Raw genomic sequence first — 57,671 nt, forward strand, 5'->3', positions numbered from 1 at the left:
TCATTAGAATGGGTCATTACTTACCTTACATTTTATATTTTCTGTATTAACTATTGTGACTAACTCTCTTTAGCGTTGCGGCTTGTCTAAGATTTCTGTCGTCAATAATGGCGTTGGTTTGGGTGCATGAGCAATCAACTGATTTAGCCATACAATTACTTCTGGTATGTCACTTGGTGCTTTCATTGTCTCAAGATTACTTTGACCATCGATTCGTTTTTTATCTGCTTGTACAATGCCAATCGCACCAGCTTGTGCTGACTTTTTATTGTCGCTAGTTGAAGCTTTAGGTACCAACGTTTTTAACTGTTTGCGTGCCTGCGTCAAATAGCTGACCAGTTGATCTTGCTTACGCATATTGCTGGCTTGGCTTGCTAAATTTAACGTCATGATGACTTCATGAATAGTGAGCTGACGACGCGTTAAATTTGTATCACTAGTCGCTGAAGTATCAGTGGCATTGGTTGCTTTAGGCTGCTGTTTATTTTCAATAGCTGCATCTACCAGCTCTCGACGCTGTAGATCCGTACCTTCATAACTGCCAAGACGCTCATGACTGTGCAAAAATTCCTGAATGTTCTGAATCGCAAGATTTTGTATTTGCCACGGGCTTGGCTGCGAGCTTTGTGCTTGCAGACGCTCAATATCTTTTAGCAAACTTTGCTTGATAACGATGGTTAACGCAGGCGCAATCTCATTACTGCTTTGCGATAATTGCCAATGTAAACCCCGCAATAGCTCAATCGCGGCACTGTCATTGCTATCCGCCAACAGTCTATCAGCAGCTTTGATTTGGATACGCAATAGGTCCAACTGATTCTGAGCTTGGCTACTGGCTTTAACTCTAGGTTCTGGCAGCGTCTGCTGACTCATAGCAAATAGACGATCGTCCATTTCGTTTAGTCGACTGATTACTTGCTCATTGCTCTGCAAACGATCGTTGACACTATGCTGAAAGCGCTGCTGACTAATATATAACCACAATAATGCAGCGATCAGTAATAAGATAACCAGCCATTGCATCCGTAGCAGCAAAATATTTGCTTGCCGGCGCTGCTGAACAGTAGAAAGATCCTTAGATAAGGACTCAGAATTCATTGACATAAGGCAGTACCGTTATTGGTATAGATAAACATGTTTAAAGCAAATGAGAAGTTTAAGGTATTATATTTTAGAGTTAATGGCTGAGAGAATCGTATCTGGCGATAAGTCCTCTACTCGCCAGTAGCTCAACTGCTGTGCGGCAACCATATTGGCCAGACGCTCACCCAACACAACGTAGGAGAAATCTTTTAACGTAAACGAAAGCCGCTGTGCTATATCAGCCACTGCATCAGAATTTTGCTCTATTTTTAACGTCTTTGATTGGTCGTCATTGACGATATTTGACCAATGCTCAAAAGCTGCCGCACTGCTGATGACGACAATTGGCTTTGGCTGCTGTGATGACGTAGTACTATGAGTAAGAAAATCTTGTTGCCATTGCTGATACTGAGCCATTGCATCGATAGGCATCGTACGCTCGTACCACGCAATACTATCGATATGTACACCGCGCGCCTGCAATGTATCAACCAATAATCGTCGTCCGCCAAGCCCGCGCCATATCAGCAATTTATCGCCTGCTTGTAAGCTATCAATTTCAGTCATTGCTAGCATGCCTTCGTTATTGGCCGTCTCAGGCTGAAGTATTTGATAGTCTGTTGTATCTATACGCACCTGACTGAACTCTGCTGCCGTTGCTTCACCAACTGCAACCAGAGGGCTAGGTAATGACAAACCTTTTGACAATCTCTGCGCATAGTTGTCATTACCGTCTTTCGCTTTGTATTCACGCTTTTCATGTTCAAGTGATTGCCAAGCGACTAGCCCTGAAGCTGCCGCAGTTGGACTGACGATAACAAGTGCTTTGTACTCCCCCGCCATCCACTGATGCATTAATGCAATATCTAGATCAGTTGTTTGACGTGGTCGTAGCGTCAACATTGGCATATCAACCACTATCAATCCTGCTACTTGCAAATGCTGCGTCAACGGTGCTGCTCGCTCTACTGGGCGAGTATTGATGACAATTTGCGGCATTACGTTTGACTTATCATTAGAACAATTCTTATGAGAAGTTGTGTATGTAGATTGATTTGGCATTGATGACATCGATATACCATGACAAAAAACGAATGAAAAAGGCTTAAGTATACAAAAATGGCTGATGCTTAGATCAGTCTATCTTGCGATTAATCAAGCCTATAGCGACTGTACTTTTACTACTCAGGCTGATAGATCGCTGACAAAATAGCGCCTGCGCCATCGGCAAGTAGCATTTCTGCAACATCGATACCCAATTGATTGGCTTGGGCTTCTTGCTCAGCTTGTGTCCCAACCAACGTAGCTCGTTTGTCTGCCTTCAACAATTCGCTACCATCGGCTTGACCCACTCGACCGCGTAGCCACAGCACATTCCCACTATCGTTATTGCCATTATCACCATTGTTATCATTATTAACACTGGTTTCTTCAGCTGTCTGCAAAACTGCATAAGCGGCGATCGGTACTTGGCAGCCGCCCTCTAAATGACGGTTCAGAGCACGCTCAGCGATAAGTCGAATACGGGCTTTATCATCATTGAGTGGTGCAAGTAATTTGAGGACTTCTTCATCACCTTCACGGCATTCGATTGCTAAGGCACCTTGTCCAACTGCAGGCAAGCAAGCTGCGATATCAAGCTCACCGCGTATTCTCTCGTCTAGCTCAATACGCTGCAAGCCGCTAGTTGCCAGAATAATGGCATCGTATTCACCAGCATCTAGCTTGCCCAAACGAGTGCCGACATTGCCGCGCAATGTTTTGATCTGCAGGTCAGGACGATAGGCTTTGATCTGGCATTGACGACGTAAACTTGATGTCCCAACGACTGCACCTTGTGGTAGCTCATCAATACTATTATAAGTGTTTGAGACAAAGGCATCTGTTGGTGAGGCGCGTTTACAGTAGACGCCTAATGTGAGGCCTTCGGGAAGCTGCATCGGTACATCTTTTAGCGAGTGCACTGCAATATCGGCTTGCTTGTCATACAGCGCTTGCTCAAGCTCTTTTACAAACAATCCTTTACCACCGATTTTGGCCAAAGGCGTGTCCAAAATCTTGTCACCCTTAGTGACAATTTTTAGTAAATTAATCGTCAGATTGGGATACAACGCCAATAAACGATCGCGAATATGCTCGGCCTGCCATAAGGCTAAAGGACTTTGACGTGTAGCGATATTTAGAGTAGTCAAAACAGGTTGCTGCGGATTGCTCATAAAGGGCCTCAATAAGTTCGATACTAATACTATAATGGCTATATTTCCCAATGTCAGTACTGTTCATCTTTATACTGAATAATATCGATATTACTCGATAGGGCAAATTTGCCAAAGCTTAGGCGACTCAAATGATTAATAGTAGATGCTGACGCAAAAAAATACCCCTATTTAAGCATAAATAAGGGTTTGATGATATGGAATGATTGGTCGCTATCAGGATAGCCTATTACATGCTTTGGATTTTATCACGTAAGGCAGGTAAGTGACGACGGCTTACCGCTAGCGTCTCATCAATGCCTTTAAAACGTATCTGATACTGGCCTGCATCTAGAGTTTCTAAAAAGTCCAAATAACTAAGGTTGATGATGGCATTGCGATGTACTCGGAACAGACGATCATCAAACTCTTGCTCTAATTCTTTTAGCGTTTCATCAATCAATACCATGCCATCTTTGTGACGCACTTTGACGTATTTTTGATCTGCTGCAAAATAGTAGATATCTTTTAGCTTAATCAGTTCAACACCGCGATGCGTACGAGCAGCGATATGTTCACGTATCGGACGTGCTATCGGGTCTTCAAGCTTGCGAATTTCGTTTAGTTGAGCGGCATTTAGGTTCTTTGCTTTGTTTAATGCCTCTAGTAGCTCATCTTTGTTTGCAGGTTTCAGCAAATAGCCAATTGCATTGGCTTTTAATGCTGCGATCGCATAATGATCGTATGCCGTCACAAATATAATCGCTGGTGGATGCTCAAGTTTGGCAAGTTCTTGAGCACAGCGTACGCCGTCCATTTCAGGCATTCGGATATCTAATAATATAATATCTGGCTGCTGGGTTTTTACAGCGACGATGGCTTCTGCACCTGTTGTGGCCTGAGCAACGACTTCATGGCCTGACTCCTGTACAATTCTCACCAAGCGCTCACGCGCTAGGGGCTCATCATCACAAACTACGATACGCATGCAAACTCCCATCCAAGGACATACTTAATATTTTATTTAATAATATTACGGATATATTAGCACTCATTATCAATCACTTAGAATATAAAATCTAAATTATTTAATAAAATTCTGACAAAAACCACCAGTTTTTATAGCGGACAATATACTCCTGCTATCGGTAGATTTTATATGGTGTAATTGTGTTTCACGGTAGTTATGATATTACTTATTCGTAATCATTATTTATCAAACATAAATTATGACGTCTATACATGGCGATGCAATAAGTATGCCAAATAGGCTTTTAAGAGTTGAAAAAATGGAGAAAGCTAATAAAGAACAGTAGGTTATAAACCGACGTCTTGTAGAGGATAGTCGATGATGGTGATAATTTGAGTGCTGGCTACCGAGCTTTGAATGTCAGCACTTTGACCAAAATGGGCACGCAAACGATCAGCTTGAATATAGAAATTCATATGCTGGCGCAAATCATGATTGATAATTAATGTCTTTTTGGGAAGCGCAACATCAATCATGATTTTAACTCGGTGTTGTTCCCACATGACTTCGATATTAATGCAGATAGTTTCTGTCGTCATCTCTACCACATTGAGCAGTATTTTCTCTAGCACGCTTTGTAGCGTTAGTGCAGTGATAACCATGTCATACATGATATCTTCTTCAGGTAACGTCCAATTGACTTCGAGCTTGTCTGCTAAACGACTAGATTCGATTGCCAAATAATGCTCACAGAGATCGACCTCTTCTTCAAAGCTAATCTCGCGTGTACCACTAAAACTAGCACGGAACAATGCAGAGACGTGCTGTAATAAGTCAGCGGCTTTAGGCGGGTTTGACTCAATCAGTGATACGAGTGTATTGATAGTATTGAAGAAAAAGTGTGGAGCCGTACGCGCTTTTATTAGATCGTTTTGCGCAGTCAATTTATATTCAAAGGACAACTTAAGCGCATTAAGCTCACGGTAGCTACGCAAAAAATACAATAAGAACACAGCAGTAAAACCACCGGTAAGCACTGTGTTGAAAAGCAAATTAATGACAAAAGCTTGACGGTTATACTCCATCCACCCTAGATTGATCATAACCAAAACCACCAACACCATAGAGACCGTGGCAGAAAACATCATTAGCATGACAATACGCAAACTCACACTAGGAATGCTCGCGTTTTTGAAGACAGGACGCAAATAATCGACCAAATATAGTGCGGGAATAACTGTCAGTGCATTTTGTATCACGCGAGAAAAAAACTTGATAATAAAATCAGACCAGCCTGATAGACCATGGTGCTCAATCACCGTCACAAACAGTGACCAAAAAAAGATATACAGCAGCCACTGCCAAGGTCTCATGACATCCATGAGCTTGGGAATAAAAAACTCTAAGCGCGCAGCTAGTAAGGCAACCTCATCATTTGCTATACTTGAGCTCTTATTCTCTTGACTTGTCTTAGACCGATATGAACGCCAATTCTTCAAATCCTAGTAATCCCGATTCAAATAAAAATTCATCTGCCACTGATTTTAGCACAGATGCCCCTATAACAAACGCAGCGCCACAAAACAGCCAAGGCCAACAGATGTGGGGCGGGCGCTTTAGTGAAGCGACGGATAGCTTCGTTGCCGCCTTCACCGCTTCGGTTGGTTTTGACCAACGCTTCGCGCGGCACGATATTCAAGGCTCGATTGCGCATGCCACCATGCTTAAAGAGTGCGATATCTTGAGCGCCGAGGACGTTGCGACTATTATTGACGGTCTACAACAAGTACTACGTGAGATTGAAGCCGGTGAGTTTAACTGGTCGATTGCGCTTGAAGACGTGCATATGAACGTTGAATCACGCCTGACAGATATCGTCGGTGCGGTGGGCAAAAAGCTACATACAGGTCGTAGCCGTAACGATCAAGTCGCCACCGATATCCGCCTGTGGCTACGTGAAGAAACTGATAATATCATCGCCCTATTGGTACGTTTACAAAGCGGCTTGCTAGATTTGGCTGAGCAGCATACTGATACTATCATGCCAGGCTTTACCCATTTGCAAACCGCGCAGCCCGTCAGCTTTGGTCATCACGTAATGGCATGGTTTGAGATGTTATACCGCGATACCGAACGCCTCGTTGACGCGCGTCGCCGTATCAATCAAATGCCGCTCGGTAGCGCCGCCCTTGCGGGTACGACCTTCCCCATCGACCGTAAGATTACGGCCAAACTGCTAGGTTTTGAAGGTATTTGTCAAAACTCACTCGATGCGGTTTCAGACCGAGACTTTGCCATTGAGTTTACCTCAGCAGCTTCTATTCTAATGATGCACATGTCACGCATGAGCGAAGAGATTATTCTTTGGATGTCCGCGCAATTTAACTTTGTGCAAATTCCAGATCGCTTTTGTACCGGCTCCTCTATCATGCCGCAAAAGAAAAACCCTGATGTACCTGAGTTGGTTCGCGGTAAAGCCGCCCGTGTCTTCGGGCAGTTAATGACGCTATTAAGTCTAATGAAAAGTCAGCCGCTCGCCTACAACAAAGACAACCAAGAAGACAAAGAGCCACTCTTTGATTGCGTCGATACCTTAACGGGTTCGCTATTAGCGTTCGCTGATATGCTACCAAATATCACGCCAAATAAAGAAAACATGCGCGCTGCTACGATGAAAGGCTATGCGACAGCGACTGATTTGGCTGATTATTTGGTGCGTAACGGTGTCGCTTTCCGTGATGCTCACGAAGTGGTTGGTCATGCCGTCGCTTTAGGGATCAAAGAAGGTGTTGATCTAAGTGATTTGTCATTGGCACAGCTACAGCAATTTAGCGATGCTATCGGTGAAGACGTCTTCGACTATCTAACGCTAGAAGGCTCATTAGCAGCTCGTGACCATTTAGGTGGCACTGCGCCAAACCAAGTCAAGCAAGCGGTGATCAATGGCCGTGCTCGCTTAAAAACTTTTGCCTAACCAGTACTTTTGAATAAAAGCTAACCTGCTAATATAAATTTAACACCCGCTACTTATGCGGGTGTTTTTATTTGTCCTATGACCTTTACCGGTTTAGCCAATGTCATTTTCAAAATATCACTAGCTTTGAAAATTTCAATAAAAAGGCTGAACGTGGATAATATTTGTCATACACCAACTACCAGAGACTGTATAACAAATGAATAGAGGCTTGACGGTATACATTAGTACCCTTTGCTAAATCTACCAAGACCGTTATCATAGACTCATATGATATTTGATTTAACCACTTAATATAATGAATAAGGAATGCCTTATGACTGAGACTTTTAACCCTCAAGCAAATACCGTGTTTTGCCGTAAATATAAGCAAGATTTACCGAAAATGCCGCATCCACCCTTCCCTAATAAAAAAGGTCAAGAGCTGCAAGAGACCGTATCTGAAAAGGCGTGGAAAGAGTGGCTTGAGCATCAAACAATGCTTATTAATGAAAACCATCTAAGCATGATGGATCCTGCTGCCAAAAAGTTTTTGACAGAGCAGCGTGATAAGTTCTTAGACAACGAAGACTATGAGCGTGCACAAGGCTGGACACCAGAAAGCTAGTATTTACTGGCTTTCTACTAGCTACATTTAGTAGTTATAAAAAAACGCGCTTACTTTAGCGCGTTTTTTTATTATAAGGTGAAGATCACAGTCATTCCTAGCAGCCTTCATCACTATCTGACGTTTCAAGATCATTGGCTGACAATGTACTAACTTGACGAGCAGCTAAGCGATTATTGGCTTCTTGTACCGCTTTTTTGACCATGGCATAGTCTGAATGACGCACGTCTTGTCCACTGATATAGTTAATCACTAGCTCTGCGACATTTTGTGCATGGTCACCGATACGCTCTAGCGATCGTAATATCCACATGATATTGATGACTTTTGATACGTGGCGCGAGTCTTCCATAATATAGGTCATTAAGGCACGAATGGCTGACTGATATTCGGTATTGACCACGCTATCATTACGCATCACTTCAAACGCTTGCTCCGCATTCGACTGACTAAAAGCTTCTAGCGAGTTGTTTAGCATCAGACGAACTTGATTGCTCAGATGCTGAACTTCAGCGTAACCGTATGCTGATTTACCTTCTGCCGCTATTTTACTGGCCATTCGCGCAATTTTTACCGCTTCATCGCCGATACGTTCCAAATCGACCACACCTTTACTAATCGACATGACTAAGCGCAAATCACTGGCAGCTGGCTGGCGCTTGGCAACCAATAATAAAATGTGCTCGTCGAGTTCGACTTCCATTCGATTGATATCGAAGTCCATATCGATGACTTCTTGCGCCAGTGTTTCATCTTTATCGATCAGAGCATGAATGGCTTTGGCCACTTGGTTGGCCGCGCTATCACCCATGTATAAAAATAAACGGATGGCTTCATCAAGATCTTGGTCAAAACTTTTGGAGATATGCTTATCACTTTGCATGAGAGGTATTCCCTAGAATCTATATTTTAATAGCGCAGTGTGCCTATGAAGTTAGAAAGTCGGCTTATGGCTAATCAGCTTTGTCTGCTTGTACCGATTTCATTCCCAATCAATGTTAGCCATAACGACCTGTAATATAGTCTTCCGTCGCGGTTTGGGTAGGCTTGGTGAATATTTGATCGGTCTCACCCATCTCAATCATATCGCCCAAATACATATAGACCGTGTAGTCAGATACGCGTGCTGCCTGCTGCATATTGTGAGTGACGATAGCGATGGTATAGTCGTTTTTCAGATCTTCGATCAAATCTTCGATAGCACCCGTCGAGATAGGATCCAGTGCTGATGTCGGCTCATCAAGCAACAGTACTTCAGGCTTAGTCGCCACACTACGTGCGATACACAGACGCTGCTGCTGGCCACCTGATAATGACAATCCCGATGCTTTTAGCTTGTCTTTCACTTCTGGCCATAGCGCTGATTTTTTCAGTGCCCACTCGACGCGATGATCCAGCTCGTCTTTGCTTAATTTTTCATACAGTCGTACGCCAAAGGCGACATTGTCATAGATTGACATCGGAAATGGCGTCGGCTTTTGAAAAACCATGCCAACTTGTGCACGCAGTAAGTTCACATCGATGTCTTTACCCAAGATGTTTTTGCCATCTAGATTGATATTGCCCTCTGCACGCATACCTGGATATAGATCGTACATGCGGTTAAAGGTACGTAGTAGCGTAGACTTGCCACAACCTGAAGGACCAATAAAAGCGGTCACTTTTTTATCCGCGATATCGATATTGATGTTTCTCAATGCCTGAAAGTCATCGTAATAGAAGTTTAGATCTCGAACTTCCATTTTTGCAGCAGGCATATTCTTAGGAATATCTTGAATCGTTTGCTTATTAAAATCAGCAGTGTTTGGTTGCTGAGCTTGGGCGCTAGTAGACATGGGTCTATTTAATAGGCTGCCTGTTGCCGTATTAAAGTTGTCAGCAGTCGTGTTCGTACGGACGTTGCTTAGGACATCATTCATAATATTTCAACCTAGCTCAATTAATTTCATATAAGTTTAAGTAAATGCTTAACGTACTACGGTCTGCTCTCAGCCCTTATTTGGGCTGACCTCTACCACCGATAAATCTTGCCAATATATTCAACACTAGGACAGACGCGGTGATAAGTAATGCTGCCGCCCAAGCCAATGTATGCCAGTTGTCATAAGGACTCATCGCAAACTGGTAAATGGTATTGGGTAAGTTAGCAATAGGCTGACCCATATCTGTACTGAAGTATTGATTGTTAAGTGCGGTAAATAGTAACGGCGCTGTCTCACCAGTGATTCGAGCAAAGGCCAGTAGCACACCTGTGGTCAGTCCAGCTCGTGCAGCTTTTACCGTAACTTGAGTGACCAACTTCCATTTAGGAGTACCTAGCGCATAGGCTGCTTCGCGTAGACTATTCGGTACCAGATTCAGCATGTTTTCTGTCGTACGCACGACCACTGGAATAACAATCAGCGCCAATGCCAACGCGCCCGCCCAACCAGAGAAACTTTGACCTTTTACCATCAGTGCATAAATAAATAGACCGATGACAATCGATGGCGCTGACAACAGAATATCATTTAAGAAGCGTGTAACCTTGCCCAGCATACTACCTTTAGAAAACTCAGATAAATAAATACCTGTCATAAGACCAATAGGGGCACCGATAAACAATCCTGAAAACGCCAACATGACCGAACCAACGATAGCATTACGTAAGCCGCCTGCACTCATCGGTGGCGGCGTATCAGCGGTAAAGATTGGTAGCTGCACCATGCCTTGGAAGCCTTCAACAAACAAAGTCACCAAAATCCATGACAACCAAAATAAGCCAAAAATCATCGCTGACATAGCAAAGCCTAGACCTAACTTGTTGGTCAAACGACGCTTGTTATACAGGCTTTGATTGTAGCGGGTAGCGCCGTTTGGCTTAGTAGGTAGTGGTGCATTGATCGCATTGTTAGCAGGCATAATATTTATTTCCCATATCTTTTATCAATATCTATCAAGGTTCAATAAATCGGTAACAGACTTATCGGTTACCTGCTTTGTGATCCATGCGCATGAGCATCAGTTTTGCTAAAGACAGCACAATGAAGGTGATGACAAATAAGATTAAGCCTAGATGTAGTAGAGACGCAAGATGTAGCTCACTAGACGCTTCAGCAAACTCATTGGCCAAGGCCGAGGTAATCGTCACACCAGAAGTAAATAGGCTTGGACTGATATTAAACGCATTACCAATCAAGAAGGTAACTGCCATCGTCTCACCCAATGCACGACCAAGACCCAAAATTACGCCGCCAACGACACCAGCTTTGGTATAAGGCAGGATAATCTTGAACATGACTTCCCAAGTCGTCGCGCCCATGCCATATGCTGACTCCTTTAGCAGGTCTGGTACGACAGAAAAGACATCACGCATAGTAGCGGCGATGAACGGTATGATCATAATGGCAAGTACTAGGGAGGCGGTAAACATACCTAACCCCATAGGTGCACCTGCAAACAGTTTACCAATAATAGGCAAAGGGCCGACGTGTTCAATGAACCATGGCTGAATGTGATCACCAAAAAATGGCGCAAATACGAACAGTCCCCACATGCCATAAATGATAGATGGGATACCAGCCAACAACTCAATGGCAATACCAAGTGGTTTTTTGAGGAACTTAGGGCACATCTCGGTTAAAAATATCGCAATACCGAAACTGACTGGAACCGCGATGACAATGGCGATAAATGACGTGACTAAGGTGCCGTAAATAGGCGCTAATGCTCCGTACTCATTGGCGACTGTATCCCAGTTATTGCTGGTATAAAACCCCAAACCAAACTCTTGAATACTCGGCCATGCTCCAACAATTAGAGACACCAAAATGCCCCCTAAAGATAGGAGGACGAGTATGGCAAACGCTTTGGTAGAGTTAACAAATAAAGCGTCGTAACGTTTTTGTTTAGCCAGTTGGGACCTTAAGTCTGTCATAAGTGTCTCAGCATTGAATGGGATGAATCGAAATATTAAAAAGATGTATATCAGGTTTTAACACAACAAACTTAAACGGTATGAGTAAGCATATCTATCGAGATGTATCCATCAAATTTGCTGTGTTAAAACCTCTCAAACAACTACCGGAGAATAGTTATTCGAGAGGATAACTTGTCAGTTGCTAAATAGTATTTAGCAAAAACAAATTACTGAGCTGGTTTGTAGACAGGCTGTCCATCGCTACCTTTTACTTCGTTCCACTTCTCTTTGAACAAGGCTACTGCCGTGTCAGAGAATGGTACGTAGTCTAGTTCCATGGCGCTGTCATCACCTTGGGTATAAGCCCAGTCAAAGAAGTTCAACACGCCAGCGACTTGCTGAGGATTTTCTGGTTGCTTATGTACCAAGATAAAGGTCGCAGCAGCGATAGGCCATGCTTGGTCAGTTTCAGAGTTGGTGATGACTTTATAAAAGCCTTCTTGTTGTGACCAGTCGATATCACCTGCCGCAGCAAACGTCTCAGCAGATGGCTGTACGATGTTACCAGCTGCGTTTTTCAGCGCAGTATGTGACATTTTATTTTGCTTAGCGTAAGCATACTCAACATAACCGATAGAGTTTTTCATGCGGTTTACGTAGCTTGAGACGCCTTCGTTACCTTTACCGCCTGCACCAGTAGCAGAAGTCGGCCATTTGACGGTTTTATCAACACCAACGGTGTCTTTCCAGTCTGGTGAAACCTTGGCAAGATAGTCAGTAAAGTTAAACGTCGTACCTGAACCATCTGAGCGGAATACTGTTGTGATTGGGGCATCTGGCAAGGTCAAATCTGGGTTCATCGCCTTAATCGCAGGGTCATTCCAGTTACTGATTTTACCCAAATAGATATCAGCCAGCGTTGTGCCGTCTAGCTTCAGTGCACCAGGCTCAACACCGTCGATGTTGACAATTGGTACAACACCACCGATGACTGTTGGGAACTGAATCAAACCTGCTTCGTCTAACTCTTCAGGCGTCATTGGTGCATCAGAAGCACCAAAGTCTACTGTTTTTGACTGAATTTGTTTGATACCACCAGATGAGCCAATCGACTGATAGTTGACTTGGCCACCGGTCGCAGCATTGTAGTCATATGACCATTTCGCATAGATAGGCTGCGGGAATGACGCACCTGCACCTGTAATATTCATAGCGATATTTTCAGCTGATTTAAAATCTGACGTAGCAGAAGATGCTGTCTGAGAGGTTGTTTCAGCTGTTGTCACAGCGCTACTGCTAGTATCAGCAGTTGGCTCCGCCGTATCTGTTGACTTATTACACGCCGTAAGCATTAATGTACAACTGACGGCCACTGCTAATAACGAATAACGCATGTAGGACTCCTGAAGTTTAACAACGGTATAAAAAAGCATTGCTTGTGATATGCGTGTTATCTTGCCAAATCTTTATGACAGTTTAATGACAACTTCTAGAATCCTTCATTCGCTTTACATAATATTTGAATAATTCGTCTACAACCTAGCAGTATTAAGCACTCTCATCTATCAACACTCAGAAAAATTATTCACAAAAATATTGAATAGTATGTGTGACACAGAATATTTGTATCCAAATACTATTAGCCGTTGGTAGAGAATTTTGTTAGTATGAAGGCTGATTTACAACACTGACAGACTCGGGGTGCGGTGTATTTTTGGCTCACTTTATTAAACTTGCTTTATCAAAGTAGTCGCCTTGATACATTCGCTGAGAGATCACCCGCCGAACCTGATGCGGTTAGTACCGACGCAGGGAAGTCTTAAGCACTTTGTTATTTATGACAAAGGGCGCGTAGAAATACATTTTTATCGTCACTATTGTCTTAATATGCGTAATGCATAAACAGATAAGAAGAGATGATATAAAGCTGCGTCCAATATTTGATGATCACCATGCGCGACGATACTTTTTGGTCGAAGTTGTGGGTTCATGATATAAACTTGTCTAGATGATGGATGCCTACCCCCGCAGATACTGGCGGTGTTGATTTTATTCAAAAAACCAACACGCTAGGACAGCATATGACTACTGCAGACACTACCTCAATTGCACCGAAAGCCCAAACGCATAACCCAGCCGACAACACAACGCTTGCTTCAAATGCTGCTGACACGACCAACGTCAAAGCAGATAAAAAAGCAGATGCGCTAAAAACCCCTGCTCACCGTGCCGCAAGTGATGCCCGTTTCGAAGAGGATGCGCGCGACCTACACCGTATTTTACCTGCCTCAAGAAAAGTCTATATCGAAGGCTCAAGACCTGATATCCAAGTACCGATGCGTGAAATCAGCTTGGCTGATACGCCTGTTGGCGGTACTGGAGATAAAGACGGTGAGCATAATCCGCCGTTTTATGTGTATGACACCTCAGGTGTATATACCGACCCTAATGTCGATATCGACCTTACACGTGGATTGCCAAAATTGCGTGAGAACTGGATCGCAGAACGCAATGATACCGAGCAATTAAGCGGCCTATCTAGCTCATACGGACAAGCACGTGCTCGCGACATCAGTACTGCCAATCTTAGATTTGCTCATATTGATAAACCGCGTCGCGCCAAAGCAGGACAGAACGTCACGCAAATGTACTATGCACGCCGTGGCATCATCACCCCTGAGATGGAATATATCGCTATTCGTGAGACGCAAAAGCAGCATGAACTGACTGATATGCGTCAACACGATGGCGAGAGCTTCGGTGCCAATACTCCTCAAATCATCACTCCTGAGTTTGTTCGTGATGAAGTGGCAGCTGGACGTGCAATTATTCCAAACAACATCAATCACCCTGAGTCTGAGCCGATGATCATCGGGCGCAATTTCTTGGTGAAAATCAATGCCAATATCGGTAACTCAGCGCTGGGCTCGTCTATCGATGAAGAAGTATCTAAAATGACGTGGGCAACACGTTGGGGTGCGGATACCATCATGGATTTATCAACGGGCAATCACATTCATGAAACCCGTGAATGGCTAATCCGTAACTCTCCTGTGCCGATTGGTACGGTACCGATTTATCAAGCATTAGAAAAAGTCGATGGCGTCGCTGAAGATCTTACATGGGAGATATTCCGTGATACGTTGATCGAGCAAGCAGAGCAAGGCGTAGATTACTTTACTATTCACGCTGGCGTGCTATTACGCTATGTGCCGCTCACCGCAAAACGTCTGACAGGTATCGTCTCACGCGGCGGCTCTATCATGGCGCAGTGGTGTTTAGCCCATCACAAGGAAAGCTTTTTATATACGCATTTCGAAGACATCTGCGAGATTATGAAACAGTACGATGTAGCATTTAGTCTAGGTGATGGCCTACGCCCTGGTTGCTTGCAAGATGCCAATGATGAAGCGCAGTTCGGTGAGCTACGTACGCTTGGTGAATTGACCAAAGTGGCATGGGAGCACGATGTACAGGTAATGATCGAAGGCCCTGGACACGTCGCGATGAACCGCATCAAAGAAAACATGGACTTGCAGCTTGAGCTATGTGCTGACGCGCCTTTCTATACTTTAGGGCCATTAACGACAGACATCGCTCCAGGCTATGACCATATCACTAGCGCCATCGGAGCTGCGATGATTGGTTGGTTTGGTACAGCGATGCTATGCTATGTCACGCCAAAAGAACACTTAGGCTTGCCAAATAAAAAAGACGTCAAAGACGGCATTATTACTTATAAAATCGCTGCACACGCTGCTGACCTTGCTAAAGGTCATCCAGGAGCACAAGCACGTGACAACGCGCTATCTAAAGCCCGTTTCGAATTCCGCTGGGATGATCAGTTCAACCTAGCGCTCGATCCTGATACTGCACGTGAATATCATGATGAGACGTTGCCAAAAGACGCACACAAATCGGCACACTTTTGCTCCATGTGTGGCCCTAAGTTTTGTTCAATGAAAATCACTCAAAACGTGCGTGAATATGCAGCAGGACTAGATAAAGCTGCTGCCAACCAAAAAGTAACGCCGCAAACAGGCGACTTAACTGACGCTGGTCATCTAATCAAAGAGGTAGATACAGAGCTCGTTGGACAAGTTGGTGAAGCCACTGCTGAGGAAATTCGCCAAGGCATGGCGGAGATGACTAAGAAATATAACAACGAAGGACGCCAGTTATATAAAGAGGTGTAGTGTTAATAACCTATGCTTTTGAAATAAGAAAAGCCCTACTATTTAAGTATTTGCACACTTATCTAGTAGGGCTTTTTTGCTTATTTACTCATGATTTATGTGCGAGTTTTTATTTACTACGTTTACACTTTCGACGCTTCATAAATCTCTTCAATTGACGTATTAATGGTTTCAGCAAACTCGCTATCACTTTGTTGCTTACTCAAGCCTTCAGTAAAGGCACGCGAGAAGCTCGCAATCATACCTGGGTTTTGTTTAAGCTTGGCACAAGCATCGCTACGACTATAACCACCAGATAACGCCACAACTTTTAACACTTTAGGATGGTCAATCAGCTCCTGATAAAACCCTGCCTCTTCTGGTAACGTCAGCTTGAGCATCACTTGATGTTCGTCACTTAAGCGTTCCAGATTGCGCAGTATATCTGTCTTCAACAGTAACTCGCACTCATGCTTTTGAGTGCTTTCAATATTGACCTCTGGCTCGACGATAGGCATCAAACCTTTTGAAATAATTTGCTTAGCCACATCAAACTGCTGCTGTACCACAAGCTCGATACCATCGACATTTGGCTCATAGATGACTGAGCGCATTTTAGTACCGAATACGGGATAGTTTTTTGCTTTGTCTAATAATAGATCTAGATTCGGGATTGGCTTCATAATTTGTACGCCGCTCATTTGCTCAGCCAGACCTTTGTCTACCTTTAAAAATGGTACGATATTTTTATCTTCCCATAGGTAATTGGCCGTCGACTTACCATTGACTTCGCGCTCCATAGTGTCTTCAAACAAAATTGCACCAAGTACACGATCACTATCAAAACAGTCACACGTCATAATACGAGCACGCATTTCATGAACCAAATCAAACATGGCCTCATCATTATCATAAGCATCGCTGCTGACACCATAAGTCTCTAACGCTTTTGGTGTGCTGCCACCACTTTGATCAAGAGCAGCAATAAAACCTGAACTATTTTTTATACGCTGTAATTGCTTATCGTATTCCATTGAGCCTGCATCCTATTTTTATTGGTTAAATTAAATATCATAAACTAAGCTTTTTTATTCCATACAAGCCGTGTTATTTGTAGATAACCTTATCATAGGATGATTTGTATGCCTATATAGGATACGTGACAATATAGCCAAAAAATCATGAAACCAATACTTTTAGACAATGCGCATTACGCCAAAAATAGTACCCCTACACAGCAGACTGCCAATACTAAGCCTACTATATTGATACGGTTTAACTGCTCTTTCAATACACCTACGCCAATCAATGTCGCTACGGCAATAACACCGACATTCATACCAGTAAAGACGATGCTAGGAGAATCATGCAGCACTTGGTGTGCCCGCACATAGGCATAAATATTGCCCATGTTCAATGTGCCGAGCAGTAGACCTGTCATAAGCGCTTGTTTTTGCCAACGTACCCGTGTGACCAGTAAATAGATTAAAAGCAATACACCTGCTACGCCAAAACTTACCAGTAGAGTCAACGGAAAGGCCGCCCCTTGTTTTGCCACTTGTTTGAACAAAATATCAATAATGCCGTAGCCTGCCCATACCCCGAATAACCATAGTGGCGTATGCTTTGCTTGGCGAGTAATATCGTTATGCTGTGGTCGATAGACGAGCGCACCTAATGCCAGAAAACCTAACGCCAATCCAAGTATACGTGTACCAGTCAGCACCTCACCGAATAGCAAAAAAGCCGCTACGATGGGGATAATGAGTGACAAGCGCTGAGAGGCGTCGGTTGCTACCATCCCCACCGCTTCAATAGCTCGTCCGAGAATGATAAATACAGCAGGTAATAGTACTCCAAGCGCAATGATGATTGCCCAAGCGCTATCAAGCGCATGAATGGCACCTACATCAGGTTTTAGTAACACCCAAGTCAGTAAAAACGCCACAGGATAGCCTGCCACGATGGTCTGACGAATATCTATATTTTTCTGGCGCAATATTTTCAAAAGTACGGAGACGGCGACGCTACATAGCACCGCTATTATTAAATACATCATTCACTGCTACCTTCTGAACTTCAATGTTGAGTTATCACTGTTCGTATATTGATAAAAACTATTAAATAAAATACCTGCTAATCAGCTGATATTTGCAATAAAATCATACTTATAAAAGCAATATTTAAACTATGAATAATTTTGGATATAGAATGTAACAAAATATTTTTTCTACAGCAATCTATTTATTATAGTTATAACTGAAGCTCTCAAAACATAGCTATTCTTAAGCAAATTACAATTAGCATGCAGGTATGATTAGTAATTTTGCTAAAATAGCACCTAATTCCAATCACAAAAGTAAAGATTCTAGATAACGAGTGCTCTCGTTCATCTTGACGTACTGCTATTGATGTTTTATTACTGCCTATGAATGCTTTATTTCGCTTTTTTGAAAACCGTCTACCCGCCTTTCCAGACACACCCATGCCATTGCCATCACCTAAAGATGGTATGCTGAAGTTTTTGTGGGCATGTACCAATGGCTTACGCGGCTGGCTACTAATTTTTATGATTTTGTCCGCTGGTATCGGTATTTACGAGGCCATGCTGTTTGCTTGGATAGGTAATATCGTCGATTGGTTGGGCGTTTATACGCCGCAAAACTTATGGGTAGAAAAAGGCGATATGCTACTCATCATGCTCGCTGTCATGATAGTTAGCCCATTGTGGATCGCCTTGTCATCATTTATCCATTTTCAGACCTTGCAAGGCGTGTTTCCTATGCAGATGCGCTGGCGGTTTCATCAGCGAATGCTTGGGCAATCCATGCAGTTTTATCAGGATGAGTTTTCGGGTCGTGTCTCAGCTAAGGTAATGCAGACAGCCCTAGCAGTACGCGATACCGTAATGACCGTCACCGATATGTTTATGTATGTCTCTGTCTACTTTATCACCTCAGGGGTGATTTTGTTTAATTTAGACAGCTTACTACTCATTCCATTTGTCATTTGGCTGGTCTTGGTTGCCATTACCATTTGGTACTTTATCCCTAAGCTTAAACAAACAGCGATTGTGCAAGCGGATGCCCGTGCCTTGATGACAGGACGAATCACTGATGCTTATGCCAATATCATGACCGTTAAGCTATTTAGCCATTCTCGTCGTGAGCTGGGCTACGCCAAAAACGCCATGGGGCAATTTCTAGGTACGGTACATGCGCAGATGCGCTGGGTCAGCTATTTAGAAGTATCGACCCATCTTATCAGCGTGATTTTGGTCAGTAGTACGGCAGGTATTGGATTGTACTTGTGGCAACAAGGCGCAGTTGGTGTTGGTGCCATTGCTGCTGCGACTGCCATGGCATTGCGTCTAAATGGTTTGACGCGTTGGATTATGTGGCAGACAGCCAGTTTGTTTGAGAGTATCGGTACAGTTCAAGATGGTATGCGTACGTTATCAGCGCCGCAGACAATCATTGATAAACCTGACGCGCCAGCCCTATCCGTCACGGACGGGCGTATCGTATTTGACCATGTTGACTTCAGTTATGAGAATGACGAAGAAGACAATGGACAAACTGGCGAGACTGTTGATAGTACCAGCATCGCTAAACGCGCTCCTAACTCATATATCAAACTGTTGGACAACTTCCACTTAGATATTAAGCCAGGTGAAAAAATTGGTTTGGTTGGGCGTTCAGGTGCTGGTAAATCGACCTTGGTCAATTTGCTATTGCGCTTCTTTGATGTCGATAGCGGTAAGATTCTGATTGATGGTCAAGCTATCGACGAGGTCACACAAGAATCGTTGCGTCAACAGATTGGTATGGTGACTCAAGATACCTCGTTGCTACATCGTACTGTACGTGAAAACATCGCCTATGGTCGTCCTGATGCTACTGATGAAGAAATTATGATCGCTGCCAAACAAGCTCAGGCATGGGACTTTATCAAAGACTTATATGATGATAAAGGCAATACAGGTCTCGATACCCAAGTGGGTGAACGCGGAGTCAAACTCTCTGGTGGTCAACGTCAGCGTATCGCCATCTCACGTGTTATGCTAAAAAATGCACCGATTTTACTTTTAGATGAAGCGACTAGTGCGCTAGATTCTGAGATTGAATATGCTATTACCGAAAGCTTAAATGACATCATGACCGGTAAGACCGTTATTGCTATTGCCCATCGCCTGTCTACTATTGCCGCATTGGATAGACTGGTCGTTATGCATCAAGGCCGCATCATTGAGCAAGGTAGTCATGATGAACTGTTAGCATTAAACGGTGTCTACGCTCGACTGTGGCAACGTCAAAGCGGTGGCTTCTTAGGTGAAGACAACTAGGATTCATTAAGTCAGTTCAATCATAAAAAGACAAACTGCAAAAAAATCACTCAAAATAATTCACAAGGAAGTGTTTATTTTATGGAAGCATTCACAAACCGCATTAATCTTGGCGGAAAACAGGCACGCTACTATGACCTTAGCCAGTTTAATCAGCCGCTAGACTCAAGCTCTACTCCTCGCGCGCCAGCACATTTTTATAGTGGTAATAGTTTTACCGTTGGCACTTATACACCACTATTAAGTAAGCTAGCCACTGAGTTTGATATCAGCTCACTTGCCCTACGTGGTTACTGGTATGATAAGCCTCAAAGCCGTCGTCTTACGCGCGAGCAAGATGCTGATCTGCTGATTGAGTTTTTAGAAAAGACCCAAAATAAGCCTGTCATAGGTATTGGTCATTCGCAAGGGGCTACGGCTACAGCGATGGCAGCTGCCAAACGTCCAGAGCTATTTTCACAGTTATACTTGATCGAGCCAGTCACATTTACCAAACACCAAGCCACCTTATATAACCTTTTGCCACGCTCTGTCCTACTGAGCCGCGAGCCTTTCAAAAGCACCTTAACTAAGCAATCTACTTGGCCAAGTACCCATAGTTATTACGAGAGCCTACGTGCGCAGCGTGCTTATAAACGTATCAGCGATGAGCACTTGCAAGTATTTGCTGAACAAAGCCTGAGCAAAAACACAGATGGTAGCTATACGCTTATGTTTGCACCAGAACAAGAGCTGGCCAATTATTTTGGCGCACCTCATATCGATGCTGCCCTTAAAAAACTACGCTGTCCCTACACGTTGATTACAGGCAAGCCTACCCTGTTCATCAATGACAAAGTACGCAAGCAATGGAAAAAATTTGTTCCAGATAGCAGTCTTATTTCGCTGACAGATTATGGCCATCTATTGCCAATGGAAGCGCCTGAACTATGCGCTCAAATTATTAACGAGCACTACAAAAGCAGCAAATAAGGATTTACAACGACTAAATTATGACTGATCTCTTTGCCCCTGCACCCACGGATAATTTACTACCCTATGATGGTAAGGTGAATGATTTAGGCGTAATTATCGACGATGCCACTGCCCTTTATAACACTCTACTAAATGAGCTACCTTGGCAGCCAGACATCGTGACGTTATTTGGTAAAACCCATATAACCACTCGGCAAATTGTCTGGATGGGAGACAAAAATGCCAATTACCAATACTCGGGACATGTGCGACAAACCGTTCCATGGTCAGATAAAGTGTTTCACGTGAAACAGAGAATTGAGCAAGCTTTAGCAAAAATCGGTGTCACCACTAATTTCAACACCTGCCTGCTTAATTACTATCCTTCTGGCGCTGATGGTATGGGCTACCATGCTGATGACGAAAAAGAGCTCGGTCAGCAACCAGTCATCGCCTCCTTATCGCTTGGTGCCACACGCAAATTTGTTTTTAAGCATAAAAAAACTCAAGACAAAGTTGAACTTTATCTTGAGTCTGGTCAGCTCGTTGTGATGCATGGTGACACACAAACCTTTTGGAAACATACGATCACCAAGACAAAGACGGTCGATGCTGGGCGAATCAGTTTAACGTTTCGGCATATGCTTACATCTTGATACTATCGCTGACTTAACGAGCCATCTAAATCTTACGCGAGACGATCTAAAAAGCGCTCACGATAACACTGGTAAGCAGCTTCACACACATTGGCAGTGTAGCTAGCATTAACACCACCTGCGACTACTGCACCCACTGCTGGAATAATTTGCGCGGCTTTTGTCTTAACGATGTTAGTGGCTACTTTAGTCGCTGTCTGGCGCAGTACACGAGACATGACTTCTTCATTAATCTGATTAAATGCTTGAGTTTCTGGATCTTTGATCATTGCATGAGTGTCATCTAACGCCGCTTTACGTTCCTCAACAGAGGCAGAAGTTGCTACAGCCAATAAAGACATAGCAAATAGCTGCTCGCCTTCATCATTGATATCAAAGCCATAGTACGTTGCATATTCTCCAATCGCACGTAGATTAGCTGTAATAAGCCCAACGACATCAGCAGGGATACCTGCCCAGCCTACAACCCCCGTAGTCACCCCTTGCGCACTGGTTAGCGCTACATATTTGCTCTTAAAAAGCTTAACTTGTTTATCTATAACAGCAATGGGTAGACTTTTGATGTCAGACAGCGTTTTGATAGAGAAGTCGTTAATATCTGCTGCCTCTTGATAGCTATCAATAACGTCTTGAGTGTCCAGTGTCCAATTGGCTGCATCACTCAAAGCACTAATCGTTTCCTCAGTTGCTTTTTTTAGAGAATCGCCAAATTGTGGAGCTTCCATCAACGCATCACCGGCTGCTACCACAGGGGTATTAAGCACTGCGAGCGTCTTATCCAAAATACCTTTATCAGGGTTCTTCCATGCTTCTATCTCTGCACGTACTTTTGCTTCATAAGCAATGTGGTCATCTGTTTTTTCATTGCTGGTCTTATTGTTGATAGTCATATTATTCCCTTTATTAGTATCGTTCGCTTTCTATCCTATGATAAATAAGCAAAGACTACAGGGACGTTCTGTTGTCCAACATAAAACTTTTGTATGATTTGTTAAGTCATCAGTTAAGTTTACTGGGTTTCAACAGACATCCCTTTACTAATAAATCCTACCAAACACTACCTAATACTTGGGAAATCTTTACATTCACTCAGCAGCGGCCAAGACAATCTTGCCAAAAGCATCGCCTTTTTGTAGCTCATGGTGCGCTGCAACAACTTCTGAGAGTGGATAGGTTTTTTGAATTTTTAAAGTCAGCTTGCCATCGGCCACTTCCTGTAAAACACGCGCCATATCTTGACCACTACGCTGCGCTTTATAGCCTGCTACTGCTAAGTCTTTTCGCTGACCGGCTTCTTTGAGCTTATCAACCCAGATAGTTGGTAACACATTTACGCGGGCGCCTAATTTGAGCACGCTAAGCGCGCGGACACCTGCATCATTACCGACTAAATCAAGTAGCATATCGGCTTGTAGGTCAGGAAACGCTTCATCTTTGGTATAATCTATCCAACCTGCTAGCTTAGATACGTCTATCAACTCATCAAGCTTGGCGTACTTTTCTGGTGAGCAAATTACCGTCACCTTGATGTTATCTTGCGCCACTTTATTCATGAGCAATTGGATTAGTAAATGACCGACACCGCCTGCTGGTGCATTAATCACCACATGCTCTTCTGTTTTTATATCAGCAAAATCTACAAACTGTAGTGCCGTTTGTCCAATACAAGGCAAAGCACCTGCCTGCTCTAAGCTGACATTATCTGGTACTTTTGCAAGCAACTTGGCATCTACTGCCACATATTGCGCGTAGCCACCACCGGTAAAAGTCAAGGCCGCTACTCTATCGCCAACAGCAAACTCATCGCTATTGCTGCTGACTACTTCGCCTGATACATCGAATCCTAAAATAGCTGGCTGATCATTCTCAAACTTGTCTTTACGGATGTTTTCCGCACCCCAGCCTTTACCTTGGCGGGTTTTATAATCGACAGGGTTAATCCCAGCATAGGCAATTTTTACCAGTACTTGGTCGTCCTGTAGCTCAGGGACATCAGCACCATCTTGATATTTCATTACTTCCGGCTCACCGAACTCGCGTATGAGTACGGCGTGCTGAGTCTTAGGTATGTTGTGGTTAGCTTGTTGATTGTTATTAGTAGTAGACGCTGTTGCCATCGTAGAATATCCTTATATTTTGTTTATTAGGCTGTACTTGGTCTTCATTTTATTGAAACATTGTGCTGCAAATAGCACTTTCAATCGAGAGCATAATTAATCGATAATATGATCAATAAAGACAATTGTTCATATATCGATAGATTGCCAATATAATACATTTAGACGAATTATTATAGTTAGGTATTAGGGCAGCATCAGCTCTGCACTAATGGGCAGATGATCTGATAGCGATGACCAAGGTTTTCCAGTGTGTACCCAAGCATCCTTCACAAGCAAATTGCGCACGTAGATACGATCTAAGCTAAGTACTGGCAGTTTTGCGGGAAAGGTTGGCAACAGCTTGCCATGACAATGCTTGAACGCTTCTATCATACCGAGATCTGACGCCAGTTTGTCACAAGACATCTTTTTCCAATCATTAAAATCGCCTGCCAGGATAAGTGGTTGATCCGGCGCAATCTCATTTCGCACGTAATCACTAATCGCTTGATACTGCTTGATACGATCACGCTCAAATAAATTTAAATGTGCACACAATACGACAACTGGCATCTCCCAACCGATAGGCTGTACCTCACAGTGCAAGACACCGCGCTGCTCAAGCTTATTAACCGTAATATTTACATTGTGTTTGGGGTCTAGCGGAAAGCGGCTCAATACTGCATTGCCGTGGTGGCCGTTTTCGTATTCGGAGTTTTTACCGTAACTGTTTTGCAAATCTAAAAATTCGCCGAACCATTCATGCTGCGATTGATCTGGGTACTCGTTGTATTGCATATTGCGTTTAAGGTTTTGGCCTTGCACTTCTTGCAGGCACAAGACGTCTGAACCCACAGACTCTAGCGCCTGAGCAATACCTTGCATCTTCACTTGGCGATTCAGCGGTGACATGCCTTTGTGGATGTTGTAGCTGGTTAAAACAAAAGAGGTGGTAGTCATAGTTTGGTTAGTTGTACGCTCATTATTTATGGAGTAAAGATCAATAGCTCAGCTACGATAGCATCCATAGTGATTGTAATGACAGACATAAAAAGAGCACTGGCTCGTATTGAACCAATGCTCTCATAGTACACCTATGTATTATTAATGGCTAATTCATAAATGGCTGATTCATAAATGAACATCGCGCATAGGTGTCATCGTCAGATTAGTAGCGAGTTACTAGCGCTATTGGTTGATCTTCACCCATAATATCTTGTGGCATAAATACAGCTTCGCCGCCATTGTGAATGACGTGCTCGATGATTTCACCGATTGCATCATCTGTGATGCCTTCCGTAGCATCATTGGCAGGGCTTAACGTTTGTGCCTTTTCATCAATCTTAGCAGATTGTATATAGCCACGTCGTACATAAAGTGTCTCGCCAGCTCCTTGGAAAGCACTTCGATATACTTCCTGCAAGTCAGTCTGCAACATATTCGCACCGCGAGCTTTGTCGATTTCGCCCAATGCAGCTTTATGTAATGAGGTGCGATACTCTTCTACGGCTTCTTGCACGCTATCTACGATATGCTGAGCACTACCGTCTTCTAGATTGGTCGCATTCGATACTGTAGCGATGATGTTATCTGGACGATCACAGATTTCTTTATAGTAGCCAATATTTTTTGCATCACCAACTATAACAAGAGGCATTTTATGCTCGCCCCACAATTCTTGGACACTTTTATCAACTTGGTTAAAGAATTCTTTTAAGTGACTGCTTTCATTGTTTGATGAGCGATCTGAGCCACCGTCGCCTGTTGTGTATAGTCCGTTGTTTTCAACAGGGAACTGAATGTTCTCCATATTGTTTTGTGCATCATCATCTTTATCGAACTCTCTTACAACGCGGTCGTTAGACGCTTCAATCAAACGCGCATTATCACGAGTTAAGACCACCGTATAATAATGAACCGCACTTGCCATATCACGAACCAAGTCACGCGTAGCAAATCTATCTGAGATCACAACGCGTTCTGTTGTATCAATTGGCATACGAATGACTTGCACATCATCTGTACTAGCAAATATAGCTAAAGTATCAAGGTTATAATTGTGATTGAGCTCACTGATTTTATTTTGAATATTATCTAAAATGGTAGTCGCTGTGCGTTTATCGTACTCTTTTGTCAGACGATCTTCGGCAACTTTCAATTGATTTTTTAGAGCGATAGGATCTTGCTCATTGGCTGGATGTTCACGATGCGTTTTAACAAAGATACTTACTGCAGGATTCGCTTTAGTCTCACGTAAACTTTTAAGAGTCGCTTTCATATATTGCTCCTTGTTTTATTATCGTTCATTTTTAACTTTATGTATTTCTTTACTCATATATTTTTATGAGCTTAGAAATTTCTATCCGTGTTTTTCTTACATCTTATCGATGCATAATATTTAAATTCCATTATCTTGATGCTAACAGCTATACCCCACTCCCTGTAGGGTTAATTTGCAAGCAAATGATAGCGCTTTGTAAGTAGAGCACTCTATATTGTTAAAGAACTGCCTTAACGAACATAGCTACATATTCAGATAATTATCTTGAGAATTTGAATCTAAATACCAGAATCTCGACATCTACTTTCAGATTGCTAGCACTGTCCTAATTAGTTGAATCGTATATATAAAAGTGCTTAGGTTGTATTTTTACCAAACGAACCCATCTTTTATATAATCTATATATAAAATAAGAACACACTGTATATTTCAATAGTAGCCAGACTTTTCTCATTTTGATTAATAATAATTCATTGATATCGGATACCTATATGACACCTGCTCCTTTAGATTTACGCCTTGTCGATTTTGCCGACACTGCGCCACATACCTTACAAAATCAAGTGATTGACGCTATTGATGCTGCCAATGCTTTTTTAGATACCTTAACCGTGATAGAAAGCGACAGTGCTGAAAAAGCAAGTGCTGAAAAAATAAGCGCTGAACAAGCTTTGGCAGATGTGATGAGCTTTGACCATATCAATTTGGCTTTAGATCGTAGCTGGGGTATTTTGTCGCATCTCAATAGCGTGATGAGCAATGATGAGATTCGTCATGTTCACCATGAGCTGCTACCAAAACTATCTGCTTACGGTACGCGAGTTGGACAGCATCAGCCTTTGTTTAATCGCTATCAAACTATCGTCAATGACACAGATTTCTTTGCTACGTTAGAGCCTGCTCGTGCACGTGCAATCGAACTGGCATTACGTAGTTTTGAGTTATCAGGCGTTGCGTTACCTCAAGCTGAGCAAGAAAAGTTTGCCGCTATCCAAAGTGAGTTATCAACCCTGTCTGCAACCTTTTCGGACAATATCTTGGATGCGACACAAGCATTTGCCCTGCCTTTAGAAGATTCTCAGTTAAAGGGGTTAACAGAGAGCGGTCTGGCACTATTGGCAGATGCAGGCGAGCAATACAAAGCGCGTGAGCTTGCTAGCGATGCTCTTAGCCAAGCTGATGTAGATGCACTTCCTACTCCTTATTATGTGGCCAGTTTAAATATCCCTGTATATCTAGCGATCATGACTCATGCGGACGATCGCAGCCTGCGTGAGATGTTGTATCGTGCTTATGTTACGCGTGCTTCTGAGTTTGATACGCATACCAATGCAAAAGGAAACTCATTAAATAATGCTGACAATATGAGTCAAATACTCTCATTACGTGAGCAAAAAGCCAAGCTACTTGGTTTTGCAAATTATGCTGAAGTATCGCTATCGACCAAGATGGCAGATAGCGTCTTAGAAGTTGAAACATTCTTACGTGACTTAGCAACGCAAGCAACCCCTGCTGCCAAAGCAGATTTGGCACAGCTACAGAAATACGCAAGCGATTATGGCATTGACGAATTGCAACCGTGGGATAGCGCCTACATCGCTGAAAAAGTGAAACAAAGTGAGTTCAGTTTATCGCAAGAGGAAATTCGTCCATATTTCCCATTACCCAAAGTGATTAATGGCTTGTTCACTATCGTTGAGCGTCTATACGGTATCAAAGTACAAGAGCAAAGCCATAAAAATGCAGAAAGTGACTCAGTCTCTCGCTGGCATGACGATGTAAGCTTTTATCAATTATTCGATGCTGATGATCGCTTGCTCGGTGGCTTCTACTTTGACTTGTTTGCGCGTAGCGGTAAGCGTGGCGGTGCATGGATGAGTGGTTTTCAATCTCGCTATAACTACGAAGAACAGAACCATCAGCAGCTGCCCGTTTGCTTTATGGTTGGTAATTTCACGCCAGCACTTGATGGCAAACCTAGTTTATTGACCCATGATGAAGTATTAACCTTATTCCACGAGTTTGGTCATGGGTTACATCATTTATTAACCCAAGTGACGGTGGGTGATGTCGCTGGCGTCAATGGCGTCGAGTGGGATGCGGTCGAACTTCCTAGTCAGTTTATGGAAAACTGGGCTTGGGACGCTGAAGGTATCGCGCTTATCAGTAGTCACGTTGAGACTGGTGAGCCATTACCTAAAGACAAACTTGATGCACTATTAGCAGTGAAAAATTTCCAAAGCGGCATGCAGACGCTGCGTCAGATTGAGTTTGCTCTATTTGACTTACTCATTCATGCTCATACGCCAGCGCTTAATTACGATGGTATTTTAGAGACGCTCAATACTGTCCGTAATGATATCTCCGTTATGCAAACGCCTGACTATAACCGTTTTGCTAATGGTTTTAGTCATATCTTCGCGGGTGGTTATGCTGCAGGTTATTACTCATATAAATGGGCGGAACTGCTATCAGCTGATGCGTTTAGTAAGTTTGAAGAAGACGGTATTTTCAACCCAGCGACAGGCAAAGCGTTCCGTGAGTCCATCTTATCTGTTGGCGGTAGTTTCCCAGCGAAGACCAACTTTGAAAATTTCCGCGGTCGTACCGCCAGTATCGACGCCTTGCTACGTCATAATGGTTTCACTGATGCTAAAAATATCGATGCCGCAAATACTCAAACGACGCGCGAGGTCATTTAAATGCGTTATCAGTCATCTAGTCCTAAGCGCCGATTCTTAGCAGGGGTACGTTGTCCGAAATGTCAGGAGATGGATGCTGTGGTGCAAGTCAATATCGTCACCCCTGCCCCAGATGAGTATATTGAATGTACTCAGTGCGGACACACAGAGCATCGCCCTGACCCTGATGCCATTAGTGCTAAGAACCATTTAGAAGATCAGATGGCTCGTGATGCGATGGCAACTGGCACCAGCGGCACTGTAAAATTTAAGCCTTAGCTATCTAGCACTTACACTTGAAACTAGATTAAATACTTTATTATTTAACGGTCTATTAAGCCTATCTATCGATAGATAGGCTTTTTATTTTGAGTTTGCTATAGTATGGCTACTTATATTCTTGACATGAATCGATCATAATATGAAACCAGACAATATCCGGCCTTCATCCACCCACACTTCTAAGAAGAAACAGACTAAATCACGTCAGAAAATTTTGGTAGTACTTATCTCCATATTGCTACTTATTATCATTGTCTACCTTATCGTAGGAAGGACTGGCACTCAATCCACACTCCCTGTAGATAACGCCACTTCAGCACCAGTAACTGACCAAGCACAGACAGAATTAGCCAAAGACAGCACTTCGGAATTAATAGATGACTCTGTGATTAACGATGGTGTGCTCATGGATGAAAACTCTGAAGCAGCCAATAATGACAATAACGCGATACCAAATCCTACTGCTATATTAGATGCGCCTCTACCAGAAAATGACAGCTTGGCTAAAGAAGAGATTGATCGTTTAGAAGATGAGCGTCAGCGACTGGCCGAACAAGAAAAGTTAGCCGCTGAACAAGTGGCTATGAATAAGCAGTTGACTGATATGAAGGCAGAACAAATTGCGCTACTCGAACAACAAATTGCTCAGTTAGAAGCAAACGACTCTAATAAAGCGACGGTTCAATAACCGTATACTTGATTTGGTTATAGAGAGGCTTACGATGGCGATTTTGCAATTCACACATGCCTCTATTTTAAATAGCAATGCACAGCTGCTTGTTTTACCTGTCAACAATACTGGTATCGTTTTAGATCCTGTACTCACACGAGCGAAAACTCTATTTCCTGATAACTATAGTCGCTATCATCGTGCATGCCGCGATGGTAGTCTGAATGTTGGTAGCTGCTTACTTAATAAGCGTACACGTGAGCAGGTCGGACTTGGTATCAGTAGTAACGGTAACCAGCCAAACTATATTGCCAACCTTGTGATATCAAACCATCCTTATCATCCAGCGCGCACACGTTGGCTGACTGCTGCCTTGATTGATTTGCAACAGCAAATAATGCCGCTTATACGTTACCAAGGCATACGCAGAGTTGCATTGCTTGCGCGGCCACTTATCTCAGGCAGACCACGTGATATCGTATCCAGTGAAAGCACTACAGTAGATACCCTGCCTTTAGACTGGCATGCTGATACTTTGCCATTACTAACTGAGTACTTACAAGACCTACCAAAACTTCGTATCGATATACACCTGCCTAAAAGCATTGAGTTATAAATGGCCTTTTAGCTAGCCAGTCATCATCTTTTTGGACACATAAAAAAACCGCCTTGAATACTCATAACGAGCATTTCAAGGCGGTTTTTTCTTATTTAAACCACATCAGATATTGAGTATTAGTTCTGCTCAACACCTTTCATAGTTAGTTTGATACGACCACGGTTGTCAACGTCTTGTACAAGTACTTTAACGACCTGACCTTCTTTTAGGTAGTCTGACACATTCTCTACGCGCTCTTCTGCGATTTGTGAAATATGTACTAGACCATCCGTGTTTGGCAAGACATTTACAAATGCACCGAAGTCGACGATACGAGCAACGGTACCTTCATAAGTTTTACCAACTTCAACTTCAGCAGTTAGTGCTTCGATTTTACCGATAGCTGCCTTGGTCGCTGCTTTGTTTTCACCAAAGATACGGATAGTACCTGCATCATCAATATCGATAACCGCGCCAGTTTCTTCCGTTAGCTGACGGATAGTTGCGCCGCCTTTACCGATAACGTCACGAATCTTGTCCGGGTTGATTTCGATAACCGCGTAGTTTGGTGCATGAGCATTGATTTCAGTACGGCTCTCAGGCAATACTTGGTTCATTGCTTCTAGGATATGGATACGACCTGCATGAGCTTGTTTAAGTGCTTGCTCCATGATGTCAGGTGTAATACCTTCGATTTTGATATCCATCTGAAGTGCAGTGATACCATTTTTAGAACCGGCTACTTTAAAGTCCATATCACCTAGATGATCTTCATCACCTAAGATATCTGACAATACAGCAAAACGATCGCCTTCTTTAACCAGACCCATCGCGATACCAGCAACTGGTGCTTTTAAAGGTACGCCTGCGTCCATCAATGCCAGACTTGCACCACAAACAGAAGCCATAGAAGATGAACCGTTAGATTCAGTGATTTCTGATACCACACGAATCACATACGGGAAACGCTCACTATCTGGTAACATTGCTTGTACACCACGGCGCGCTAAACGACCATGACCGATTTCACGACGTTTTGGAATACCTTCACGGCCCGTTTCACCAACTGAGAAATGCGGGAAGTTGTAATGCAGCATGAAATGGTCACGAATCGTACCACCTAGTGAGTCAATCATGTTGACGTCACGGCTGTTACCAAGTGTGGTAGTAACCAATGCCTGCGTCTCACCACGTGTGAACAATGCTGAACCATGCGTATATGGCAATACACCAACTTGTACGTCAAGCGCACGAACTGTCTCAGGGTCACGACCATCGATACGCGGCTTACCTGACAAGATGTTGTCACGAACAGTACGATATTTAAGGTCGTTATAGATTTCTTTAAGCTCAGATACGGTATCAGCATAAGTTTCTGACTCAGCATCACCAGCAAGTGCATCAATAATTGATTGCTTAATTTCATCAAGCTTCGTGTAACGTGCTTGCTTATCAGTAATGGTATAAGCGTCAGCAACTTGCTCGCCGAACTGCTCTTTCATGCTACTGGTAAGTGCTTGATCACGCTCAGGAGCAGAATATTGCTGCTTAGCAGTGCCAATTTCTTCAGCCATTGAAGCAATGTTATCAATAACGATTTGTTGTTGCTGATGGCCGTACAATACTGCACCTAACATCTGGTCTTCTGACAGCTCTGCCGCTTCAGACTCAACCATCAATACCGCAGACTTAGTACCAGCCACAACCAAGTCTAGATCACTGGTTTCAAGCTGCTCAGATGTTGGGTTTAGAACGTATTCGCCGTTAATGAAACCAACACGAGCGGCAGCAACAGGACCATTAAATGGCGCATCAGAGATAGCCAATGCTGCTGAGGCACCGATTAGTGCAGCGATATCTGCAGACTGAGTTTTATCTGATGATACAACTGTTGCGGTGATTTGGATTTCGTTTACGTAGCCTTCTGGGAATAGCGGACGAATCGGACGGTCAATCAAGCGTGAAGTTAAGGTTTCAAATTCGCTCGCACGGCCTTCGCGTTTGCCGTAAGCACCTGGGATTTTACCCGCTGCATACATTTTTTCTTGATAATTAACCGTTAGCGGAAAGAAGTTTTGACCTTCTTTAGCTTCTGATTTTACGACTGCTGCAACTAATACTGTTACGCCGCCCATATGTACTAAAATAGAGTTTGCTTGACGGGCAATACGGCCTGTCTCGATAACAACCTGCTGGTTGCCATATTGAAATTCACGCTTAATGGTGTTGAACATTGTCATATAATCTTCCTAATGTTGACTGACAAAACTGATATCAGCGTCAAAAAGAGCTGATATCTGTCATTAAAATTCTGTGTATATGGCTATCAGTTGACATGTTTTCTATTAAAAATCATCGCAACCAATGCCAATAACGTTACTTGGTTATCTCATATATTTGTCTGAGTTAGACATCGTACTATTATGTATATTCGGTCGTGCAATTTTGGCTTTACTATAAATACTATCAAAAAGACATTAAGTCAAAAGACTTCGATGCTAAAAACCCTATAGGCTATTTTCTGAACTTTCAAATATCAGCTATCTGCGCTGATTACCAAGCCAAATAATAAATATTATATCAATAATCGCCATATCTGTAGCAGATGCGCTATCAAACTCACAAGGCATTATTTTACAGTGATTTATAGCCATTGACCAATTAATTGCACAGTAGCGCAATTATCGTCAGGAAATACCGTACTTGAGACTTGGTTAGTACAGTTTGTACCAATATCCCTCTTAACGATTCTATAGAAGGAGTTATAGCTCTTACTATTTGAACACGGTATCTAAAACGAATAAGCATAAAAAAACGGCGTGAAACTATTCCACACCGTTTTTAGAAAAATCTATTTTATCGATAACAACAAACAAGTTCCAAGCGATTTAGCAAAAAATTCAGCATCCACTCGTACTATTGTCGTTAGATTAACGACGTAGACCTAACTGGCTGATTAGAGTAGTGTAACGACCAAGGTCTTTACCTTTTAAGTAATCAAGCAGTTTACGACGCGTGTTAACCATACGGATAAGACCGCGACGGCTATGATGGTCAGCTTTGTGTGCTTTAAAGTGGTTCTGCAAATCATTGATACGAGCACTCAACAAAGCTACTTGAACTTCTGGGGAACCAGTGTCATTTTCGCCACGTTGGTATTGAGCGATGATTTGTTCACGATCGGTATTAGTTAGCATAAATATCTCCGGCAATGCTAAAAACTTTAAATACAGGCTGCAATTTGAGTCAGTATTAAAGCAATAGAATAATAAATAAAATAACCTGTACGCCATTCAGGACAACCCTGCATTACTAGAGTTGACCTAGTGTACGACAAGCTCAGTTAACAACCATTTAGTACGTTTTGAATCGTACATTGTATTTAGCTATAGCACTACTTAATCAAAGTAATGGGCTAACTACAGTACATCATCCAAAACCTAATTTAAATGTGGGGGTAATTATAACAAAAAACTGCTGAACTAGCAGCAGTTTTTCATAATACTTGTAAAGCGACATTTAATTTCTAGTAACTAATATCCTACAGATAACTAGCTATTAACATCCTACCTAAGCAGACTACTCATTAACATCAGATTCTTTTGCATTGCCGCCTAGTTCATCATCTTCAAGAGGCGCGGCAGTAGTCACTTCTGCTAGACTGTCTGGGGCAGTATGCTCGCTTGGATTGATTTCTTCTGCAAGCTTTTCAATCTCTTTTTCTTGCTCGTCCATATTGTTCGGTGAATTACTCATATTAGCTCCTGAATTATTATTTTGTGGACTAACTGTAGTTGCACTCATCGATCATAAGACGTGCAAACTATAAACGTATTAATGCCACCCTACTACAGGTGGCATATTAAAAACTTACTTGTCTTCTTTCGCGTTTTCTAAATTAGCTGCGATACGTTCTGCTGCTGCTTCGCTATTTTCATTGTGATTGTCTTCAGTTTGACCTTTAAGTGCTGCTTCTGCTGAATCAGAACGTTGTTGCTCAAGCTTAGTATCGTTTGGGTTAGAGTTTGACATAGTATCTTCCTTAGTTATGGTTATAAATGTTAGTTATAAAAATTTGAAATTTAATAGTACTTAATTAACTGAAATTGTTTAGTTAGAATTCAAAATTCTAAGATAAAGCTTTGTCTATGGCATCAACAAAATTGGGTATATCATCTGGGTTGCGCGAAGTAATAAGATTACCATCTACTTGTACTGTCTTATCTACGTAGTTCGCTCCAGCATTTTCTAAATCTAGTTGCAACGTAGGGTAAGCGGTAAGGGTTTTGCCTTTAGCAATACCTGTGTTGACGAGAACCCAAGGAGCATGACAAATAACAGCTAATGGCTTTCCTGCTTCATTAATAGCATTGATAATTTGATGAGCCTTTTCGTTACCACGAATAGTATCAGCGTTGACAGTACCACCTGGTAACACCAATGCATCATACTCAGAAACGTTGGCATCTTCTGCAAAGATATCAGCAGTAAAAGTATCACTCTTATTTACGTCTTGCTGCATGGCTTGCACTTCTTTTTTATCATTTGTTGTTATGAGAAGTGTTTTGTAGCCTTTGTCTTTTAGCTGATTATTAACGTCTTCGTACTCTGCTTGTTCGAAGTGGTTATGCAGTAAAAAAGCGATCGTTTTCATAACTTTCCTTCTTCTTATCTATTAGTTTTTGTGAGCCAGTATATTTTTATAATATTATTATTCGGTAGTACATTTTCCTTTGAACTATTTTATTTTTATTAAAATGCATCCTTTCCGCATTGACTTTACTTTTAATTGGCTATTATTTTAATTATTAACTTTATAGCAATTTTTTATTTTTGTAATATTTATCCGTTTTATTTTTTAACTCAGCATTCCCTATCTGATGAATCCAGAGTACAAAAAAAACAGGTTTCACCATAGGCGAAACCTGCAATAAAATGTGACGGTATGTGATTAGTGTAAACTATTAGTAAATCAGGCCAATGTTAGGTGGTATTTTATCTATTTAAGTAACATTGATGAAAACGTTACTATTAGCGCTGAATCAATTTCTTAGGTTGTAAACGTCCGTTTAAGCTCACAGATCCCAAACCAAGAAACTCTCCCTGCTCATTGAGTAGACGTATATCAACTGGAATTTCGTGCTCTAGGAGCTGAGGCACATCAAGATCAGTATCAGTTTTACCATTGGTACTAGCGTTATCATCAACACTAACAGAGCTATTATTAGATAGTTGGTTAGAAACCATATTAGCAACATAATCTTTGAGCTTACCTGTCAGCTCATCAAATACGTTTAGGCGCTGCCCCATATGTACGCGGGCGCATTGCTCCTCTGTCAGCGTCAGTTCAGCATCGATATCAATACAAGCATCGATAGTCAGCAGCCAAGACTGACGCTCCTCTAAACCATGCTCTTCTAATGATGATAAAGCGATCGCATCATCAATGCTGAAGTTCCCTACTTGTGTACGACGTAATGCCGTCAAATGTCCTAGCGTACCTAGCTGCTTTGCAATATCTTCCGCTAATACACGTACGTAAGTACCTTTAGTACAAGTAACCGTTAGATTAATCTGGGTATTATCTATCATCTGTAGATTGATTGCTTTAATCGTAATATCTCTAGGTGGTCTATCAACCTCAATGCCAGCGCGAGCATATTCATACAGTTTTTTACCATCTTTTTTTAGCGCTGAATACATCGGTGGTATTTGCTGCTGAGCACCTAAAAACTGCTGTGCAATAGTCACTAATGAGGCTTCATCAAACTCTGGGATAGAAGCCTTCGTTACGATTTGGCCATCAGCATCACCAGTATCGGTTTGACTACCTAGCAAGATAGTCGCTTGATAAGATTTATCAGCATCCAGTTGATAATGGCTAAACTTGGTGGCCTCACCCAGGCAAATAGGCAACAGGCCAGTTGCCATCGGATCAAGCGTTCCTGTATGTCCTGCCTTTTTACTATCGTGTATCGGTGATTTAAATAAATACTTCACTTTTGACACGACTTGCTGCGAGGTCATACCTTTGGGTTTATCCACCAATATGACACCTGAAACTTTTACTTTTTCAGGTACTTTATTGGCTTTTTTATCAACTTGCTTAGACGCTATAGACATAATAATAATTTACTCGTCATTCTCGTTTTGCTCAGTTTTAGTCACGGCCTTGCTAATCAAGTCCATCATGTAGTTACCACGAGCCGTTACTTCATCGTAATGAAAACGTAGGCGCGGCGTAGTACGTGTCTTTAAGCTATGGCTTAATTCCGTACGCAAAAACCCTGCCGCTTTATTCAATACTTTGATGCTTTCTTCATGATTGGTCTTGTTCATAGCATCATTGAGCTCAGGCTCCATGATAGTGACATAGACATCTGCATAGCCTAAATCTGGGCTAACTTTGACACTGGAGATTGTGACAAAACCAGTCAAACGAGGATCATTGACTTCATCGCGAATAAGAACAGCAAGCTCACGCTGAATCTGATCCGACAATCTTTGTAAACGTTGGTTCATGTTGTTACCTTACTTTAATGGGCTTATTTTATTACTGTATAAGTCTGCTGATTAATAGATGTTGCACTGATATGTGCTAAAAAAGGCCTAGCAGGATGTACCTGTTAGGCCTAAGTACAGCTGAATATTAGCAAAGTATCTAAACAGCTCAGCGGATTACGCATATTGCATTGATACATACTCTGCTATCGAACAGCAGCTTTAGATAGTACGTGCGAACTCTTGGATTTCAAAGACTTCGATCTTATCGCCAGCTTCAACATCATAGCCACGAACGGCCAGACCACATTCCATACCAGTACGTACTTCATTAACGTCTTCTTTATAACGACGCAATGATTGCAATTGACCAGTAAAGATAACTTGATCATCACGCAATACGCGGATAGGTTTGTTGCGATAAATTGTACCTTCAACCACCATACAACCAGCAGCAGCACCGAACTTACTAGAACGGAATACTTCACGAACGTCTGCGACACCAAGGATTTTCTCACGATGTTCAGGAGCAAGCATACCGCTCATTGCTGATTTAACATCATCGATCAAACCATAGATTACGCTATAGTAGCGAATATCCATGTTAGCAGTGTCTGCTTTGCGACGTGCGGTAGCATCTGCACGAACGTTAAAGCCTAAAAGTACCGCTTCACTAGATTCGGCAAGGGTTACGTCAGACTCAGAGATAGGACCAACGCCTGAACTGATAACTCTGACTTTTACTTCGTCAGTAGACAATTCATTTAGGGCAGCTAGTAGTGCTTCAAGTGAACCACGTACGTCTGTTTTTAGTACGATATTCAAGAATGACACATCGCCTTGGCCCATCTGATCAAACATGCTTTCCAAACGCATCGCATTTTGACGTTCGAGTTGACGCTCACGCTCACGGTTGGTTCTAAAGTCCGCAACTTCACGAGCTTTTTTCTCATCCGTTACAACTAGGAACTCACTACCAGCAGCAGGTGTTTCAGGCAGACCTAAAATCTCTACAGGGATAGAAGGACCAGCTGACTTGATACGTTGGCCATGCTCGTCAGTCAATGCACGAACTTTACCATAATGCTCACCAGCTAGAACCAAGTCGCCTTGTTTCAATGTACCTTTTTTCACTAGGACACTAACGACAGGACCACGACCTTTTTCAAGTCTCGATTCAATAACCACACCCTGAGCAGCACCGTCTAATGGTGCTTCTAGTTCCATTAACTCAGCTTGTAAGCTAATGAACTCTAGCAAGTCTTCGATACCTTCGCCTGTTTTGGCTGAGATACGAGCCATTGGTGTATCGCCACCCCATTCTTCCGAAACAACTTCTTTCGTCGTTAATTCATTAAGAACACGGTCAGGATCGGCGCCCGGCTTATCCATTTTGTTGATAGCAACAATAATCGGCGTACCAGCTGCACGTGCATGATCAATCGCTTCTGCTGTTTGTGGCATCATGCCATCATCAGCTGCAACAACCAATACAACGATATCAGTCGCTTGAGCACCACGTGAACGCATTGCGCTAAACGCTGCGTGACCTGGAGTATCAAGGAAAGTAATAACACCGCGATCAGTTTTTACATGGTAAGCACCGATATGCTGTGTAATGCCGCCCGCTTCACCATTCGCAACTTTCGTTTCACGAATTTTATCTAGTAGTGAGGTCTTACCATGATCGACGTGACCCATAATAGTCACTACTGGTGGACGAGTCTGGATATTACTACTACGCTCATCAACTGCGTACTGTAAGTCATCTTCGACTTTAGTATCACTAACTGGTACTGGGTTGTGACCCATTTCTTCAACAAGCAAGCTTGCGGTTGCTTGATCAATCGTATCTGACTCACGAGCCATTTCACCCATTTTCATAAGTAATTTGGTTACTTCGCGAGCTTTAACCGCCATACGCTGAGCAAGATCGGCAACTGAAATTTGCTCACTAATCTCGACATCATAGACGATTTTTTCGACAGGTTTTTCAAACTTATGCTGTGATGCTTGAGTTGAACGCAAACCGTTTTTGCGGTTTTTGATTTCGCGCTCATCTTGGTTCTTACGACGACGACCACGAGTACCAGTACTGTTCGAACCACGTTTGATTTCGCGACGCTCTTTTTCGAAAGACTCTTCTAGTGCATCACCGACCAAACCTTCAGCCAATGGTTCATCTTTACGTACTTCAGTAACAGGTTCACGATCTGTATATTTACCAGCCATTTTACGCATTTGCTCAAGTGTACGCTTTTGCGCTTCTTCAGCTTGTGTGCGGCGGGTTTCTAATTCGATTTCACGCAGACGCGCTTCTTCTTTTTCACGAGTCTCGCGAGCTTTACGCTCAGCAGCAGTTTCAACTTTAGGCTTAGTTGCAGCAACTTTCTTTTTCGGCTGTTCTTTAGGCTTAACTTCAGCCGTCGCTTTACCGCCTTTTTTGACAACAACTGATGTAGAAATATCATCATTCTTGTCGTCTGATTTTTTGCTAGATCCTAAGCTTGCGCGCATTGCTGCTAGCGTTGCTGCTTGACGCTCTTCCGCTTTTTTCTTAGTAGCGGCGCGTTCTTCAGCTTCTTTTGCTGCACGTTCTTGAGATTCAATTAGAGCCTGCTCACGAGCGGCTAGCTCTTCAGCCATTTTTTCTGGATCAGGCTTTTCGAATACTTTCTTTTTACGCACTTCTACGTTGACGCTCTTAGATTTACCAGAAGAGCCGGTCACACGTGCAGTACTGGTCGTCTTAGATTTAAGACTAATACGACGCTTTTCTTGTTGACCATGACTTTGCTTTAAATACGTCACCAGCTTTTCTTGCTCAAGCTCGGTGACTAGGTCATCCTCTGCGCGAGCAGGCAGGCCAGCATCTACTAATTGCTGCTTTACAGCATCTGTAGTTTTGCCTACCATTTCTGCCAGTTCTTTGACGGTCTTATCTGCCATTTATTATCACCTACTGTCTATTATTTGCTATATGTTCAATTCAGTTGTTGGCTACAAATGATTGGGTTAAGGCTGATACCTATAAATAGATATCAGCGCTTTATTCTCAATAGCATATCACCAAAAGACAGCGATATGCAGTTACCGCTTATTCATCGAACCAAGATTCCCGAGCTTTCATGATGAGTTTTCCTGCAGTTTCAGAGTCTAATCCTTCGATATCTTCTAGATCGAAGACGGCTTGTTCTGCCAAGTCATCAACAGTAATGATGTCTTTTTGCGCCATTTTATAAGCCCAACTGACTGTCATACCTTCAAGCTCTTGAAGCTCTTGACTTGGCTCTTTCATGTTCTGTTGTTTGACCAGTTCATCAGCGATGACAACTTCTTTAGCACGCTCTTGAATCATATCAATCGCTTCATCGTCTAGACCTTCGATATCATAGAAAGTCTCAACTGGTACATAGGCAACTTCTTCGATACTGGTAAAACCAATATCAACCAATGCCTGTGCTAAATCTTTATCTACTTCTAGGCGCTCATAGAATAATTCAATAAACGCTTTTGATTCGTTTTGTTGACGTTGCTGATACTCTTCTTCGAGCATCATATTCAGCTTATAGCCCGTCAATTCAGACGCTAGACGTACGTTTTGACCTTGTGAGCCAATGGCACGCGCCAACTGATCATTGGTGCTAAAGATAATATCTGCTGTTTGCGTATCTTCATCTAAAATGATACTGCTTACGTCAGCAGGCTCTAGAGAGCTAATGATAAACTGGGCAGGATCATCTGACCATACCACGACATCAATACGTTCACCGTCTAACTCTTGCTGCACTGCTTGGATACGTGTACCACGCATACCAATACAGGCACCAACTGGATCGATACGATGATCGTTGGTCTTCACAGCTATTTTAGCACGAGTACCTGGCAGACGAGCGACGTTACGAATTTCGATAATTTGTTCTGCAATCTCAGGCACTTCTTTTTGCATCAATGCTGATAGCATTTCAGGATGCGTGCGAGATAACAGTAACTGCGCACCGCGGTTTTCACGATTTACATGGTACAAGATAGCGTTAATGCGCGATTTTGCACGTAATTGTTCGCGTGGTAACATTTGATCGCGTGACAAATAACCTTCAGCATTGTCACCTAAATCGATGATATAGCCATCACGAGTCTGTTTTTTGACTTCGCCATACATCATCTCACCAACACGCGGCTCGAAAGCGTCTGCAACTAGTGCACGCTCAGCTTCACGAATCTTTTGGATAATAACCTGTTTGGCTTGTGTAGCAGCAATACGACCAAATTCGATTGATTCAATTTGCTCTTCTTTAATATCACCAATTGACCATTCTTCTTGATCAAGATCGGTGATAGCTAGCTGACAAGCTGGCATTTCATGGTCTTCATCTGCAACCACTGTCCAGTAACGATAAGTATCGTAATCGCCAGTTGCACGGTCGATTGCTACCCGTACAGCCACTTCTGGCTGCTCGGTATATACTTTTTTCTTAGTCGATACCACCAAAGCGTCTTCAATTGCTTCAAAGATATCTTCAGGATTTAAGCCCTTTTCATTACTGACAGTTTCTACTACCGTTAAGATTTCACGACTCATGCTATACCTGTCCTATCATTTTTTAATTGACTTAAATTTTATAATTTGGGTGCTGCTATTATATAGTTGCTATAAGCCACATAAGCTATTGGAAGATAAAACTGTCTATTTATAAACAGTTACCCTAGTAAAAATCTAGGCATCTTCATAAATCAAATTGGCTTTATCAATATTACTTAATGCGATCTCAAACTGCTCGCCATCACTTGACGTCAGTTTTAAAGAGTTTTCATCAATACTATCTAAAGTACCCGTGGCTTTACGACGTTTTTGATCGCCTGTACCGATGGCTTGAATCAGACGTAAGCTAACAGTTTGACCAACATACGCATGCATTTGCTCATCTGAGAAAAACGCACGATCAAAACCAGGTGAAGATACTTCTAAGATGTACTCACCAGCGATAGGATCATGAACTTCCAAGATACCGCTTACTTGGTGATTTACTGCCGCGCAGTCTTCAATCGTTACTTGTTTATCTTGGGCTTGCTCTTCTGGCAATGCCTCAATATAGATACGTAGTAAAGAGCGACGACCTTGTGGCGCAAACTCGATACCCCATAGTGATACATCACAAGCGGCCACAGCAGGGGCAATAATATTAGTCAGTTCTGCAACTTTAGTCGAAAGCTTCATAATCTCTTTGTATTTTCCTATTCACTTATCTATCGTACTTAATAAACCGTATTAAAGATTGACTCTTATCTATATATAGCAATCTTATAATGATCAGAATCACGGTCAGTATATAATTTTAAATCACAAATATATGATACATATTGTGCATTTATATAGGGACGAGCGTAAAAAACATCAAGCTCGGCCAAACAATGCTTTTATTATTTATAAAGCACTACTATCGATAAAAGTATGAGGAATAAAAGATAGTGTTGCTTAAGAAGCATCGTGCCGGTATCGGCCGATGATGACCAGTGACGAGTAATATCGTACTCTATAGACTTAGAGCTTAGCATAAGTAGGATAGATACCGCGATAACACTGACCTTCAGATACAAAAAAACCCACAAACATAATGGTGGGCTAATCGGTACTGACAAATTTAGTGTACAAAACATCAGTATAAAAAGTGGTAGCGGGGGCTGGATTTGAACCAACGACCTTCGGGTTATGAGCCCGACGAGCTACCAGACTGCTCCACCCCGCATCAATCTAGAACGCATATTATAGGGAGGTTCTGTAGAAGTGTCAATACTTTTTTTAAATTAATTATAAAATAAGTATTATCTGCTAAAAATCCAACCTGACGCTATGCTACGTCTGTAAAACTTGGTGCGATTGGGGGGACTTGAACCCCCACAGCTTTCGCCACCACCCCCTCAAGATGGCGTGTCTACCATTCCACCACAATCGCATTGTACTGCTCTGTCTCTATCGTCCAGTCTATAATCAATGATGCTTAAGGTAGGCACCTATAGAACAGGAGTTGCGAAAACAGGAAAGCATTGTAAATCTAACCTACCAAAATAGCAAGCGCTGCCTACTTAAAAGAGGGTTACTCAGGATTTTGAGTCAATGGACGCGGCGTTTGCGGTGCTGAAACTGGCGCATCTAGACGAAACTGATCTTCTGCTTGCTTACGAGCATGAACAGCAAGTGTCATACTCGTAATAAAAAATATGACCGTTAGCACTGCCGTAGCACGCGTCAAGAAATTAGCAGTACCGGCTGCGCCAAATACTGTACCTGATGAGCCGGCACCAAAAGAAGCCCCAGCATCTGCCCCTTTACCATGCTGTATCAAAATCAAGCCGATCATGGCAATGGCCACGATAATATGCAGGGCTAATATAAACGTAAACATGGTGGCCTCTTTTGCCGCGTAATGACGACTGATAACGGAAAATAAAACGTAAAGTTAATAAAAATAATGACTAGCATCTCATGATGCCAAATCGATTATATAAATAAGGCGCATTGTACACGATTGCAAGGGTACTGTTAAACCTACTTTTACCAACTGATAAAACCATACTGTCTATCAGCTATGATACTGATATCTGAGCATTATTTATTTGATTCAGCATTCGCTTGACTAAAAGCATCAGCGATCGCTAAGAAGCTATCTGCTTTTAATGAGGCCCCGCCCACTAATGCACCATCAATCATAGCGTCGGAAGCAAAGCTATTGGCATTATCAGCATTAACACTACCGCCATACAACACGGTAATCGTATCTGTTGTATCAGCAAAGCTTGCAACCGTTTGCTTAATATACTGATGAGTCTCACTCACTTCTGCCACAGTAGGCACTTTACCTGTACCAATCGCCCATACAGGTTCGTAAGCGATGAGCAGATTTTCAGATAACGATAATGCCAAATCTGGCTGTTGAGTCAGCAAGTCTTTAATAACTGAGAGTTGCTCATTGATAACGTCGAGTGTTTGACCATTGTCATACTGTTCTTGTGTTTCGCCGATACAAAACACCACGCCTAAGTTCTGAGAAAACGCATGAGACAATTTGCTTATCAGGCATTCATGAGACTCTTTGTGATATTGACGACGCTCAGAGTGGCCAAGTAGCGTCCAAGTAGCACCTGCATCTGCTACCTGCTGTGCTGAGCAGTCACCCGTATAGGCTCCTGTACTTGCACTATAAGTACTAACGTCCTGTGCTGCGCAAAGTATTGAGCTACCTGCTAGACGCGTACTCACTGTACTTAAATGAACACAACTTGGCGCTACCATTAATTTACAGCGGTTTTTTGACGCCTGTAAGTTGGCTTGTTCTTCAGTATTAACTTTAGTCAATAAGTCGTCCAACAGTGCATTGACAGCACTGTTAGTCGCAGGATTCTGTTTCCAATTGCCAATTACCCAAGCTTGCATACTTATTTACCTTGTCTCATGTATTCATGCCAATTCGGCTAATATGCGCGTCAGTATAACAAATAATTCGTAAGTGCTATAGTAGCGTGCCACCATGAGCAGAATCACTTCTGTAAACTTATCTATAGATAGTGCATCAATAGACCATTATTTTTACGAGCTAGTCGTCTAATGGTATATATAAATTTTTCAAACTAAAGTAAAGTTCTATACTATAGAGTTGATGAAATACAGAGTTTATAAAATCAAATATTATTGCTAGCTATATATATAGATACGCAGGTAGATAAGATAAACAAAGCAATATAGTTCAAGCGAGTTATCGACTAGCAACGACAAGTATATAACGTCTAATACCAAGCAGTTCTACAGAATATTTTGTATCAAAGGAGAGGTTACAATGTCTATCGCAACCAGTAAGTACGGCGGTCTAGCGCAGCAACTGATTAGCGACGGTGTCGTTAGCGAAGCGAACATGAAGACGGCACAAATTGAATCGCAACAGCAGCAAATAGGACTGGTACCTTATCTGGTAGACAATAAACTGGCCGATGCTTATTTACTTGCCCAAATGCTATCCCAAGCTTTCGGTGACCCTCTATTTGATCTTGATGCATTAAACGTTGATGTTATTCCAAAAGACTTGGTTGATGAAAAAATCGTTCGCAAGTTTAATGCTTTACCACTCTTTAAACGAGGACAACGTCTATTTGTCGCACTAAGTGATCCCACACGTGTTGATGCCATTGATGCGATTGCCTTTAATTCTCGACTGTCGATAGAAACCATTGTTGTCGAAGAAAATAAGCTTAAAAAGCGTATTGAAAGTGCATATGCAGATACGATGCAAAGCTTTGATAGCTTCTCTGATAGTGATTTAAATGTTGGCTTTGAAGACGGTGATGAAGATAAAGAGGATGGCGAAACTCAGCTGAACGACGGCGTCGATGAAGCACCTGTCGTAAAATTCGTCAATAAAATGCTAGTCGATGCTATCCGTATGGGTGCTTCTGATTTACATTTCGAGCCATACGAAAAATCTTTTAGAGTACGATTTCGTGTCGATGGCGTCATGCAAAAAATGGCCAGCCCACCTGTTCAACTTGCGAATAAAATTGCAGCACGTCTAAAGGTCATGTCGCAAATGGATATCTCAGAACGCCGGGTACCGCAAGATGGGCGTATTAAACTAAAAATTTCTAAAAATAAAGCGATTGATTTCCGGGTAAACTCATTACCGACGTTATTCGGTGAAAAACTTGTTTTGCGTATCCTTGATCCATCCTCAGCCATGTTAGGTATTGATGCATTGGGGTATGAACCAGATCAGCAGGAAATGTTTTTAGAGGCATTACACAAACCACAAGGCATGTTGCTTATCACTGGTCCTACTGGTTCTGGTAAGACGGTCTCCCTTTACACTGGTATCAACATCTTGAATACTGGCGCAACCAATATTTCAACGGCTGAAGATCCAGTTGAAATTAACCTTGAAGGAATTAACCAGGTCAACGTTAATGCCAAAGTTGGTCTAACGTTTGCCAATGCGCTCAAGTCTTTTTTACGTCAAGATCCTGATATTGTCATGGTTGGTGAGATTCGTGATCTTGAGACTGCTGAGATCGCGATTAAAGCGGCGCAGACAGGTCATATGGTTCTTTCTACTTTGCATACTAACTCGGCACCTGAAACATTAACGCGTCTACGTAACATGGGTGTAGCCTCTTTCAATATTGCCACATCAGTTAATTTAGTTATTGCTCAACGATTGGCACGACGTCTCTGTAAGAACTGTAAAAAACCTATTAGCATACCGCGTCAGAGCTTATTAGAGATTGGTTTTACTGATACTGATCTGGATAACACTGATAATGTTATTTATGAACCAGTCGGCTGTAATGAATGCCGTGAAGGTTATAAAGGTCGTGTGGGCATCTATGAAGTGATGAAAGTCAGCCCTGATATTTCACGCATTATTATGGAAGATGGTAATGCAATAGACATCAAAGACGCTGCTATTAAAAACGGGTTCCGCGACCTACGTCGTTCTGGAATTTTAAAGGTGTTGCAAGGTGTCACCAGTATTCAAGAGATGATGCGAGTAACTTCTGAATGATAAGTAAAAATTATAGAAGATGTACGATGCGTTTTTTTATTCGGTGGTGTATCAAAAAGTATGCTAGCGATAAAAGTCAATAAGAAATCTATGCTAAGTTCCCTGATTCTATAGGGCTTTAAAGGCTTCAAAAATTGTTCGAATTTTAATCAGCATACTTTTTGATACACCACCTTTTATTCTAACTGCTAATCATTAAATAAATTATAAATCTGTAACTTTCACTATCAGATACTTTTAAAAATAAAACAGATAGACACTGGTTTTTTGCGCTAAAATAAAGTATGCCTGACTGGTATTTAAGTCTGGTATTCTATTGTAAATTTACAATTTATATTGGACAATTTTGAGGGTAGTAACATGGCAAAAGCTAAGACTGATATGTTGTTAGATTTTGTTTACGACGGTGTGAATCGACGCGGACAGAAAGTTAAGGGCGAAACTACCAGTCGTAGTTTAGAGCTAGCGAAGGCAACTCTACGTAAACAAGGTATCACGGTTAAAGGAATTAAGAAAAAACCAAAGCCACTTTATACCTTTAAGAAAGCCATTAAAGCCATTGATATTGCTATTTTTGCTCGGCAATTAGCAACAATGATGAAAGCGGGTGTACCGTTAACTCAGTCTTTTGAAATTGTCGCCGACTCCCTCGATAATCCGAGTATGAAAGACTTAGTATTGCAAATCAAAGCAGATATTGAAGCAGGTGGTACTTTTGCTTCTGCATTGCGCAAACATCCTCGTTACTTTGATGATTTATTCTGCTCCCTTGTTGAATCTGGTGAACAATCAGGTGCACTTGAGACGATGCTTGAACGAGTCGCTACTTACAAAGAAAAGAGTGAGCTTCTAAAAGCGAAAATCAAAAAGGCGATGAAGTACCCTATTGCTGTTATCGTAGTTGCTATCATTGTCACTATAATTTTGCTCGTAAAGGTAGTACCTGTATTCTCTGGATTATTTGAATCATTTGGAGCGGAATTACCTGCTTTTACTCAGATGGTAGTAGCGATGTCTGAATGGATGCAGGCATGGTGGTTTATTTTGATCATTGTCATTGGTGGATCAATTATCAGCTTTACTGAGGCTAAAAAGCGGTCTAAAAAGTTCCGTGACTTTTTGGATCGGGCTACTCTAAAGGCTCCAATTTTTGGAAACATTGCTTATCAAGCAATTATTGCTCGGTTTGCACGTACGCTATCTACAACTTTTGCTGCTGGTGTGCCGCTTATCGATGCCTTAGATTCTACTGCTGGTGCGACCAATAATGTTGTTTTTTACAATGCAACTCAGCAAATTAAGAGTGATGTATCTACTGGTCAGCAATTACAGTTTTCTATACGATCTACCAACTTGTTCCCAAGTTTAGCTATTCAGATGGTTGGCATTGGCGAAGAGTCTGGTAGCTTAGAAGAAATGCTAGATAAAGTCGCTGTCTACTACGAGAATGAAGTTGATAACGCTGTTGATGGTCTAACTAGCTTGATGGAGCCACTCATTATGTCGGTATTGGGTGTATTAATTGGTGGCCTAGTCATTGCAATGTACTTGCCAATCTTCCAAATGGGCGCAGTAGTAGGATAATGATTTGATGCAATTTATACAGTTACTACAAGAGAACGGTACCCTAGCTTTATTCGTATTTGGCCTGTTAGGTCTTTGTGTTGGCAGTTTTTTAAATGTTGTGATTCATCGCATACCACTCATTATGGTATATGCTTGGAGACAAGAGTGTAGCCAGTTTATGTCTGAACAGGCAGATATACCACGCGAGCATACGCTACCCATAGCAAATATTGTCGCTACTGACCAACCGATTACTTTAAGTCACCCAGCTTCACGCTGCCCTCGTTGCGCACATAAAATTAAGTGGTATGAAAACATCCCTTTAATAAGTTGGCTATTACTACGCGGACGCTGTTCAAGTTGCAAAGCAGCTATCGGTCTGCGTTACCCTCTCGTTGAGCTAGTCACTGCTCTCTTATCCGTATTAGTAATATATAAGTTCGGTGTAAATACTACAGGTTTGTCCGCATTGGTTTTAGTATGGACACTGGTTGCTCTAACAGGTATCGACTTTGACACACAGCTACTACCTGATCGTCTAACCTTCCCTTTGGCAGGCTTAGGATTGGCGGTAAACTCACAGAGCTGGTTCGTTTCACCAACACAGTCGATATGGGGATTACTACTTGGGTTTTTATCACTATGGATAGTAGTCAAAGTGTTTTACTTAATCACTAAAAAAAATGGAATGGGTCAAGGGGATTTTAAACTATTGGCAGTATTAGGTGCTTGGCTCGGACCTATAATGTTACCCTTGATTATTCTATTATCGTCTTTACTTGGCTCTATTGTTGGGCTGATCTTGATGAAAAAACAAGGTGAAAGCCGACCTTTTGCTTTTGGGCCTTATATCGCTATAGCAGGTATTGTCGCCTTATTATACGGCTCAGATATCGTCAGCTGGTATCTTGGTATGTATGTCTAATAACTGATAGTATACATTAGATTATTGTAGGAAATTTTCTGCAGTAACTCATAAATAAAGCCTTAAAAGGCCAATTGTGAGTTTAAAGCTGCATTCATTGTTCTATCTATCAGATAAGCCATTATTATGTCAAAAAATACATCACACTCTTATTCACGCCAATCACAAACCACGCAACCAAAAAATAAGAAGCTTGTGGTTGGTTTGACGGGTGGTATCGGTAGTGGCAAATCTGCCGCTAGTGCTTGGTTTTCTGAGCAAGGCATCGATATTATTGATGCAGACGTAATCGCTCATGAGATTGTCGCTAAAGGTAGCGCCACTCTGCAGAAAATTCAGAAAAAATTTGGTGATTGGATATTGACGGATGATGGTGTCATGGATAGGGCGGCAGTACGCACACACGTATTTGCAAATCCTGAAGCGCTGATTGAGCTTGAGGCTATCACTCACCCAGCGATACGTGAGACAGCAAATGCACAGCTAGATGCTAGTACTTCACCGTATATAATCTTGTCTGCGCCCCTACTTATAGAGGCGGCAGAAGCAGGACTGGCTAATTTATGTCAACGTATTTTAGTCATGGATGCCACCGAAGACACGCAGCTTGCGCGTGCCAGTCAGCGTGATGATCAAAGCATACAAAAAATTAAGGCCATTATGACCAATCAGCTGAGTCGTGAAGAGCGTAATCGTCATGCGGATAATGTCATACTCAATGAGAGCGACCTTGCCTCTCTATATCTACAACTAGAACCCTTGCACCAAGAGTATCTTACGCTTGCCCAGCAGCTAAAGTTCGCTGGCGATTAACCTCATACAACGCCATGCCAGTAGCAACACTCACATTTAGGCTCTGTAGATTACCATGCTCGTTTCCTGACATTGGAATATAAACCAACTCATCACAGCTTTCCATTGTCAGACGACGCATACCCTCCCCTTCTGAACCCATAATGATAGCGGTCTTGCCAGTTAGGTCAGCGGCATGTATTGGTTTAGCCTCTTCACTAAGTGCCGTACCAAATACGAAAACGCCTGCATTTTTGATTTGCGATAACGTGCGTGCCAAGTTCGTAACGCTGACGATCGGCATCATCTCTGCTGCGCCAACTGATACTTTAGCGACTGTTGGCGTTAGGCTCGCTGCATGGTGTTTTGGACAAACCACTGCATCCACACCCATAGCCACTGCGGTACGTAGGCAAGCGCCAAAGTTATGTGCGTCTGTGATTTGATCTAGTACCAATAACAAGCACTGTTCACGACCAATAATAGTATCAAGCAAACCTTCATCAGCGAAACCTAACGGACGAGCATTGAGTACCACGCCTTGATGCTGCGGACTGCCACATAACTGCGTTAGCTTGTCTTTTTGGGTTGGTTGAATACTAATGCCGTTTGCTTCCGCTTCAGCCATGATAGCTTGTACATGACTATCACTCTCACGTCCTTGCTGCACAAACAAACTAAGGCCATCAAGAGGACGATGTTCAAGTAACGCATCAATTGCATGAATGCCGTAAAAATAAATGGGTTTTGCCATAATAGGCCTACTAAGTATAAAGTGGATATCGCACTAGGCGATGGGATAAAAGAGAATAACGTCGGCTTTAACTGTCATAGCTCATTGATGATGAGAGAACAGTAAACCAAACGTCAAAAAAGAAATAAACAATACCAATCCGATATTGTTTATTTTCTCGAAACACTAATGTGTAATAGAACAAGCGCTAGAATGAAAGCTCAAGCGCCCTATTAATAATATCAGCCTTCTAGATGACAGACATATTGAACAATCTCTTCAGTACGTAGGTTAAAACCGCTATTGCCTTCAACGACAAATGATTGACCTGCACGGTAGTAGCTGAATTCATCATCACCATTAATCTTCACTTCACACTCACCACTAGTGATTTCGATACGCTCAGAGGTATTAGTGCTAAAGTGATAATGCTCAACCAAGTTGTCACAAGGTAAGATCACGCCTAGCGTTTTATGGCGACCATCCTCAAACATAATGGTATGGCTTGAGCAGCGACCATCATAAGATACTGTCGCTTGGGCATTAACTGTTACGTTAGTAAATTGCGCCGCTGTCATAGTGGCTTCCTTATCAAATAATTATGGCAAAACTAAAAAATAAGTAACGGGTTAAAGTACCGACAGAGTTGCACTGGACTTCAAATACGCAACCAGTAAGCAAACACGCCTGCTTTAGATACTTTGTCCCTCTATAGTAGATATCTGCGCGCCAAAGGTAGCCACAGGTTCTATGAAAACGCTTTTGAATAATGATTGAGTGGCATGTTTTTCACCACTATACGCCTACAATTTTACAAAATTATGACTCGTTATTAGGTTGCATAGCGCATCAAACTTATAAGAAGAGTTTATCATTATGTGAGATTATGCTACCACATTATATCTATAAAGTTTGTTAAAGCGACTAGGAAAATTCTATTTGATGGCAAGTATCTACCCATTCGTTTAATATTTATTTAGTATTTTTCTAGGCGGATGCTAGGCCACTAACTTAGGTATTTTTTTATCATTATCAGTCAAAATACTTCTTCGCATACTATGCTTATCTTTGAATATCCAATGACCCTAATGATTAATATCATAGATATTATGTTGATGATTTATTGTCAGTTTTTAATAGTTTTATGGTAATCTCCCAATAATAAATTCTGTTATACCTCGTCTTAAAGTTTGTATTTACGCACATTTAACACCATACTATTTGCCTACAATATTTATCTAATTAGCAAGTTTAAATAGATATTTTCATTTCCTTATTTACCCTATTTATAGATGGCTTCTTAAGATTTATATGATGTCCATTGTCTGTCCTGAGAGGCGTTGATGCTAGTATCGTTAACTTTACATCAGTTTGCGTTGATTGCTCAGCATGAGCTGAGCGTGGCTGAAGGTTTTAATGTCATCACTGGTGAAACAGGTGCTGGCAAGTCGTTATTGCTAGATGCACTATCACTATGTGTCGGTGAGCGAGCAGACAGTGCGATGGTCAGGCATGGCGCTGCGCATGCGGATATCTACGCTCAATTCGATGTAGAAAATAACAGTATCGTCGCTGAGTGGTTTACCAAAAATGAGCGACCGCTAGAAGAGCCTGAAGTACTTATTCGTCGACAATTAAGCAATACTGGCCGCTCAAAAGCATGGCTAAATGGTTCACCGGTTAGCTTAGCGGAGCTAAAGAGTTTAGGCACTTTATTGGTCAATATACATAGCCAACATGCTCAGCAAGCGTTGCTCAAGCCGCAATTTGTGGTGCAATGGCTTGATGAGATGGCACAGATAACACCGTTAGCCAACCAAACTGCCAGTAGCTATCAAGCCTATCAGCAGCTAAAACGTCGCGCGGATGATATCGCGAGCCGTGAAGCCCAGCGTCAAGATCGTATTCAGTTATTGCAGAGCCAATTAGCAGATATTGCGCCGTTATTGGCTGTGGACTACGCAGAAGTTGAATCTGAACACGAAGAGCTCTCCAATATTGAAGCCTTAATGCAAGAGGCCAGTCATGGTCTGCATTTGCTCGACAATGATACCGATGAGCCAGACGTCATGACCTTGCTCGGACAAGCGATTAAACTCTGTGACAACCAAGTAGGCGTCAGTCAAACGTTTGAACAAGCTTCTGAACAGCTACATCTAGCACAGCAGCAAATCACTGAGGTGACTGCCCTGCTATCAGATTACGCCGAACAGCAGCTACCCGATCCTGAACGCTTGCAAACACTAGACAATTTAATCAGCTTAGGACATCGTCTGTCACGTAAGCATAGCTTGCCAGCGAGTGATTTAATTGATGAAGCAAAGGGCTGGGAAGCGCAATTAGAGCAGCTAGAGAACGAGCCAAGCAGTGATGCAATGGCAGCACAAATTGAGCAGGCTTGGCAAGACTATCTCGCTTTGGCGACACAGTTAAATAAAGAGCGCACGAAAGCTGCCCCAATAATTAGTAAGCAACTCATCAAACAACTACAACCGCTTGCGCTACCCAATGCTCGCTGTGAATTTGTCTTTACTAAAAGATCTGAACCTAGTCAGTACAATGCACAAGGTTGTTTCGATATTGATTTATTATTTAGCGCCAATGTTGGCATGCCGATGCAGCCTCTACACAAAATCGCCTCAGGTGGTGAACTGTCACGTATGGCGCTCGTGATGCAAGTCTTACAAGCGACCAATGCTGATAACAACGCCGCCAAGCCTATGCTGGTATTCGATGAGGTCGATGTCGGTATCAGTGGTGGCACTGCGCAAGTGGTCGGCGAGCTACTACGTGCGCTTGGGCAAACGCAGCAATTGCTCGCGATCACACACCAAGCACAAGTCGCGGCACAAGCGCATCAACATATCTTGGTACAAAAGCACCATCAAGAACAGACCGAAAGCGAGCTACTCATACTGACCGACAGTGCGCAAGTAGACGAGCTGGCACGTATGTCTGGCGGTGTCATTATCACTGATGTCACGCGCGATCATGCCCGCAGCTTATTATCCGATGTTAAATAACGCTCTACCTGACCTATCTAACGTTAAATAACCATTCGTTTTCATCAAAACGAATGGTTATTTGAATTTCAGTAATAGTCAGTAGCAATTAGTGCGAATCTTGCTTTTCTATTGATTATCACCATATAGTGGTCTTTCACCCTTGTTATTAGGTTGCGTTTGTTTCTATGTCTAAAACCAATTTGACCCATCATTTTTTGATTGCAGCACCAGAGCTGTCAGACCCAAGGTTTGAGCAGGCACTTATATATATTTGCCGTCATGACAAGCACGGTGCGCTAGGTCTGATGGTCAATCGTCCGCTTGAGCAATCTCGCGTAGGTAAGCTACTAGAAGATTTAGATATTGAAGTGACCAATCCGCAGGTGATGGAAGATGTGGCATTAGAGGGTGGCCCTATGTATCCTGAGGTCGGCTTTGTGCTGCATACTGGTCAGCCAGAATGGGCGTCTTCTTTTGCTATTTCAGAGAACGTTTGCATCACGACTAGCCAAGATATTCTGAAGCGTATTGCCGCAGGTCAAGGCGTCGGTCACTATCAGCTATGCCTAGGTCATGCCAGTTGGGGCAAAAAACAGCTAGACCAGGAGCTCAGTAATGGTGACTGGTTAGTCTGCCCTGCTGATCTGAATTTATTATTTGATACCCCGTTTGAAGAACGCTGGCAAATCGCAGCCGACAAAATCGGAGTCAATTTCGACTATCTTAGTAGTGACATAGGTCATGCGTAATATCATACGCTCTACGAATTTAGATAAAGACATAAAGGACACCCATTACTATGGCAGATAGTACTTTTACGGCCAATAGCACAGACGCTATAGATAATGACATTGATATTGATACTCTCGATAACGGTAGCAATAGCGCTTCTGAAACTATCGAGCCAGAAGTAAAGCCGCATCTTATCTTGGCGCTAGATTACGGCGTCAAAAAGATGGGCATGGCGCTCGGTAATACCATTACGCAGACAGCGCGTGCCTTTGACATATTGGCGATGAATAACGGTCAGCCAGATTGGGACAATCTAATTGGTATCATCAAAGTCTGGGGCGTGGCGCAAGTCGTGGTTGGCCTACCGCTTAATATGGATGGCACTAGCTCTATGCTTTCAAAACGAGCACACAAATTCGCTCGTCGTCTGGCCCATAGAGTGATGGAGCAACATTTGCCAGTGACCGTATCACTGTGTGATGAGCGGCTGACTTCAATCGAAGCAAGAGAAATCGCATGGGACAATGGTTGGATCAAAAACGAACGCGACCCAATCGATGATATCTCCGCTTGTATTCTAATGTCGACCTATTTTGCTGATCCTAATAGCAGTATCGCTATCGATGCAATCAAAGCAGAATAAAGCAGCCAAATAGGTAAAAGACACGTGTGCGGCTATAATGTCACTTCGATACATCGTACCTCTTAACGGATAAATGACTGATTACTATGACCACTGTCTCAGACCAACCCTCGCAACATAAGTCACAGCATGGTTTTGCTCCACTTGCTATTGCCCGTATTAAAGGCGCCCAACGTGCCAACCAAATAGCGATTTATCTCATTTATGCGGCTATTTTTGCATTTGTGGTCTTTGGCACGATTGCTAGTATCAAAGCCTTCCATGATAACCAACTGCTTTATCAATTATTTTATAATTTGCCATATGCCCTAGTAGCCCTCACGATACCCATTACTATTTATGATGCGTTAGTCGTTTATCGTTATCGCTTGAATCAACCGTCGATGATTGCCATGAGTATTGGCGTATCAACCATTATATTGGTTGGCGGATTAATTTTTGCCGATACTGCATGGTTAGGGCTATCTTGTTGGCTAGGCGTGGCATTTTTATTTAAAGTAAGTTTTAAGCGATTTTTTAACTTTTTAGAAGTAGCTGATGTACCTGAAGTCGACGAAGAGGCTGAAAGTACTGAAGCATAGAAGACCTACAAAGTACGCCATGATAAGCACTTAAGCAAACTACTTACCCTACTCGTCCTCCAACCCACTTATTTAGCTTTATGATAATGACTATGACCACTTCGATACCAGACACGCCTATCCACCATCACTTAGATACTCAAGGGCTGATTTGTCCTGAGCCGGTCATGATGCTACATCGCGTCATTCGCAAAGCAGATGGCGGTGAAGTGATTGAAATATTGGCGACGGATCCGGCTACCACGCGCGACATTCCGAATTTCTGTCGTCACCTGGGTCATGAACTAGTAGGTCAAGAAACACTGGCTGAAAACGTGAGCTTAGATGCTGACCCTGATGAAATCACCATCGATAGCGATGATGATACGCCTGCAAGCGTAACGCTATATCGCTATCTGGTTAAGAAAAAAATGGCATGATAGGTTTGGCATTATTTTAATAACTGTCTGTTATTGCTCACTTAACCCCTACCTGAGTATCGTCCTATGAGCCGTGATCGCGCCGTGCAACAACGACAGCCTAAAGCATTGGCGGTCGATGATGAGCCAGCTTACATGACTGAGTTTCGTCAAGCCATGCTGGCGCGCGGTCTAGCGACGCGTACTCGTAATGCGTACGTCCGCGACCTACGCTCTTGTGAGCTGACCAATTCTAGCGCCCTGACACGATGGCAGCCTGATGATGTGCTGCATTGTCTGTCGCTCCTTGCTAAAGATGGCAAAACTCCACGTACCCAAGCACGCATGCTCTCAAGCTTGCGTCAGTTTTATCTATGGATGATCGCCAGCAATTTGCGTGAAGATAATCCTTGTGAGCGTATTAAAAGTCCAAAACTCGGACGTCCGCTGCCAAAAGACTTAGCCGAGGCTGACGTCGATAATCTACTTGCTGCACCTGATACCGGCACCGCGCTCGGTCTCCGTGATAAAGCCATGCTAGAAGTTTTATACGCTTGCGGTCTGCGGGTGAGTGAGTTGATTAACCTCTCATTAGAGCAAGTGAATCTAAACTCAGGCTGGCTACAAATCACGGGGAAAGGCAATAAAACGCGATTGGTGCCCCTCGGCGAATATGCAGCGGATGCATTGGAAGATTATCTGTCTCATGGGCGTGGCGACTTGATTGCTCATTTAAAATCAGGCAATTGCCAAGCGGTATTTTTGACGGCGCAAGGTGGCTATATGACGCGGCAGAACTTTTGGTATCTACTTAAGAAGTACGCCAAAGTTGCCAGTATCGATAAAGAATTATCACCGCATACGCTACGTCACGCATTTGCCACGCATTTGCTCAATCATGGTGCAGACTTGCGTAGTGTGCAGTTATTGCTAGGACATAGCGATTTATCAACCACGCAAATCTATACTCATGTAGCAACGGCAAGATTGCAGAAATTGCATGCCGAACATCATCCACGTGGGTAGCCTTGCCATATTGTCATATGGCCAGCATTGAAATCTAATATTATTGATGATTGTAAAAGGAATATATCGTGTCGCAAGCTCAACCATCTGCCTTAACGAAGCGTCAAAACTCTGCACTCAGAAATCTTACTATCATGGGTTATTTAGAAGGCACGTCTTTTCTATTGTTACTTGGTATCGCGATGCCACTCAAATATATGTTCGATATTCCAGAAGCGGTAAGCTATGTCGGTCCAGTGCATGGGGTATTATTCGTTGCCTATGCCATAGTGCTGATCATCACCGCGAGCAGAATAAAAATGCCGCTTTGGGCGCTACCTGCTGGTGTGCTCGGCTCGTTTTTGCCATTCGGACCATTTATATTTGATCACTTATTAAATAAGAGTTTGAGTAAGTAGTTTCAAGAAAAATTCAACATCAGGAACGATATATGGCTCAACGCGGCTAACTATAATGCTATTCTATTCGCCTGCTTCATCTATCGCTATACTTGGATTACGTGCCTGTATCTCCCGATAAAAACGTAACTTGTCTTTTGGTGAGATTAGTATTTCTTCATCTTGATATGATATTTTAATCCTATCCAATGATAGTGCTGGCGCAGAACTCATACTTCGAGTCGGCGTAATATAGGTGATATCTGTAATCTCAATTTTTTGAACAGAGAATCCACTATCTACTTGTAGCTGTTCGTTCGTTAATATGTACTTAGTACCGAAAAAAGGGATGAGCATTAGTGCTGCAATAGGGATG

At 42.5% G+C, this 57,671-nt stretch carries 53 protein-coding genes, 2 tRNA genes and 1 riboswitch (2 of these 56 cut by a window edge); of the genes, 21 read left to right on the forward strand and 34 right to left on the reverse strand.

The genetic code is table 11. The features are described from left to right. The 6 genes from ACQKCG_RS05645 to ACQKCG_RS05670 form a co-directional block, all read right to left on the reverse strand. Window positions 1-17: the beginning of an acyl-CoA thioesterase gene (locus ACQKCG_RS05645; protein ID WP_427585263.1), read on the reverse strand. It extends 475 nt beyond the left edge of the window; the window shows 17 of its 492 coding nt (coding positions 1-17); it begins with the start codon at window positions 15-17; the stop codon falls past the left edge of the window. 52 nt (window positions 18-69) lie between these two features. Next, window positions 70-1,104, reverse strand: coding sequence for a hypothetical protein (locus ACQKCG_RS05650; RefSeq protein WP_238052555.1), 1,035 nt, complete (start codon window positions 1,102-1,104; stop codon window positions 70-72). 60 nt (window positions 1,105-1,164) lie between these two features. Further along, window positions 1,165-2,082: a uroporphyrinogen-III synthase gene (locus ACQKCG_RS05655; protein WP_427585265.1), complete on the reverse strand. Its 918-nt coding sequence runs from the start codon at window positions 2,080-2,082 to the stop codon at window positions 1,165-1,167. 182 nt (window positions 2,083-2,264) lie between these two features. After that, entirely contained in the window at window positions 2,265-3,299 is a 1,035-nt protein-coding gene (gene hemC / locus ACQKCG_RS05660) for a hydroxymethylbilane synthase (protein ID WP_102091379.1), read from the reverse strand. A gap of 229 nt (window positions 3,300-3,528) precedes the next feature. Then, window positions 3,529-4,266 carry a LytR/AlgR family response regulator transcription factor gene (locus tag ACQKCG_RS05665; RefSeq protein WP_134292274.1) on the reverse strand — a complete coding sequence of 246 codons (738 nt, stop codon included), beginning with the start codon at window positions 4,264-4,266 and terminating at the stop codon, window positions 3,529-3,531. Window positions 4,267-4,595: 329 nt separating this feature from the next. Beyond that, the gene (locus tag ACQKCG_RS05670) at window positions 4,596-5,621 is read right to left on the reverse strand and encodes a histidine kinase (RefSeq protein WP_227543656.1); all 1,026 of its coding nucleotides are present in this window, start codon (window positions 5,619-5,621) and stop codon (window positions 4,596-4,598) included. 227 nt (window positions 5,622-5,848) lie between these two features. Here ACQKCG_RS05670 and argH point away from each other — a divergent pair, with 227 nt between their 5' ends. Together argH and ACQKCG_RS05680 are read left to right on the forward strand one after the other, a co-directional pair. Then, window positions 5,849-7,222, forward strand: a complete 1,374-nt coding sequence (gene argH, locus ACQKCG_RS05675) for an argininosuccinate lyase (RefSeq protein ID WP_134292393.1) — start codon at window positions 5,849-5,851, stop codon at window positions 7,220-7,222. A gap of 316 nt (window positions 7,223-7,538) precedes the next feature. Then, entirely contained in the window at window positions 7,539-7,829 is a 291-nt protein-coding gene (locus ACQKCG_RS05680) for an oxidative damage protection protein (protein ID WP_057757820.1), read from the forward strand. A 97-nt stretch (window positions 7,830-7,926) separates the two neighbouring features. On the opposite strand, the gene phoU is transcribed toward ACQKCG_RS05680, so the two are convergent. From phoU to pstS, 5 genes are all read right to left on the reverse strand, one after another. Continuing rightward, a complete protein-coding gene (gene phoU, locus ACQKCG_RS05685; RefSeq protein ID WP_134292272.1) occupies window positions 7,927-8,712 on the reverse strand; it encodes a phosphate signaling complex protein PhoU in 786 nt (261 codons plus the stop codon). A 115-nt stretch (window positions 8,713-8,827) separates the two neighbouring features. Continuing rightward, window positions 8,828-9,664, reverse strand: a complete 837-nt coding sequence (gene pstB / locus ACQKCG_RS05690; protein ID WP_134292392.1) for a phosphate ABC transporter ATP-binding protein PstB — start codon at window positions 9,662-9,664, stop codon at window positions 8,828-8,830. A gap of 160 nt (window positions 9,665-9,824) precedes the next feature. Further along, a complete protein-coding gene (pstA, locus tag ACQKCG_RS05695; protein ID WP_101204644.1) occupies window positions 9,825-10,730 on the reverse strand; it encodes a phosphate ABC transporter permease PstA in 906 nt (301 codons plus the stop codon). Between the two features lie 61 nt (window positions 10,731-10,791). Beyond that, window positions 10,792-11,745 (reverse strand): phosphate ABC transporter permease subunit PstC, encoded by a 954-nt coding sequence (gene pstC, locus ACQKCG_RS05700; RefSeq protein ID WP_101204645.1) that lies wholly within the window; start codon window positions 11,743-11,745, stop codon window positions 10,792-10,794. Window positions 11,746-11,954: 209 nt separating this feature from the next. Then, window positions 11,955-13,121, reverse strand: a complete 1,167-nt coding sequence (gene pstS / locus ACQKCG_RS05705) for a phosphate ABC transporter substrate-binding protein PstS (protein WP_057757805.1) — start codon at window positions 13,119-13,121, stop codon at window positions 11,955-11,957. A 293-nt stretch (window positions 13,122-13,414) separates the two neighbouring features. Continuing rightward, window positions 13,415-13,559, forward strand: a riboswitch (TPP riboswitch). A gap of 249 nt (window positions 13,560-13,808) precedes the next feature. Here pstS and thiC point away from each other — a divergent pair. Then, on the forward strand, window positions 13,809-15,923 hold the full coding sequence (gene thiC / locus ACQKCG_RS05710; protein ID WP_227543666.1) for a phosphomethylpyrimidine synthase ThiC: 2,115 nt from the start codon (window positions 13,809-13,811) through the stop codon (window positions 15,921-15,923). Between the two features lie 122 nt (window positions 15,924-16,045). On the opposite strand, the gene ACQKCG_RS05715 is transcribed toward thiC, so the two are convergent. Together ACQKCG_RS05715 and ACQKCG_RS05720 are read right to left on the reverse strand one after the other, a co-directional pair. After that, window positions 16,046-16,936, reverse strand: coding sequence for a fructose bisphosphate aldolase (locus tag ACQKCG_RS05715; protein ID WP_102092670.1), 891 nt, complete (start codon window positions 16,934-16,936; stop codon window positions 16,046-16,048). A 176-nt stretch (window positions 16,937-17,112) separates the two neighbouring features. Further along, on the reverse strand, window positions 17,113-17,961 hold the full coding sequence (locus tag ACQKCG_RS05720; protein WP_134292271.1) for an EamA/RhaT family transporter: 849 nt from the start codon (window positions 17,959-17,961) through the stop codon (window positions 17,113-17,115). A 369-nt stretch (window positions 17,962-18,330) separates the two neighbouring features. Here ACQKCG_RS05720 and ACQKCG_RS05725 point away from each other — a divergent pair, with 369 nt between their 5' ends. The 3 genes from ACQKCG_RS05725 (at window position 18,331) to ACQKCG_RS05735 (ending at window position 21,857) form a co-directional block, all read left to right on the forward strand. After that, window positions 18,331-20,247: an ABC transporter ATP-binding protein gene (locus tag ACQKCG_RS05725; RefSeq protein WP_134292270.1), complete on the forward strand. Its 1,917-nt coding sequence runs from the start codon at window positions 18,331-18,333 to the stop codon at window positions 20,245-20,247. A gap of 81 nt (window positions 20,248-20,328) precedes the next feature. Beyond that, entirely contained in the window at window positions 20,329-21,219 is an 891-nt protein-coding gene (locus tag ACQKCG_RS05730; protein WP_134292269.1) for an alpha/beta fold hydrolase, read from the forward strand. A 20-nt stretch (window positions 21,220-21,239) separates the two neighbouring features. Continuing rightward, window positions 21,240-21,857 carry an alpha-ketoglutarate-dependent dioxygenase AlkB family protein gene (locus tag ACQKCG_RS05735; RefSeq protein ID WP_134292268.1) on the forward strand — a complete coding sequence of 206 codons (618 nt, stop codon included), beginning with the start codon at window positions 21,240-21,242 and terminating at the stop codon, window positions 21,855-21,857. A 32-nt stretch (window positions 21,858-21,889) separates the two neighbouring features. Here ACQKCG_RS05735 and ACQKCG_RS05740 read toward each other — a convergent pair whose 3' ends face one another. The 4 genes from ACQKCG_RS05740 to ACQKCG_RS05755 all read right to left on the reverse strand — a co-directional run bounded on the left by ACQKCG_RS05740 (window position 21,890) and on the right by ACQKCG_RS05755 (window position 26,234). After that, window positions 21,890-22,747, reverse strand: coding sequence for an EcsC family protein (locus ACQKCG_RS05740; protein ID WP_134292267.1), 858 nt, complete (start codon window positions 22,745-22,747; stop codon window positions 21,890-21,892). Between the two features lie 195 nt (window positions 22,748-22,942). Further along, window positions 22,943-23,974: an NADP-dependent oxidoreductase gene (locus tag ACQKCG_RS05745; RefSeq protein ID WP_134292266.1), complete on the reverse strand. Its 1,032-nt coding sequence runs from the start codon at window positions 23,972-23,974 to the stop codon at window positions 22,943-22,945. 186 nt (window positions 23,975-24,160) lie between these two features. Continuing rightward, complete coding sequence (locus tag ACQKCG_RS05750) at window positions 24,161-24,916, reverse strand: endonuclease/exonuclease/phosphatase family protein (protein WP_102078254.1); 756 nt, start codon at window positions 24,914-24,916, stop codon at window positions 24,161-24,163. A 208-nt stretch (window positions 24,917-25,124) separates the two neighbouring features. Beyond that, a complete protein-coding gene (locus tag ACQKCG_RS05755; RefSeq protein ID WP_134292265.1) occupies window positions 25,125-26,234 on the reverse strand; it encodes a hypothetical protein in 1,110 nt (369 codons plus the stop codon). A gap of 494 nt (window positions 26,235-26,728) precedes the next feature. Here ACQKCG_RS05755 and ACQKCG_RS05760 point away from each other — a divergent pair, with 494 nt between their 5' ends. The 4 genes from ACQKCG_RS05760 to ACQKCG_RS05775 all read left to right on the forward strand — a co-directional run bounded on the left by ACQKCG_RS05760 (window position 26,729) and on the right by ACQKCG_RS05775 (window position 30,486). Continuing rightward, window positions 26,729-28,939 carry a M3 family metallopeptidase gene (locus ACQKCG_RS05760; protein ID WP_134292264.1) on the forward strand — a complete coding sequence of 737 codons (2,211 nt, stop codon included), beginning with the start codon at window positions 26,729-26,731 and terminating at the stop codon, window positions 28,937-28,939. Beyond that, window positions 28,940-29,197, forward strand: a complete 258-nt coding sequence (locus ACQKCG_RS05765) for a YheV family putative metal-binding protein (RefSeq protein WP_134292263.1) — start codon at window positions 28,940-28,942, stop codon at window positions 29,195-29,197. It begins immediately after the preceding gene. A gap of 142 nt (window positions 29,198-29,339) precedes the next feature. Further along, a complete protein-coding gene (locus tag ACQKCG_RS05770) occupies window positions 29,340-29,888 on the forward strand; it encodes a hypothetical protein (RefSeq protein ID WP_134292262.1) in 549 nt (182 codons plus the stop codon). Between the two features lie 34 nt (window positions 29,889-29,922). After that, on the forward strand, window positions 29,923-30,486 hold the full coding sequence (locus tag ACQKCG_RS05775) for a hypothetical protein (RefSeq protein ID WP_134292261.1): 564 nt from the start codon (window positions 29,923-29,925) through the stop codon (window positions 30,484-30,486). Between the two features lie 119 nt (window positions 30,487-30,605). On the opposite strand, the gene pnp is transcribed toward ACQKCG_RS05775, so the two are convergent. From pnp to tpiA, 14 genes are all read right to left on the reverse strand, one after another. Continuing rightward, on the reverse strand, window positions 30,606-32,708 hold the full coding sequence (gene pnp / locus ACQKCG_RS05780) for a polyribonucleotide nucleotidyltransferase (protein WP_101204658.1): 2,103 nt from the start codon (window positions 32,706-32,708) through the stop codon (window positions 30,606-30,608). Between the two features lie 690 nt (window positions 32,709-33,398). Then, window positions 33,399-33,665: a 30S ribosomal protein S15 gene (rpsO, locus tag ACQKCG_RS05785; protein ID WP_045443035.1), complete on the reverse strand. Its 267-nt coding sequence runs from the start codon at window positions 33,663-33,665 to the stop codon at window positions 33,399-33,401. Between the two features lie 382 nt (window positions 33,666-34,047). Then, on the reverse strand, window positions 34,048-34,224 hold the full coding sequence (locus tag ACQKCG_RS05790) for a hypothetical protein (RefSeq protein WP_166739221.1): 177 nt from the start codon (window positions 34,222-34,224) through the stop codon (window positions 34,048-34,050). 114 nt (window positions 34,225-34,338) lie between these two features. Beyond that, on the reverse strand, window positions 34,339-34,500 hold the full coding sequence (locus ACQKCG_RS05795) for a hypothetical protein (protein WP_166739220.1): 162 nt from the start codon (window positions 34,498-34,500) through the stop codon (window positions 34,339-34,341). A gap of 97 nt (window positions 34,501-34,597) precedes the next feature. Continuing rightward, a complete protein-coding gene (locus ACQKCG_RS05800) occupies window positions 34,598-35,122 on the reverse strand; it encodes a type 1 glutamine amidotransferase domain-containing protein (RefSeq protein ID WP_134292260.1) in 525 nt (174 codons plus the stop codon). Between the two features lie 377 nt (window positions 35,123-35,499). Next, window positions 35,500-36,591, reverse strand: a complete 1,092-nt coding sequence (truB, locus tag ACQKCG_RS05805) for a tRNA pseudouridine(55) synthase TruB (RefSeq protein WP_134292259.1) — start codon at window positions 36,589-36,591, stop codon at window positions 35,500-35,502. Between the two features lie 9 nt (window positions 36,592-36,600). Next, on the reverse strand, window positions 36,601-36,990 hold the full coding sequence (locus ACQKCG_RS05810) for a ribosome-binding factor A (RefSeq protein ID WP_102078739.1): 390 nt from the start codon (window positions 36,988-36,990) through the stop codon (window positions 36,601-36,603). 201 nt (window positions 36,991-37,191) lie between these two features. After that, window positions 37,192-39,918, reverse strand: a complete 2,727-nt coding sequence (gene infB / locus ACQKCG_RS05815; RefSeq protein WP_057757754.1) for a translation initiation factor IF-2 — start codon at window positions 39,916-39,918, stop codon at window positions 37,192-37,194. A gap of 148 nt (window positions 39,919-40,066) precedes the next feature. Further along, window positions 40,067-41,551 (reverse strand): transcription termination factor NusA, encoded by a 1,485-nt coding sequence (gene nusA, locus ACQKCG_RS05820; protein WP_057757751.1) that lies wholly within the window; start codon window positions 41,549-41,551, stop codon window positions 40,067-40,069. Between the two features lie 135 nt (window positions 41,552-41,686). Next, entirely contained in the window at window positions 41,687-42,187 is a 501-nt protein-coding gene (gene rimP / locus ACQKCG_RS05825) for a ribosome maturation factor RimP (RefSeq protein ID WP_057757748.1), read from the reverse strand. A 452-nt stretch (window positions 42,188-42,639) separates the two neighbouring features. Further along, a tRNA-Met gene (locus ACQKCG_RS05830) sits at window positions 42,640-42,716 on the reverse strand. 123 nt (window positions 42,717-42,839) lie between these two features. Further along, window positions 42,840-42,923: transfer RNA gene (locus ACQKCG_RS05835), tRNA-Leu, on the reverse strand. 141 nt (window positions 42,924-43,064) lie between these two features. Continuing rightward, entirely contained in the window at window positions 43,065-43,373 is a 309-nt protein-coding gene (gene secG / locus ACQKCG_RS05840) for a preprotein translocase subunit SecG (RefSeq protein ID WP_021814138.1), read from the reverse strand. Window positions 43,374-43,576: 203 nt separating this feature from the next. Next, window positions 43,577-44,401, reverse strand: coding sequence for a triose-phosphate isomerase (tpiA, locus tag ACQKCG_RS05845; protein ID WP_134292258.1), 825 nt, complete (start codon window positions 44,399-44,401; stop codon window positions 43,577-43,579). A gap of 400 nt (window positions 44,402-44,801) precedes the next feature. Here tpiA and pilB point away from each other — a divergent pair, with 400 nt between their 5' ends. The 4 genes from pilB to coaE all read left to right on the forward strand — a co-directional run bounded on the left by pilB (window position 44,802) and on the right by coaE (window position 49,821). After that, entirely contained in the window at window positions 44,802-46,517 is a 1,716-nt protein-coding gene (gene pilB, locus ACQKCG_RS05850; RefSeq protein ID WP_134292257.1) for a type IV-A pilus assembly ATPase PilB, read from the forward strand. 360 nt (window positions 46,518-46,877) lie between these two features. Further along, window positions 46,878-48,101: a type II secretion system F family protein gene (locus tag ACQKCG_RS05855; protein ID WP_134292256.1), complete on the forward strand. Its 1,224-nt coding sequence runs from the start codon at window positions 46,878-46,880 to the stop codon at window positions 48,099-48,101. 7 nt (window positions 48,102-48,108) lie between these two features. Continuing rightward, window positions 48,109-49,008, forward strand: a complete 900-nt coding sequence (locus ACQKCG_RS05860; protein WP_134292255.1) for a prepilin peptidase — start codon at window positions 48,109-48,111, stop codon at window positions 49,006-49,008. Window positions 49,009-49,134: 126 nt separating this feature from the next. Beyond that, window positions 49,135-49,821: a dephospho-CoA kinase gene (coaE, locus tag ACQKCG_RS05865; protein ID WP_134292254.1), complete on the forward strand. Its 687-nt coding sequence runs from the start codon at window positions 49,135-49,137 to the stop codon at window positions 49,819-49,821. Here the strand turns inward: coaE and rlmB are convergent. Then, complete coding sequence (rlmB, locus tag ACQKCG_RS05870) at window positions 49,784-50,554, reverse strand: 23S rRNA (guanosine(2251)-2'-O)-methyltransferase RlmB (RefSeq protein ID WP_102078746.1); 771 nt, start codon at window positions 50,552-50,554, stop codon at window positions 49,784-49,786. The genes coaE and rlmB overlap by 38 nt on opposite strands. 221 nt (window positions 50,555-50,775) lie before the next feature. Then, complete coding sequence (locus ACQKCG_RS05875) at window positions 50,776-51,111, reverse strand: pyrimidine/purine nucleoside phosphorylase (protein ID WP_057757729.1); 336 nt, start codon at window positions 51,109-51,111, stop codon at window positions 50,776-50,778. A gap of 765 nt (window positions 51,112-51,876) precedes the next feature. Here ACQKCG_RS05875 and recN point away from each other — a divergent pair. The 7 genes from recN to ACQKCG_RS05910 all read left to right on the forward strand — a co-directional run bounded on the left by recN (window position 51,877) and on the right by ACQKCG_RS05910 (window position 57,316). After that, entirely contained in the window at window positions 51,877-53,556 is a 1,680-nt protein-coding gene (gene recN / locus ACQKCG_RS05880) for a DNA repair protein RecN (protein WP_134292253.1), read from the forward strand. 167 nt (window positions 53,557-53,723) lie between these two features. Continuing rightward, window positions 53,724-54,287, forward strand: coding sequence for a YqgE/AlgH family protein (locus tag ACQKCG_RS05885; protein ID WP_101204671.1), 564 nt, complete (start codon window positions 53,724-53,726; stop codon window positions 54,285-54,287). A gap of 50 nt (window positions 54,288-54,337) precedes the next feature. After that, window positions 54,338-54,913 carry a Holliday junction resolvase RuvX gene (gene ruvX / locus ACQKCG_RS05890; protein ID WP_134292252.1) on the forward strand — a complete coding sequence of 192 codons (576 nt, stop codon included), beginning with the start codon at window positions 54,338-54,340 and terminating at the stop codon, window positions 54,911-54,913. A gap of 86 nt (window positions 54,914-54,999) precedes the next feature. Next, window positions 55,000-55,494: a hypothetical protein gene (locus ACQKCG_RS05895; protein WP_134292251.1), complete on the forward strand. Its 495-nt coding sequence runs from the start codon at window positions 55,000-55,002 to the stop codon at window positions 55,492-55,494. 92 nt (window positions 55,495-55,586) lie between these two features. After that, window positions 55,587-55,913 carry a sulfurtransferase TusA gene (tusA, locus tag ACQKCG_RS05900; RefSeq protein ID WP_134292250.1) on the forward strand — a complete coding sequence of 109 codons (327 nt, stop codon included), beginning with the start codon at window positions 55,587-55,589 and terminating at the stop codon, window positions 55,911-55,913. Window positions 55,914-55,979: 66 nt separating this feature from the next. Further along, a complete protein-coding gene (gene xerD / locus ACQKCG_RS05905) occupies window positions 55,980-56,918 on the forward strand; it encodes a site-specific tyrosine recombinase XerD (protein ID WP_134292249.1) in 939 nt (312 codons plus the stop codon). Window positions 56,919-56,986: 68 nt separating this feature from the next. Next, a complete protein-coding gene (locus ACQKCG_RS05910; RefSeq protein WP_134292248.1) occupies window positions 56,987-57,316 on the forward strand; it encodes a DUF3817 domain-containing protein in 330 nt (109 codons plus the stop codon). A 63-nt stretch (window positions 57,317-57,379) separates the two neighbouring features. Here ACQKCG_RS05910 and ACQKCG_RS05915 read toward each other — a convergent pair whose 3' ends face one another. After that, window positions 57,380-57,671, reverse strand: partial view of a PH domain-containing protein gene (locus tag ACQKCG_RS05915; RefSeq protein WP_134292247.1) — the 3' portion only. The gene runs 152 nt beyond the window's last position; only the last 292 of its 444 coding nucleotides appear in the window; the start codon falls outside the window, past its right edge; it ends in the stop codon at window positions 57,380-57,382.

Source organism: Psychrobacter sp. NPDC078929 (assembly GCF_050267985.1).
In the GTDB taxonomy this organism is placed as follows: Bacteria; Pseudomonadota; Gammaproteobacteria; order Pseudomonadales; family Moraxellaceae; genus Psychrobacter.

Bases quoted from the DNA above. Each gene is read 5' to 3' on its own strand.
- ACQKCG_RS05800 (WP_134292260.1), bottom strand. From the start codon at position 35,122: ATGAAAACGATCGCTTTTTTACTGCATAACCACTTCGAACAAGCAGAG.
- rpsO (WP_045443035.1), bottom strand. From the start codon at position 33,665: ATGCTAACTAATACCGATCGTGAACAAATCATCGCTCAATACCAACGT.
- pstC (WP_101204645.1), bottom strand. From the start codon at position 11,745: ATGACAGACTTAAGGTCCCAACTGGCTAAACAAAAACGTTACGACGCT.
- ACQKCG_RS05735 (WP_134292268.1), top strand. From the start codon at position 21,240: ATGACTGATCTCTTTGCCCCTGCACCCACGGATAATTTACTACCCTAT.
- ACQKCG_RS05730 (WP_134292269.1), top strand. From the start codon at position 20,329: ATGGAAGCATTCACAAACCGCATTAATCTTGGCGGAAAACAGGCACGC.
- ACQKCG_RS05755 (WP_134292265.1), bottom strand. From the start codon at position 26,234: ATGAAAGCGACTCTTAAAAGTTTACGTGAGACTAAAGCGAATCCTGCA.
- ACQKCG_RS05665 (WP_134292274.1), bottom strand. From the start codon at position 4,266: ATGCGTATCGTAGTTTGTGATGATGAGCCCCTAGCGCGTGAGCGCTTG.
- coaE (WP_134292254.1), top strand. From the start codon at position 49,135: ATGTCAAAAAATACATCACACTCTTATTCACGCCAATCACAAACCACG.
- pstS (WP_057757805.1), bottom strand. From the start codon at position 13,121: ATGCGTTATTCGTTATTAGCAGTGGCCGTCAGTTGTACATTAATGCTT.
- rlmB (WP_102078746.1), bottom strand. From the start codon at position 50,554: ATGGCAAAACCCATTTATTTTTACGGCATTCATGCAATTGATGCGTTA.
- tpiA (WP_134292258.1), bottom strand. From the start codon at position 44,401: ATGCAAGCTTGGGTAATTGGCAATTGGAAACAGAATCCTGCGACTAAC.
- rimP (WP_057757748.1), bottom strand. From the start codon at position 42,187: ATGAAGCTTTCGACTAAAGTTGCAGAACTGACTAATATTATTGCCCCT.
- infB (WP_057757754.1), bottom strand. From the start codon at position 39,918: ATGGCAGATAAGACCGTCAAAGAACTGGCAGAAATGGTAGGCAAAACT.
- pstB (WP_134292392.1), bottom strand. From the start codon at position 9,664: ATGTCTACTAGCGCCCAAGCTCAGCAACCAAACACTGCTGATTTTAAT.
- ACQKCG_RS05715 (WP_102092670.1), bottom strand. From the start codon at position 16,936: ATGGAATACGATAAGCAATTACAGCGTATAAAAAATAGTTCAGGTTTT.
- ACQKCG_RS05855 (WP_134292256.1), top strand. From the start codon at position 46,878: ATGGCAAAAGCTAAGACTGATATGTTGTTAGATTTTGTTTACGACGGT.
- phoU (WP_134292272.1), bottom strand. From the start codon at position 8,712: ATGCAAAGTGATAAGCATATCTCCAAAAGTTTTGACCAAGATCTTGAT.
- thiC (WP_227543666.1), top strand. From the start codon at position 13,809: ATGACTACTGCAGACACTACCTCAATTGCACCGAAAGCCCAAACGCAT.
- argH (WP_134292393.1), top strand. From the start codon at position 5,849: ATGTGGGGCGGGCGCTTTAGTGAAGCGACGGATAGCTTCGTTGCCGCC.
- ACQKCG_RS05655 (WP_427585265.1), bottom strand. From the start codon at position 2,082: ATGCCGCAAATTGTCATCAATACTCGCCCAGTAGAGCGAGCAGCACCG.
- xerD (WP_134292249.1), top strand. From the start codon at position 55,980: ATGAGCCGTGATCGCGCCGTGCAACAACGACAGCCTAAAGCATTGGCG.
- ACQKCG_RS05875 (WP_057757729.1), bottom strand. From the start codon at position 51,111: ATGACAGCGGCGCAATTTACTAACGTAACAGTTAATGCCCAAGCGACA.
- ACQKCG_RS05775 (WP_134292261.1), top strand. From the start codon at position 29,923: ATGGCGATTTTGCAATTCACACATGCCTCTATTTTAAATAGCAATGCA.
- ACQKCG_RS05770 (WP_134292262.1), top strand. From the start codon at position 29,340: ATGAAACCAGACAATATCCGGCCTTCATCCACCCACACTTCTAAGAAG.
- pstA (WP_101204644.1), bottom strand. From the start codon at position 10,730: ATGCCTGCTAACAATGCGATCAATGCACCACTACCTACTAAGCCAAAC.
- ACQKCG_RS05720 (WP_134292271.1), bottom strand. From the start codon at position 17,961: ATGATGTATTTAATAATAGCGGTGCTATGTAGCGTCGCCGTCTCCGTA.
- ACQKCG_RS05860 (WP_134292255.1), top strand. From the start codon at position 48,109: ATGCAATTTATACAGTTACTACAAGAGAACGGTACCCTAGCTTTATTC.
- ACQKCG_RS05810 (WP_102078739.1), bottom strand. From the start codon at position 36,990: ATGAACCAACGTTTACAAAGATTGTCGGATCAGATTCAGCGTGAGCTT.
- ACQKCG_RS05790 (WP_166739221.1), bottom strand. From the start codon at position 34,224: ATGAGTAATTCACCGAACAATATGGACGAGCAAGAAAAAGAGATTGAA.
- secG (WP_021814138.1), bottom strand. From the start codon at position 43,373: ATGTTTACGTTTATATTAGCCCTGCATATTATCGTGGCCATTGCCATG.
- ACQKCG_RS05680 (WP_057757820.1), top strand. From the start codon at position 7,539: ATGACTGAGACTTTTAACCCTCAAGCAAATACCGTGTTTTGCCGTAAA.
- tusA (WP_134292250.1), top strand. From the start codon at position 55,587: ATGACCACTTCGATACCAGACACGCCTATCCACCATCACTTAGATACT.
- ACQKCG_RS05725 (WP_134292270.1), top strand. From the start codon at position 18,331: ATGAATGCTTTATTTCGCTTTTTTGAAAACCGTCTACCCGCCTTTCCA.
- ACQKCG_RS05740 (WP_134292267.1), bottom strand. From the start codon at position 22,747: ATGACTATCAACAATAAGACCAGCAATGAAAAAACAGATGACCACATT.
- ACQKCG_RS05760 (WP_134292264.1), top strand. From the start codon at position 26,729: ATGACACCTGCTCCTTTAGATTTACGCCTTGTCGATTTTGCCGACACT.
- ACQKCG_RS05670 (WP_227543656.1), bottom strand. From the start codon at position 5,621: ATGAGACCTTGGCAGTGGCTGCTGTATATCTTTTTTTGGTCACTGTTT.
- recN (WP_134292253.1), top strand. From the start codon at position 51,877: ATGCTAGTATCGTTAACTTTACATCAGTTTGCGTTGATTGCTCAGCAT.
- ACQKCG_RS05795 (WP_166739220.1), bottom strand. From the start codon at position 34,500: ATGTCAAACTCTAACCCAAACGATACTAAGCTTGAGCAACAACGTTCT.
- hemC (WP_102091379.1), bottom strand. From the start codon at position 3,299: ATGAGCAATCCGCAGCAACCTGTTTTGACTACTCTAAATATCGCTACA.
- ACQKCG_RS05765 (WP_134292263.1), top strand. From the start codon at position 28,940: ATGCGTTATCAGTCATCTAGTCCTAAGCGCCGATTCTTAGCAGGGGTA.
- ruvX (WP_134292252.1), top strand. From the start codon at position 54,338: ATGGCAGATAGTACTTTTACGGCCAATAGCACAGACGCTATAGATAAT.
- pnp (WP_101204658.1), bottom strand. From the start codon at position 32,708: ATGACAATGTTCAACACCATTAAGCGTGAATTTCAATATGGCAACCAG.
- truB (WP_134292259.1), bottom strand. From the start codon at position 36,591: ATGTCTATAGCGTCTAAGCAAGTTGATAAAAAAGCCAATAAAGTACCT.
- ACQKCG_RS05750 (WP_102078254.1), bottom strand. From the start codon at position 24,916: ATGACTACCACCTCTTTTGTTTTAACCAGCTACAACATCCACAAAGGC.
- ACQKCG_RS05650 (WP_238052555.1), bottom strand. From the start codon at position 1,104: ATGTCAATGAATTCTGAGTCCTTATCTAAGGATCTTTCTACTGTTCAG.
- ACQKCG_RS05885 (WP_101204671.1), top strand. From the start codon at position 53,724: ATGTCTAAAACCAATTTGACCCATCATTTTTTGATTGCAGCACCAGAG.
- ACQKCG_RS05745 (WP_134292266.1), bottom strand. From the start codon at position 23,974: ATGGCAACAGCGTCTACTACTAATAACAATCAACAAGCTAACCACAAC.
- nusA (WP_057757751.1), bottom strand. From the start codon at position 41,551: ATGAGTCGTGAAATCTTAACGGTAGTAGAAACTGTCAGTAATGAAAAG.
- pilB (WP_134292257.1), top strand. From the start codon at position 44,802: ATGTCTATCGCAACCAGTAAGTACGGCGGTCTAGCGCAGCAACTGATT.
- ACQKCG_RS05895 (WP_134292251.1), top strand. From the start codon at position 55,000: ATGACCACTGTCTCAGACCAACCCTCGCAACATAAGTCACAGCATGGT.